At 66.8% G+C, this 54710-nt stretch carries 52 protein-coding genes, 1 tRNA gene and 1 other RNA gene (1 of these 54 running past the window's edge); 28 read left to right on the forward strand and 26 right to left on the reverse strand.

The features are described from left to right. Nucleotides 1-23: 23 nt before the first annotated feature. A complete protein-coding gene (locus tag ACQ7JA_RS23630) occupies nt 24-350 on the reverse strand; it encodes a hypothetical protein (RefSeq protein ID WP_430902150.1) in 327 nt (108 codons plus the stop codon). 234 nt (nt 351-584) lie between these two features. Between ACQ7JA_RS23630 and ACQ7JA_RS23635 the strand changes: the two genes are divergently transcribed. The 5 genes from ACQ7JA_RS23635 to ACQ7JA_RS23655 all read left to right on the forward strand — a co-directional run bounded on the left by ACQ7JA_RS23635 (nt 585) and on the right by ACQ7JA_RS23655 (nt 4954). After that, nucleotides 585-1100, forward strand: a complete 516-nt coding sequence (locus ACQ7JA_RS23635) for a hypothetical protein (RefSeq protein WP_430902151.1) — start codon at nt 585-587, stop codon at nt 1098-1100. Nucleotides 1101-1179: 79 nt separating this feature from the next. Next, nucleotides 1180-1255: transfer RNA gene (locus ACQ7JA_RS23640), tRNA-Lys, on the forward strand. Nucleotides 1256-1384: 129 nt separating this feature from the next. Beyond that, nucleotides 1385-3034, forward strand: coding sequence for a choice-of-anchor I family protein (locus tag ACQ7JA_RS23645; RefSeq protein ID WP_430902152.1), 1650 nt, complete (start codon nt 1385-1387; stop codon nt 3032-3034). A gap of 48 nt (nt 3035-3082) precedes the next feature. After that, nucleotides 3083-3685, forward strand: coding sequence for an IMPACT family protein (locus ACQ7JA_RS23650; protein WP_430902153.1), 603 nt, complete (start codon nt 3083-3085; stop codon nt 3683-3685). 105 nt (nt 3686-3790) lie between these two features. Next, nucleotides 3791-4954, forward strand: a complete 1164-nt coding sequence (locus ACQ7JA_RS23655) for an MFS transporter (protein WP_430902154.1) — start codon at nt 3791-3793, stop codon at nt 4952-4954. A 16-nt stretch (nt 4955-4970) separates the two neighbouring features. Here ACQ7JA_RS23655 and ACQ7JA_RS23660 read toward each other — a convergent pair whose 3' ends face one another. After that, nucleotides 4971-5951, reverse strand: a complete 981-nt coding sequence (locus tag ACQ7JA_RS23660; protein ID WP_430902155.1) for a choice-of-anchor A family protein — start codon at nt 5949-5951, stop codon at nt 4971-4973. A 54-nt stretch (nt 5952-6005) separates the two neighbouring features. Continuing rightward, nucleotides 6006-6596 (reverse strand): cysteine hydrolase family protein, encoded by a 591-nt coding sequence (locus tag ACQ7JA_RS23665; protein ID WP_430902156.1) that lies wholly within the window; start codon nt 6594-6596, stop codon nt 6006-6008. Nucleotides 6597-6660: 64 nt separating this feature from the next. Here ACQ7JA_RS23665 and ACQ7JA_RS23670 point away from each other — a divergent pair, with 64 nt between their 5' ends. After that, complete coding sequence (locus ACQ7JA_RS23670; RefSeq protein WP_430902157.1) at nt 6661-7620, forward strand: LysR family transcriptional regulator; 960 nt, start codon at nt 6661-6663, stop codon at nt 7618-7620. Here ACQ7JA_RS23670 and ACQ7JA_RS23675 read toward each other — a convergent pair whose 3' ends face one another. The 9 genes from ACQ7JA_RS23675 to ACQ7JA_RS23715 form a co-directional block, all read right to left on the reverse strand. Beyond that, entirely contained in the window at nt 7621-8436 is an 816-nt protein-coding gene (locus tag ACQ7JA_RS23675; protein ID WP_430902158.1) for an HDOD domain-containing protein, read from the reverse strand. It abuts the gene before it with no gap. 102 nt (nt 8437-8538) lie between these two features. After that, nucleotides 8539-9507 (reverse strand): BON domain-containing protein, encoded by a 969-nt coding sequence (locus ACQ7JA_RS23680; RefSeq protein ID WP_430902159.1) that lies wholly within the window; start codon nt 9505-9507, stop codon nt 8539-8541. Nucleotides 9508-9627: 120 nt separating this feature from the next. Continuing rightward, entirely contained in the window at nt 9628-10314 is a 687-nt protein-coding gene (locus ACQ7JA_RS23685; RefSeq protein ID WP_430902160.1) for a hypothetical protein, read from the reverse strand. 111 nt (nt 10315-10425) lie between these two features. Next, nucleotides 10426-11565, reverse strand: coding sequence for a methyl-accepting chemotaxis protein (locus ACQ7JA_RS23690; protein WP_430902161.1), 1140 nt, complete (start codon nt 11563-11565; stop codon nt 10426-10428). 203 nt (nt 11566-11768) lie between these two features. Continuing rightward, entirely contained in the window at nt 11769-13469 is a 1701-nt protein-coding gene (locus ACQ7JA_RS23695; RefSeq protein ID WP_430902162.1) for a dipeptidyl-peptidase 3 family protein, read from the reverse strand. 28 nt (nt 13470-13497) lie between these two features. After that, entirely contained in the window at nt 13498-14538 is a 1041-nt protein-coding gene (locus ACQ7JA_RS23700; RefSeq protein ID WP_430902163.1) for a WD40/YVTN/BNR-like repeat-containing protein, read from the reverse strand. A 148-nt stretch (nt 14539-14686) separates the two neighbouring features. Next, nucleotides 14687-16129: an efflux transporter outer membrane subunit gene (locus ACQ7JA_RS23705; protein WP_430902164.1), complete on the reverse strand. Its 1443-nt coding sequence runs from the start codon at nt 16127-16129 to the stop codon at nt 14687-14689. Nucleotides 16130-16143: 14 nt separating this feature from the next. Then, nucleotides 16144-17748, reverse strand: a complete 1605-nt coding sequence (locus ACQ7JA_RS23710) for a DHA2 family efflux MFS transporter permease subunit (protein WP_430902165.1) — start codon at nt 17746-17748, stop codon at nt 16144-16146. Between the two features lie 9 nt (nt 17749-17757). After that, entirely contained in the window at nt 17758-18897 is a 1140-nt protein-coding gene (locus tag ACQ7JA_RS23715; protein ID WP_430902166.1) for an HlyD family secretion protein, read from the reverse strand. 117 nt (nt 18898-19014) lie between these two features. On the opposite strand from ACQ7JA_RS23715, the gene ACQ7JA_RS23720 reads away from it, so the two are divergent. Next, nucleotides 19015-19665: a TetR/AcrR family transcriptional regulator gene (locus ACQ7JA_RS23720; protein WP_430902167.1), complete on the forward strand. Its 651-nt coding sequence runs from the start codon at nt 19015-19017 to the stop codon at nt 19663-19665. Between the two features lie 134 nt (nt 19666-19799). Beyond that, complete coding sequence (locus ACQ7JA_RS23725) at nt 19800-19985, forward strand: hypothetical protein (RefSeq protein ID WP_430902168.1); 186 nt, start codon at nt 19800-19802, stop codon at nt 19983-19985. Nucleotides 19986-20053: 68 nt separating this feature from the next. Here the strand turns inward: ACQ7JA_RS23725 and ACQ7JA_RS23730 are convergent, their stop codons facing one another. Further along, nucleotides 20054-20371: a hypothetical protein gene (locus tag ACQ7JA_RS23730; RefSeq protein WP_430902169.1), complete on the reverse strand. Its 318-nt coding sequence runs from the start codon at nt 20369-20371 to the stop codon at nt 20054-20056. A 121-nt stretch (nt 20372-20492) separates the two neighbouring features. Beyond that, nucleotides 20493-21314: a cupin domain-containing protein gene (locus ACQ7JA_RS23735; RefSeq protein WP_430902170.1), complete on the reverse strand. Its 822-nt coding sequence runs from the start codon at nt 21312-21314 to the stop codon at nt 20493-20495. A 136-nt stretch (nt 21315-21450) separates the two neighbouring features. Between ACQ7JA_RS23735 and ACQ7JA_RS23740 the strand changes: the two genes are divergently transcribed. From ACQ7JA_RS23740 to ACQ7JA_RS23760, 5 genes are all read left to right on the forward strand, one after another. Continuing rightward, a complete protein-coding gene (locus ACQ7JA_RS23740; RefSeq protein WP_430902171.1) occupies nt 21451-23106 on the forward strand; it encodes a methyl-accepting chemotaxis protein in 1656 nt (551 codons plus the stop codon). 125 nt (nt 23107-23231) lie between these two features. Then, nucleotides 23232-23657, forward strand: coding sequence for a DUF2141 domain-containing protein (locus ACQ7JA_RS23745; protein WP_430902172.1), 426 nt, complete (start codon nt 23232-23234; stop codon nt 23655-23657). Between the two features lie 10 nt (nt 23658-23667). Further along, a complete protein-coding gene (locus ACQ7JA_RS23750) occupies nt 23668-25152 on the forward strand; it encodes a carotenoid oxygenase family protein (RefSeq protein WP_430902173.1) in 1485 nt (494 codons plus the stop codon). Next, nucleotides 25149-26297: a sensor histidine kinase gene (locus tag ACQ7JA_RS23755; RefSeq protein ID WP_430902174.1), complete on the forward strand. Its 1149-nt coding sequence runs from the start codon at nt 25149-25151 to the stop codon at nt 26295-26297. The genes ACQ7JA_RS23750 and ACQ7JA_RS23755 overlap by 4 nt, the downstream gene beginning before the upstream one ends. A gap of 32 nt (nt 26298-26329) precedes the next feature. Then, complete coding sequence (locus ACQ7JA_RS23760) at nt 26330-27046, forward strand: LytR/AlgR family response regulator transcription factor (RefSeq protein ID WP_430902175.1); 717 nt, start codon at nt 26330-26332, stop codon at nt 27044-27046. Nucleotides 27047-27140: 94 nt separating this feature from the next. On the opposite strand, the gene lpdA is transcribed toward ACQ7JA_RS23760, so the two are convergent. From lpdA to aceE, 3 genes are all read right to left on the reverse strand, one after another. After that, nucleotides 27141-28964, reverse strand: coding sequence for a dihydrolipoyl dehydrogenase (lpdA, locus tag ACQ7JA_RS23765; protein ID WP_430902176.1), 1824 nt, complete (start codon nt 28962-28964; stop codon nt 27141-27143). 11 nt (nt 28965-28975) lie between these two features. Beyond that, on the reverse strand, nt 28976-30628 hold the full coding sequence (gene aceF, locus ACQ7JA_RS23770) for a dihydrolipoyllysine-residue acetyltransferase (RefSeq protein ID WP_430902177.1): 1653 nt from the start codon (nt 30626-30628) through the stop codon (nt 28976-28978). Between the two features lie 77 nt (nt 30629-30705). Then, on the reverse strand, nt 30706-33417 hold the full coding sequence (gene aceE, locus ACQ7JA_RS23775) for a pyruvate dehydrogenase (acetyl-transferring), homodimeric type (protein WP_430902178.1): 2712 nt from the start codon (nt 33415-33417) through the stop codon (nt 30706-30708). Between the two features lie 378 nt (nt 33418-33795). On the opposite strand from aceE, the gene folD reads away from it, so the two are divergent. From folD to ACQ7JA_RS23810, 7 genes are all read left to right on the forward strand, one after another. Then, a complete protein-coding gene (gene folD / locus ACQ7JA_RS23780) occupies nt 33796-34704 on the forward strand; it encodes a bifunctional methylenetetrahydrofolate dehydrogenase/methenyltetrahydrofolate cyclohydrolase FolD (RefSeq protein WP_430902179.1) in 909 nt (302 codons plus the stop codon). Nucleotides 34705-34728: 24 nt separating this feature from the next. Continuing rightward, on the forward strand, nt 34729-36804 hold the full coding sequence (locus tag ACQ7JA_RS23785; RefSeq protein ID WP_430902180.1) for a M3 family metallopeptidase: 2076 nt from the start codon (nt 34729-34731) through the stop codon (nt 36802-36804). A gap of 45 nt (nt 36805-36849) precedes the next feature. Continuing rightward, the gene (locus ACQ7JA_RS23790; RefSeq protein WP_430902181.1) at nt 36850-37278 is read left to right on the forward strand and encodes a DNA polymerase III subunit chi; all 429 of its coding nucleotides are present in this window, start codon (nt 36850-36852) and stop codon (nt 37276-37278) included. Next, nucleotides 37275-37637: a hypothetical protein gene (locus tag ACQ7JA_RS23795; RefSeq protein WP_430902182.1), complete on the forward strand. Its 363-nt coding sequence runs from the start codon at nt 37275-37277 to the stop codon at nt 37635-37637. Before ACQ7JA_RS23790 ends, ACQ7JA_RS23795 begins: the two co-directional genes overlap by 4 nt. Nucleotides 37638-37721: 84 nt before the next feature. Next, complete coding sequence (locus ACQ7JA_RS23800) at nt 37722-38255, forward strand: REP-associated tyrosine transposase (RefSeq protein WP_430902183.1); 534 nt, start codon at nt 37722-37724, stop codon at nt 38253-38255. Between the two features lie 109 nt (nt 38256-38364). Next, entirely contained in the window at nt 38365-40539 is a 2175-nt protein-coding gene (locus tag ACQ7JA_RS23805; protein WP_430902184.1) for a gluconolaconase, read from the forward strand. Between the two features lie 279 nt (nt 40540-40818). Then, nucleotides 40819-41553 carry an SIMPL domain-containing protein gene (locus tag ACQ7JA_RS23810; protein ID WP_430902185.1) on the forward strand — a complete coding sequence of 245 codons (735 nt, stop codon included), beginning with the start codon at nt 40819-40821 and terminating at the stop codon, nt 41551-41553. Between the two features lie 177 nt (nt 41554-41730). On the opposite strand, the gene ACQ7JA_RS23815 is transcribed toward ACQ7JA_RS23810, so the two are convergent. Then, nucleotides 41731-42039, reverse strand: coding sequence for a c-type cytochrome (locus ACQ7JA_RS23815; protein ID WP_430902186.1), 309 nt, complete (start codon nt 42037-42039; stop codon nt 41731-41733). Between the two features lie 206 nt (nt 42040-42245). Here ACQ7JA_RS23815 and ACQ7JA_RS23820 point away from each other — a divergent pair, with 206 nt between their 5' ends. The 3 genes from ACQ7JA_RS23820 to lgt all read left to right on the forward strand — a co-directional run bounded on the left by ACQ7JA_RS23820 (nt 42246) and on the right by lgt (nt 44270). Further along, nucleotides 42246-42479, forward strand: coding sequence for a TIGR04438 family Trp-rich protein (locus tag ACQ7JA_RS23820; RefSeq protein WP_430902187.1), 234 nt, complete (start codon nt 42246-42248; stop codon nt 42477-42479). Between the two features lie 67 nt (nt 42480-42546). Then, nucleotides 42547-43437 (forward strand): LysR family transcriptional regulator, encoded by an 891-nt coding sequence (locus tag ACQ7JA_RS23825; protein WP_430902188.1) that lies wholly within the window; start codon nt 42547-42549, stop codon nt 43435-43437. Nucleotides 43438-43460: 23 nt separating this feature from the next. After that, entirely contained in the window at nt 43461-44270 is an 810-nt protein-coding gene (lgt, locus tag ACQ7JA_RS23830) for a prolipoprotein diacylglyceryl transferase (protein WP_430902189.1), read from the forward strand. Between the two features lie 7 nt (nt 44271-44277). Here lgt and ACQ7JA_RS23835 read toward each other — a convergent pair whose 3' ends face one another. From ACQ7JA_RS23835 to ACQ7JA_RS23845, 3 genes are all read right to left on the reverse strand, one after another. Then, nucleotides 44278-46437 carry a hybrid sensor histidine kinase/response regulator gene (locus tag ACQ7JA_RS23835; protein ID WP_430902190.1) on the reverse strand — a complete coding sequence of 720 codons (2160 nt, stop codon included), beginning with the start codon at nt 46435-46437 and terminating at the stop codon, nt 44278-44280. A gap of 91 nt (nt 46438-46528) precedes the next feature. Beyond that, complete coding sequence (locus ACQ7JA_RS23840; protein ID WP_430902191.1) at nt 46529-46873, reverse strand: hypothetical protein; 345 nt, start codon at nt 46871-46873, stop codon at nt 46529-46531. Between the two features lie 16 nt (nt 46874-46889). After that, the gene (locus ACQ7JA_RS23845; protein ID WP_430902192.1) at nt 46890-47105 is read right to left on the reverse strand and encodes a DUF4287 domain-containing protein; all 216 of its coding nucleotides are present in this window, start codon (nt 47103-47105) and stop codon (nt 46890-46892) included. Nucleotides 47106-47195: 90 nt separating this feature from the next. Between ACQ7JA_RS23845 and ACQ7JA_RS23850 the strand changes: the two genes are divergently transcribed. From ACQ7JA_RS23850 to ACQ7JA_RS23860, 3 genes are read left to right on the forward strand one after another with little or no spacing between them, the layout of a single operon-like run. After that, nucleotides 47196-48488, forward strand: coding sequence for a c-type cytochrome (locus tag ACQ7JA_RS23850; protein WP_430902193.1), 1293 nt, complete (start codon nt 47196-47198; stop codon nt 48486-48488). Further along, nucleotides 48485-48976 (forward strand): (2Fe-2S)-binding protein, encoded by a 492-nt coding sequence (locus ACQ7JA_RS23855; protein WP_430902194.1) that lies wholly within the window; start codon nt 48485-48487, stop codon nt 48974-48976. Before ACQ7JA_RS23850 ends, ACQ7JA_RS23855 begins: the two co-directional genes overlap by 4 nt. Beyond that, on the forward strand, nt 48973-51183 hold the full coding sequence (locus ACQ7JA_RS23860; protein WP_430902195.1) for a molybdopterin cofactor-binding domain-containing protein: 2211 nt from the start codon (nt 48973-48975) through the stop codon (nt 51181-51183). The genes ACQ7JA_RS23855 and ACQ7JA_RS23860 overlap by 4 nt, the downstream gene beginning before the upstream one ends. A 23-nt stretch (nt 51184-51206) precedes the next feature. Here the strand turns inward: ACQ7JA_RS23860 and ACQ7JA_RS23865 are convergent, their stop codons facing one another. The 5 genes from ACQ7JA_RS23865 to ACQ7JA_RS23885 form a co-directional block, all read right to left on the reverse strand. Then, nucleotides 51207-52010, reverse strand: a complete 804-nt coding sequence (locus ACQ7JA_RS23865) for a sulfite exporter TauE/SafE family protein (RefSeq protein WP_430902196.1) — start codon at nt 52008-52010, stop codon at nt 51207-51209. Beyond that, nucleotides 52010-52480, reverse strand: a complete 471-nt coding sequence (locus tag ACQ7JA_RS23870) for an EVE domain-containing protein (RefSeq protein WP_430902197.1) — start codon at nt 52478-52480, stop codon at nt 52010-52012. The genes ACQ7JA_RS23865 and ACQ7JA_RS23870 overlap by 1 nt, the downstream gene beginning before the upstream one ends. 59 nt (nt 52481-52539) lie before the next feature. Beyond that, a non-coding RNA gene (gene ssrS / locus ACQ7JA_RS23875) (6S RNA) lies at nt 52540-52720 on the reverse strand. 44 nt (nt 52721-52764) lie between these two features. Beyond that, nucleotides 52765-53076 carry a cell division protein ZapA gene (locus ACQ7JA_RS23880; protein ID WP_430902198.1) on the reverse strand — a complete coding sequence of 104 codons (312 nt, stop codon included), beginning with the start codon at nt 53074-53076 and terminating at the stop codon, nt 52765-52767. Continuing rightward, entirely contained in the window at nt 53073-53345 is a 273-nt protein-coding gene (locus ACQ7JA_RS23885) for a hypothetical protein (RefSeq protein ID WP_430902199.1), read from the reverse strand. Before ACQ7JA_RS23885 ends, ACQ7JA_RS23880 begins: the two co-directional genes overlap by 4 nt. Nucleotides 53346-53722: 377 nt before the next feature. Between ACQ7JA_RS23885 and groES the strand changes: the two genes are divergently transcribed. Next, a complete protein-coding gene (gene groES / locus ACQ7JA_RS23890; RefSeq protein ID WP_369093850.1) occupies nt 53723-54013 on the forward strand; it encodes a co-chaperone GroES in 291 nt (96 codons plus the stop codon). Between the two features lie 63 nt (nt 54014-54076). Further along, nucleotides 54077-54710 carry the 5' portion of a chaperonin GroEL gene (groL, locus tag ACQ7JA_RS23895; protein ID WP_430902200.1) on the forward strand. Its footprint extends 1013 nt past the window's final position, so 634 of the gene's 1647 nt are visible here — the first part of the coding sequence; the start codon lies at nt 54077-54079; the stop codon falls past the right edge of the window.

Below are 54710 nucleotides of genomic sequence, written 5' to 3' on the forward strand. Positions count from 1 at the left end.
GAAGCGGACATACAGCTTCATACCTACTGCAGGGATGCTTTCCACTTTTCGAGCCGGCGCAGCATGATCTGGCCAAGCTCTGAAGGTTGTCGCAACAACGATTCTCTCAACGGTACCTCGTAGTTAAGATTGGTCGATTCAACCCCGTGAACGATGCTCCAAAAGACTCCAGCACCATCATCCTCGGGAAATCGTTCAAAAACGCGAAACAGGACCGGCAGACAAGCCATGGATACATCTACCTGCCAAAGTTCCGCTAGGAGCGTGTCTAACTCGCGCCAGTCCCCTGCAGGGCTAGGCTTAAACTGGTCGATTTTCGAGAGAATTTCGTTTTGCGGACGGCTCATCATTAGTCTTTTGCAGAGTTACGGAGGAAGACGAGTGGAATCATTAAACGTCTGCTTTTGGCCGGTACCGGACATCGGCTAGCTCAGTGTAAGCGCATGTTGCACGCTGAGCAATATAAGGTTGCCTGACATGCGAGCATTCGAGAACAGCCACACACAGTGGTCGCCGTGCTTTGCCGAACAGAAGAGTGCTCGTAGAAAGTGCTACAGTCGTCAAACTTCCAGACGAGGCATCCAGTGAAATACCTGCAAAAAATCAGCTCCCTTGGCTTCATCTTCATTTCCCTGCTGTTCTTCAGCTGCGGTTTCGGCCTGATTGTCCTCGCCGGCATGGAGATATGGTCGGCCTTGTTCGGTACCGGCTACCAATCGGTGCAGGAGCAATTCCAGCTCATCCTGGAATGCGTCGGCCTGCTGACCATCTCCGTGGCCGCCTTCGAACTGGGTCAGACAGTGCTGGAAGAAGAAGTGCAACGCGAAGTCCACGTGAGCTCCCCTACCCGCCTGCGCCGTTTCCTCTCGCGCTTCCTGCTCGTGGTGGTCGTATCGCTGGGCGTCGAATGCCTGGTCGGCGTCTTCCAGTTCCTGCATACCGATCCGGAAAAGTTGCCGCAAGTTGCCTCCATCGGCGTTGCCGCCGGCATCCTGCTGGCCAGCTGGGGCATCTTCGTGCGCATGAATGTCGAAGCCGAGAAGCTCGAACCGGAAGCGATGCAGCAGGCCCAGGAGGAAGACAAGCACGTCGAGACCTGACGTTTCACCACGCTTCTACACGATCGCGCAGGAAGTTCTTGGAAATTCGCAAGACTCCCGCTATAATCTTGGCTTCTTCGGGTCGTTAGCTCAGTTGGTAGAGCAGCGGACTTTTAATCCGTTGGTCGCTGGTTCGAGCCCAGCACGGCCTACCAAAGATTCAGCAAGGAAGCCGTCATGAGAAATCGTGACGGCTTTTTTGTTTTGCGCCGCATCTCCCACACGTCATATCGCTGTCATTAACTCAACATAAGCTGTCGGGTTTTCAACCCTGGAACCCGACCATGCCGTTCTTCGATTTCTCCGCACCGCCCTCGCCCCTGCGCCTGATGAGCGCCGCCGTCCTCGCCGCCACCCTGCTGACCGCTTGCGGCGGCAGCGACGATGACGAAGAGGAGCTGACTCCCCGCACCCTGAGCATGGAAAAGATCGGCGGCTACAACGGCGGCGCGGCCGGCGCGGCGGAGATCACGGCCTATGACGCGGCCAGCAAGCGCCTGTTCGTGGTCAATGGCGCCAACGGCACCGTCGACGTCCTCGACCTGGCCGCCCCAGCCACCCCGAAACTGGTCGGCACCATCAACGTGAGCACCATCGGCAAGGCCGTCAACAGTGTCGCCATCCACGACGGCCTGGTTGCGCTGGCCATCGAAGCGGATCCGAAGACCAGCCCCGGCACGGTCGCCTTCTACAATGCCGCCGACCTCAAGCTCGTCAACAGCGTCAAGGTTGGCGCCCTGCCCGACATGCTGACCTTCACCCCGGACGGCCGCACGGTGCTGGTCGCCAACGAAGGCGAGCCGAACAGCTACGGCCAGGCCGGCTCCGTCGATCCGGAAGGCTCCATCAGCATCGTCACCGTCAACCGCGGCGGCACGCCGACAGTCGCCACCGCCGACTTCCGCGCCTTCAACGGCCAAGAAGCGGCGCTGCGTGCGCAAGGTATCCGCATCTATGGCCCGGGCGCCAGCGCCGCCCAAGACTTCGAGCCCGAGTACATCGCCGTGAGCGAGGACGGTCGCAGCGCCTACGTCACGCTGCAGGAAAACAATGCCGTCGCCATCGTCGACGTCGCCACCGCCAGGGTCACGTCCATCAAGCCGCTCGGTACCAAGAACCACAACGTGGCCGGCATGGGCATGGACGCCTCGGACGAGGACGGCGGCACCAACACCAACAGCGGCACCCCGGCCATCAAGATCGCTCCGCAGCCGGTGAAGGGCATGTACCTGCCGGACGCCATTGCCCGCTTCACCGTCGACGGCGCCACCTACCTGATCACCGCCAACGAGGGCGACGCGCGCGCCGACTGGCCGGGCTTCAACGAAGAGACGCGAGTGCGCGCTCACTGCACCGCCGGCCTCGACCCGGCCGTCTTCGGCGACGCCGCGAACCTGATCCTGGACTCGAACCTGGGCCGCCTGCGCATCACGACCACGCCGAACGGTGGCAGCGCCGGCAAGAACGCGGCCGGCCAGTGCAATGAGCTGTATGCCTTCGGCGCGCGCTCCTTCTCGATCTGGGACAGCAACCTGAACCGCGTCTACGATTCCGGCGACGAGTTCGAGAAGAACACCCAGGCGCTCGCCAACGTGAAGTTCAATGCCAGCAACGACAGCAACGAGCTCGACGCCCGCAGCGCTTCCAAGGGTCCGGAGCCGGAAGGCGTGGTGGTCGGCCGCTTCGGCAAGAAGACCTATGCCTTCATCGGCCTCGAGCGCGTCGGCGGCGTGATGGTCTACGACGTCAGCAAGCCCTCGGCGGCCAGCTACGTCACCTACCTGAACACCCGCACCAGCACCGGCGGCGACTCGGGTCCGGAGGGCCTGGCCCTGATCCCGGCGGATAAGTCGCCGAACGGCAAGCCGCTCCTCATCGTCGGCAACGAAGTCAGCGGTACCACGGCCGTCCTGCAGATCAATCTCGCCTATTGATTCGCTGACAGTTGGCAAATGGGGCTGGCGCCGCCGATAATCGGCGCCATGCCCCACACCATCGCCTCCCCCGTCCACTTCGAACTCGTCATCAAGAAGAGCCGCTTCATCGCCTGCGTCCAGCCCATGCCGGACCGGGCCGGCGCCCAGCAGGTCGTCGCAAGCCTGCGTGCGGAACACCCCGGCGCGGCCCACGTCTGCTGGGCCCTGCTGGCGGGCGGCCAGTCGGCGGCCGTCGACGATGGCGAGCCGAGCGGCACGGCGGGACGCCCCATGCTCGACGTGCTGCGCCACCAGGACCTGGAGGGCGTGCTGGCGACCGTGGTGCGCTACTTCGGCGGCGTCAAGCTGGGCGCTGGCGGACTCGTGCGCGCCTACACGGACAGCGTGGCGCAAGCCCTGCTGCAAGCCCAGAAAATTCCCATCATTAAGCTACAGCGCCTGCGCTGCACGGCGCCGTATGCGCTGGAAGGCATGGTGCGGCGCGAACTCGACGCCGCCGGCGCCCGCCTCGATGAAGTCCTGCACGGCGACGACGTGCAGTTCGACTTCAGCCTGCCCGTGCCGGACGCCGCGCCGCTGCGCACCAGGCTGGACAACGCCGGCCACGGCCGCATCGCCTGGCCCGACATCGAAGAAGACGAGCAGTAAGCTGTATTTCATTTCCCCGCGCTATACCTGCCATCACGACACGAAAGCGGACACACCCGTCCCCGGGGCTCATAATGGCCGGTTCACCCTAAACGTTAGCGCACCTTGAAGAAAAGCCTCGTCCCCCTCGCCCTTGGCGGTTTCGGTATCGGCATGACCGAATTCGTCATCATGGGCATCCTCCCCGACATCGCCGGCGGCCTGCAGATCAGCATTCCCCAGGCCGGCCACCTGATCACCGCCTATGCGCTCGGCGTCGTGGTCGGCGCCCCGACCCTGGTGAGCCTGATGGCGCACCGCCCGCCGCGCAGCGTACTGGTCTGGTTCATGCTGATGTTCACCGTCTTCAATGCGATGTCGGCGTTTTCTCCGAACTATGAGCTCATGATGCTGTCGCGCTTCATGGCCGGCCTGCCGCATGGCGCCTTCTTCGGTGTCGGCGCCGTGGTTGCCGCCCGCCTGGCGGACGAAGGCAAGGTGGCGGCCGCGCTCGCCACCATGTTCACCGGCCTGACGGTCGCCAATGTGATCGGCGTGCCGGCCGGCACCTGGCTCGGCCATAACATGAGCTGGCGCGCCGTCTTCCTGGTAGTGGCGGCTATCGGTCTCGTCACCGTGTTCGCCCTGCACCGCCTGGTGCCGCCGATCGCGGCCAAGGCGCGTACCGGACTCATGCAGGACCTGCGCATCTTCCGCCATCGCGCGCTGTGGCTGGCCCTGGGCATCACCTCGATCGGCACCGGCGGCTTCTTCGCCTTCTTCAGCTATATCGCCCCGCTGCTGACCGACGTAACCCACATCGCCCCGGCGCGCATCCCGATGGTCATGACGCTGGTGGGCATCGGCATGACGGTCGGCGTGCATCTCGGCGGCCGGCTGGCCGACCGGGTGGCGCCGCTGCAGGCGATCGTGATCCTGCTGCTGAGCATGACGACCCTGCTGCTGTGCAATGGCCTGTTCGCGGCGTCGGAGCCGGCCATGCTGCTGCTGGCCTTCGCCACCGGCGCGAATGCGCTTGCGCTGGGCCCGCCGATCCAGGTGCTCCTGATCGCCCACTCACGCGAAGCGGAGATGCTCGGTTCCTCGCTGGGACAGTCGGGCTTCAACATCGGCAATGCCCTGGGCGCCTTCCTGGGCGGAATTCCGCTGACGCTGGGCTATTCCTATGCGTCGCCGCAGTGGGTGGCGGCAGCGCTCGCCTTCAGCGGCGTGCTGCTGGCGCTGGCCATGCTGGCGCAGGGCCGGGTGGCGGCGCGCGCCGCCGCATAAGGCAGGAAAGAAAAGCTCAGGCGCAGGCCTGGGCCGGCAGGCGGCGCTTGCGGCGCGCCGCCACCAGCATGCCGGCGCCGGCGAACATCAGCGCCAGCGTACCCGGTTCCGGCACGTCCGCCGGATCCGGCACGATGATCGGATCGTCCGGAATCACGACTGGCGGTTTGTCGCGGAAACCGGCCAGGTTGACCGGTGTGAAGTAGTGATTTGAGTTGACCTGGATGGTCGAGTTCCAGGTATCGACGATGACCTGGCCATTGATCACGCCCCAATTGGCGTCTACGGTCGCATTCGGCGCGAGCACGCTGCCGATGATGCCCTTCACATTCAGGGACACGGCGTCCGGGAAATTGAACAGCACGTTGTAGTCTTTCAGCGGCTCGAAGCTGACGCCGCCGTCGTTGAAGGTGGCGTTGGCGCCGCTGATGTTGAAGATCAGGGTCTGGCCCTTGACCAGTTTTTCCAGGTTCCAGGTGTGCGAGGTGCGGAAGATGTCTGCCGAAACGTTGAACACGTCCACGCCGCCCACGCCGCTGCCGGTGACAACCGCGCCGCCCCACAGGGTGCCGACCGTGCCGGTGCTCTGCACCTTGGAAAGGTCGTTCGAAAGCGCCTGGTAATAGGCTGCGGCCGCGACGAAGTCGATCGGATTCTCGTTGCTGCGCGGAGGCTGCGCCGCCCATTGCAGGTCAACATTGCCGCCCGCGTACATCTTGCCCTTGTCGATCGAACCGCCCTTCAGGGTCACGTTGCCGCCGGCGACCAGCGCGTACTCGTTCCTGGCGTTCGGATTCGGCGCCGCATTGATCGAGTAGGAGCTGATGTTCACGTTCCCACCCGCCACGACCGTCCCTTCCACATCGCTCGATGTCGCGGAAAAATTCTTGATCGTGTAGATGTTGGCATTGCCCATCATGCTGCCGAGGTCGATGACGCCGGCCTGCGCCGTGCCAGTTGCCAGGATCGCTGCAAGCGCCAGAATCGATCGATTCATGATAATTCCGTAGGGAAATTTTAGATTCTAAATAGTATCACTTTCTCACGCTGTTTACTCTTCAGTTGTTTCTTTTGGGATAGCTTTTAGCCCGCCCACCAGCGATTTCGTCCACACGACTGTTGCAAATTCGCCGTGCAAGCTTGCCAGGGCGGCATCGTGCATCAGTTCAGCGCTGAAGTGCTGCCCGTCCGGTCCGGTGCGTTCGAAGGTGGCCGTGGCATCAGCCACGATGAAGGTGGCGAAGCCGAGGTTGCCGGCCATGCGCGTCGTCGTCGAGACGCAATGGTCCGTAGTCAGGCCGACGATCGCGAGCGTATCGATGCCGGCCGCGCGCAGGCGCGCCTCCAGGTCGGTGCCGATGAAAGCGCTGTTGACGCTCTTGACGATGAGGGGCTCGCCAGGCAGCGGCGCCGCCTCGGGCTTGAGTGCATAGCCGGGGGTGCCCGGCTGGAAGCGTCCCGCGGGGGAGGCCGAACGGTGCTGGATGTGGAAGACCGGGCGGCCACTCGCACGCCAGGCCGCCAGCAGTGTGGCGATGTGGCGCTCGGCGTCCAGGTTGTTGCGCCGGCCCCAGGCAGGGTCGTCGAAGGCTTGCTGCACGTCGATGCTGATCAGGGCGGCGTTGGGTGGCAATGCTTGCATGGCGGTGTCCGGTGGTGGATGGGAGCCGCCATCTTGCGCCGGCGGCTGGCACGACGCCACCGAAATGGCAGATAATGCCCGGCTCGACATGAAGGATTTCGATGGCATGAAGCTGAGTCAACTGAAGATGCTGGTAGCGGTAGCCGAGCACGGCGGCTTCAGCGCCGCCGCAGCCGAGCTCGGCTGCACGCAGTCGCGCATCAGCCATGCGATCGCCGAACTCGAGGGAGCACTGGGCGCGACGCTGCTGGCGCGCGGGCCGGGCGGCTCGGTGCCGACCGAGGCCGGACGGCGCGTGCTGGCCAAGGCGCGCCAGATGCTGCGCCTGGAGGCCGGCCTGGTCGACGCCGCGCGCGGCGCCGAAGCATTGGAAGCGACCGTGCGCATCGCCTGCTTCCGCAGCGTCGGCACCCACCTGCTGCCCCATGTGCTCGAAGCCCTCGCCAAGACTCACCCGGCGCTGCGCATCGAGATCGACGACGGCGTCGAGGAAAGGCAGGACATCGAGCACGCCCTGCGCGAAGGCCTGGCCGACGTCGGCATCGCCCAGCTGCCGCTGGCGGCCGGCCTGGCTTCCCGTCCCTACCTGCATGACGACTACGTGCTGGTGCTGCCGGCCTCGCTGCCGCCGCAAGCGGGCGGCTGGCCGGCAGGCGACACGCTCCCGCTCATCGGCCTGGCCTGCAGCGGCGCGGCGGAGATGCTGGCGCGCTGCCGCGCCGCCGGCTTCGCCCTGGCGCCCGGCCGGACGCTGTCCAACGACACCAGCATCGCCGCCATGGTCGGCCGGGGAATGGGGTATGCGATCCTGCCGCGCCTGTCGATTTTCCCGGAGCCGCGCGACGTGCGCATCCTGCCCCTGCCCTTGCCGGAACCCGCGCTGGCGCGGCGCCGCTTCGCGATTGCGGCCCTGCCGGCGCAGATGCGCAGGCCAGGCGTGCGCGCCGTCGTGCGCGCGCTGCGCGACCGCCGACTGGCAGCGGCAACACCCGCCGGCCAGGCCGGCATCATCGCCTGGGACTAGTCAGACCAGGGTAGCGTCGCCCAGCGCCTCGGCGGTCTCTTCGGCCTCGGTGCGCAGCAGCTGCAGGGTCGCTTCGTCGAAGGGCAGCGCGCCGGTGGCTTGCGGCGCTTCGCCCAGCGGGGAACCCACCGGCGCCAGGCGGTTCGCCAGCAGCAGGGTGTCGAGCAGGGTGTGCGGCTCGGCGTTCGGCACGCCGTCGCGCAGGGCGCCGATGGCCTCCATCACGGCCGCCGGGATGGCCAGCTTGCGCATGACTTCCACGCTCACCACGTCCTCGCACAGGGCGCCCCAGTTCTCCGGGTCGTCTTCCAGCAGGCCGGGGAATTCGTCGGCGCGCGAGAGCAGGTAGAAGCCGCCGACCTCGTGCACGATGCCGGCGAACAGGGCGGTGTCGGGGTCGGTGCGGGTGACGTGGCGCGCCAGCGCCTGGGCCAGGGAGGCCACGTGGGCGCTGTGGGTCCACAGCTGCTCGGCCTTGGCGCGCAGCACCCGGTCGCCGATGCGGTGGCCGAACTGGCGCACCATCAGGGCCGCGACCAGGCCACGCAGGCGGCGGTAGCCGATGCGCAGCACGGCCGCCCGCACATTGCTCACCTGCCCACCGGCACTGCCGAAGGCCGCGGTATTGGCGAGCGCCACGGTGCGCGCCGCCAGCTGCGGTTCGGACAGCACCAGGCGGATTGCCTCGTCCACATGGCAATCGGGATCGTCGAGCGCCATCTGCAGGCGCAGCACGGCGTTCACGCTGGTGGGAAAGCTGATTTCCCCGCGCGCCGCCTGGGCGGTAATGTAGCCAAAGGCTTCCAGTTTGTTCACATCGGAATTATACCCTTGGCCAACTGATGGGCGCGGCTCGGCCCAGGCAACAAAAAGCCCGCATGCAGCTTGCATGCGGGCGCATGGAGCAATCGCTGCGGCTTACTTGACCTTGATGGTGCTCTTCACCCTGGTCACGCCATCGACGCCCTTCGCCAGTTTCTCGGCGCGGTCCGCTTCGGCTTTCGACTCGACGAAGCCGCTCAGCATCACGACGCCCTTCTCGGTCTCGACCTTGATCGCCAGCGCGCTCAGGTCCGGCTCAGCGGCCAGGCCGGCCTTGACCTTGGCGGTAATGGCGGTGTCCGACATCGCGGTCGCGGTCCTGCTGCCGGCGCGCTCGGTCTTGTCGCCGGCATTCTCGGCGACACGCTCGGTGCGGCCGGTCATTTCGCGGGTCTTGTCGGCCATGTTGCTGGCCGCCTGCCTGGTCTTGTCGACGGCGGCCACGGCGGCGGCGCGGGTCTTCTCGCCGGCACGCTCGAGGGCCGTATCGGCCGTGCCCTTGTTCTCGACCAGGCAGGCGGTCTTGCTGCCCTTCTCTTCGCACTTCTGGACCGCGGCGGCCTTCACCGGATCCCTGGTGTCGGTGCTGGCGATCAGGCCGGCGCTGCCCGCGGTCGCGGCGGTCGCGCCGCTGCCGCCGACGGTAGCGGCAGTGCTCTCGCGGCCGGCCTTGGCATCGGCCAGCGCGGCGGTGCGCACCGACTTGGCATTGTTCTGGCAGCTGTCCTTCTCGTTACCCTTCAGCAGGTCGCACTTCTCTTCGGCCACCTCGTACTCGGCATCGGCCAGCTTGCGGCGCGCGGCTTCGAGATTGGACGGGGTGTTGTCGTATTTCGTGACGGCGGCCAGTTCGGCGCGGGCGCGGGCGGCGTCGGCCTGCTCTTCGCACACGTCTTCATCCTTGAGCGCGTCGCATTTCTGCTTGGCCGCCTTATGGTCGGCCTCGATCTTCTGCATGGCCGTGCGGTAGGCGGCGCTGTCGGTCTTGGTCTGGGCCGCGGCGGGCGCTGCCGCGATGGTGGCGCCGGCCACCGAGGCCAGCAGCGTTGCGATGAGCTTGTTCATATCGATGTCCCTTGTGCTCGGTTGTTGTGATGGCGTCCATTAAACGCCCCACGGCAAGGAACATCTGTGCGACAACGTACGCTGCTTCGGAAAACCGTATGTACCGTGTGTCCCCGGGGCCTATTGGCCGTCCAGCAGTCCTGCGCGCCAGAGGCCGTCGGCGTCCTCGAACGGGGCGCCGGACTTGCCGAAACGGGCGCCGTCGCCCGCCAGCTTCACCCAGGCGCGGGTGTCGTGGCTGCTGCGCGGCACCGCGACCTTGTCGCGCAGGCCGGCCAGCCAGCGGTAGACGCGCGCGTACTCGTCCGGACTGCTCTGCATGGTCCAGGCCAGGGCGGCGAGATCCGCGAAACCTTCCTCGCGGCGCGTCTCGCGCATGGCTTTGGAGGCCGCCAGCAGCGAAGCGTTGCCCGCGCTTTCCTCATTCACTTCGACGAAGCCAGCTGGCAACTCGTGCCAGGCGCCTTGCACCCGGCGCCAGCAATGGGCGATCTCGTGCGCCGCCATGGCGGCGATCAGGGCGCCCTGCTCGGCTTCGGGCACGCCGGCCAGCACGGTTTCCGCATCCGGGTTGTTACGCAGGGACATGACCAGCTTGCAGCGGCCATTGTCGAAGCCCATGGCCAGCGGCACGTCGTTGGGACGGGGTTGCGGTTGCACGGTGATGTCGAGCGGCAGCTTGAGCTGCTGGGAATAGGCCAGCACGGGGCCGGCGGCCTTGAGCCAGCGCTGTTCCAGCGCGGTCAGTTCAGCGGCTTGCAGGGCCGGGGCCGCGCACAGGGCGGCAAGCAGGAGAGGCTTGAGCATGATGATGATGCTTTCGTGGACGATGAAATGCCTATCGGCAATTCTAGCCCCAGATCAAGCCCTGCTTTGAGGAAAATATTGCTCCGTGTCAAGAAGAGCAAACTTGTCAAATCAGCCCGCTACGCCGGCGCTGGGGGCCGGCGCGTCGAGCGCGCGCGCCAGCCGCTGGGCGCCCTGTTCGAGGGCCGTGGCGGCCGATGCCGCACGCAGCAGCGCCGTCTCGCGGCGCGCCGTCTCGAGCAGTTCGGCGCCCGGGACGATGGCCGACATTACCGAGGTCACCCGGGCCGCCGCATCGGCGATCGCGCCAAGGGAGCTTGCTTCTTCCTGCTGGGCGGCCGGGCTGGCGAGCAGCTGCCGGATGTCGCGGGCGACGGAGGCGGCGCGCTGCGCCAGCGCCCGTGCTTCGTCTGCCGCGCCGCCCTCGTGGACGCCGTTCCTGACCGCTTCCACTGCGGCGTCGAGGGCCAGGATGTTCGCCTGGAAGGCGATGCCATCGATGGCGCCGACGATCTCGTCCGCATTCTTCGTCGGGGGCGGCGCAATCACGGCAAGCACTGACGCGCTCGCCTCAGGCTCCGACGCCTTGCGCGCCAGGGCGCGGGCGACGAACCAGGCCGCGGGCACCGTCGCCGCCAGCGCGGCCAGGCACAGCGCCGCCATCCAGCCGGCGAAGCTCGATGCCAGTCCGCGCGCCGCGCCCATGCCGTCGCCGGCGAGCTTGTCCTCGACTTCGATGAAACGGGTGAGGCTGGCCATCCAGTCGGCGAAGGCCGGGCCGGCCTGCTGGGTCAGCAGGCTGGCGGCTTCTTGTGGATTACCTTGCGCATGCAAGGCGATGACGCGTTCGAGCAGCGGGCGCGCGCGGCGCTCCTGTTCCTTGATCGCGGCCAGCGCCTTCTTTTCCTCGGGCTGGACGTCGGGCAGTTCGTGGAACAGGGCGTCCAGCGGCGAAGCGGCGCGGGCGTAATTGTCGCTCAGGGTCGTGATGCGGTTGATGGGGCCGGCCGCGGCGGCGGCATCCGGCGCCAGCACCACGTCGCGCAGGGCGGTGGCGCGCTCGCGCACGCTGCCGCGCATCTCCGTGGCGTGGCGCTGCTTGGCGCGGGCCATGCCTTCGGCTCCGTCCAGCAGGCTGCCGATCTGGCCCACGCGCACGATGGCGAGTACGCTCAAGGCAATGATCAGGAGGAGGAAGGCGCCGTAGCCGATGGCCAGTCGCGCGCCAATCGAGGTGGGCTTCGTCGTCATGTCGTGGTATCTGTCAGCACCGTGGGATGGCGATAAGGGCACGCGGTGCGCGCCAATACTTTCCCTCAGGCAATGCAGTCACTATAACATGGCGCTGTATGGATTGACGGGGCCTTCAGTTTAAGTTAAGTAAAAAGCAGCCCAAGTGTTGCGTCGTTGCCATGCGGGCGGCCGCAGCCGCCCGCGTCTCCCACCTTCTCTTGCTATTTCGTCAGCGACGCCGCCGTCACGAAGGACGGACGGATATCGTTCGGCACCGAGGACTTCAGGCGGTCGAGCGCCTTCTGCACTTCCGGACGGATCACCACGTATTTCGCCATCATGGCCTTGGCACGTGCATAGTCGCCGGTCGCCTCGATGGTGAGGAATTCGCGGTCCAGGTCAATGACGGCCTGTTTGATCTTCTTGAAGTCGACCGAGAAGGTGCCGTCGCCATTGGCGACGAAGCCGCCCTTGTCGAGCAGGTAGTTCATCTGGATCGCCATGCCGCGCGCGTGCGAGGAGGTCAGGCCGAAGTGCAGCGTGCGGAAGCTCGAGGCCAGGAAGGTGTTGTACAGCTTGCGCTCGGCTTGCACGCCCTGCCCCAGCGTTTCCTTCAGCAGGCCCTTCTCCATCATGTAGCCGAGCGCCCACAGGCCGGTGATGTCGGCCTTGGCTTCCTCGATGGTGGAATAGGTATCCTTCAGGTCCTGGCGCGGCGTCGATTCCTTGCCATCCTTTTTGGTGTGGTGCGGGCCGAGGCCGTGCATGATCTCGTGCGCCAGGATGTGGGTGAAGAAGGAATCGAAATCGAGGTCCTTCTGGTCCTGGGCGCGCAGCACCAGTTTCGAGATCGGCTTCAGGGTCGATTCGAACTTCGCCTCCTGCACGTTCTTGAGCATCACGCGCTTGGAGCCGCGTTCGCGGATCACGCGCTCGTCGTTGGGCAGGTTGTAGGCGGCGGTCTGCACGCCCATATTGCCGTCGCCGGCGCCATAGACTTCATTCACCACGACCATCGGGGCGATCGCGCCGACCTTCGGGTTGCGGTACTGCTTGTCCAGCGGGAGGTTGTCCTCGAGTTCCTGCAGGTGTTTGCCGAAGAAGGCCAGCTTCTGCGTCTCCTTCTGGTCGCGGATGCTCACATACGCTTCGAAGGCGGCCTTGTAGCCGAACAGCTCGTCGTTATAGGTCTCGTAGGGGCCGATGGTGATGTCGACCGGCGAATCCAGGTCCATCCAGGCGAAGTCCGAGGCCAGGTAGTCATTGGAAAGGAAGGCGTCGGCGCGCAGGGTCAGGAATTTCTTGAGCGAGGCGTTATCGGTGGCGGCGGCCGCTTCGCGCAGCAGCTTGGCCAGCTTTTCCAGGTCCGCGCGGTATTCGTCGGAATACTTCACGGTCTTGAACTTGCCGTCCGGGCCGATGCGGATCACGGTGAAGAACCACTGGGCATCGGCCTTCTGCGCGGCAGGGAGGCCGTTCATCCAGCCCTCCAGCGCGGCCTTGCTGGCATTCTCCGGATAGAAGTTGGCGCCTTCCGGTTTCTTGGCCGGAATCTTGATGCCGGCATATTCAGGCGGCATGAAGGAGCGGTTGTCGTCGAGCGAGGACCAGGGCCCCTTGTTCAGCCAGAAGGCGTTCAGGCGCGCGCGGCCCAAGGGCGTCTGGTCCTTCTGCAGTGCGGCCCACAGGGCCTCGTTGCCGGACCAGCGCTGGCGCAGCTGCAGGGTGTCGACGATCTTCGCCGCTTCGATCAGCTTGGCGATGGCGGCGCGGTCGCCCCTGGACAATTTGGAGGTATCGGCCTTCAGTTCGGCCGGCGCGAAGCGCTTGGCCATGGTGTCGAGTTGCGCGACGGTGGCGGGTTCGGCATAGGCAGTACCGATGGCCGCGAACAGCACGAGGGGTGCGAGCAGTTTGTTCATGATGTCTCCAGTGTTCGAATTATTTGAATTATTTGTTGAGCTTGGGGCCGGTGTACTTCATCAGCAAGCCCTTCGGCCCCACCGCCCAGCCCTGGCTCGGACTGGCGAAACCGACCGTGTTCATCGGCGTCGTGTCGAGTGCGGTCCAGTTGCGGCCGCCATCCGTCGAATAGCCCGATCCGGCCAGGCCGGCGGCGACCAGCGCGCGCTGCGCACCCGGCACCGGCACCACGACGGACATGTATCCGGCGGGAGCCACTTCGACCGGGGTCCACGTTGCGCCGCCATCGCCCGTATGTGCGCCGTTGATGCCGGCCATGCGGGTCTCCTTGTAGTCGCCGCCGGCGGCGAAGCCCTCCTTGCTGTTCAGGAAGGCGACCGAGAACACGCCGCGTGCGGGCGCACCGGCGGGAATGGGCGTCGAGGCCGCGCGCCAGGTCTTGCCGCGATCGGAAGAATGGAAAACGCGCGCGCTGGCGCTGCCGCCGGTGGCGATCCAGGCGTCGTTCGCGCCGGCCACGGTGAGGCAGGTGCCGCTGGCGGCGAAAGCGCCTTCGTTCGGCATCGCTTCGATGCCCTTGGCCGCGACTTCCTGCCAGGAGAGGCCACCGTCAACCGTCGTGTAGACCTGGAAGCTGCCCTTGACCGGGTCGCCGAACAGGATGCCGTTGTCCTTGTCCCAGAAGGCCATCGCATCCCAGAAGCCATCCGGCACCTGGTTCGTGGTGACCAGCTTCCACGTCGCCCCGCCGTCCGTCGTGCGGTAGATGCGCGAGGCCGCGCCGGGCCCCGCCCCCATCACGATAGCGGTCCTGGCGTCGAAGGCCTGGATGTCGCGGAAGTCGATCTTGTCGGCCTCGGGCACCTGCATGGCCTGCCATTGCTGGCCGTCGACCGTGCGCAGGACCGTGCCCTTGGCGCCGCTGGCCCAGGCCACCTTGTCGCTGACGACCGACAGGCCGCGCAGTTCGGCGGCCGTGCCGCTCGGGACGGCCTGCCAGGATTGGGCGAAGGCCGCGCTGGAAACCAGGAGGGAGGCGGTGATCAGGGCACGTGCAGGCAGGGACATGGGGCGGATCCTCGTATGGTTGAGTGATCGCCCATTGTAGCCTGCGCCTTCGTAGGGTGGTCGGCTCTGCCGACCGCGCGTTCAGCTCCGGTGTGAGCTGCTACTGCGCATCCGTGAGTTGAACGCGCGGTCGGCGAAGCCGACCACCCTACTGCGCCTTGGCGATGGTGGCCAGCGGCTCGCCCTGCTCCCAGCCGCCGCCGAGGGCGCGCGCCACGGCGACGGTGGCAAGCAGGCGCTGCGTGCGGATCTGCGCCGCCGCACGGTCGGCCGCCAGCGCATTGCGCTGGGCGTCGGTCACGTCGAGGTAGGTCGACACGCCGCGTTCGTACCTGGCCTGCGCCACCAGCAGGGCGCGCGCGGCGGCCTGCTGCGACTGCGCCTGCACATCGCCCTGCTGCTGGCGCTGCTGCACGTCCGACAGCGCGTCCTCGACTTCGCGCAGCGCGGTCAGGAGGCGGGTCTGGTGGTTGGCCACCGCTTCTTCGTAGCGCGCTTTCGACAGCGCCAGGTTGGCGCGGTTGCGGCCGCCGTCGAAGACCGGCAGCGACAGGGCCAGCGGGCCGAAGGAGAACTGGCGCGCGCCGCCGCTGGCGAGGTCGCGCAGGTGCTCGGAGGCGTAGCCGAAGTTCGAGGTGAGCGAGAGCGATGGATAGAAGGCGCCTTCGGCCACGCCCACCTGGGCGTTCGCGGCCTTCAGCTGGGCGACGCTGGCGGCGAGATCGGGACGCTGCCCCACCAGGCTGGCCGGCAGGCCGACCGGGATGCCCGGCGGCTGCGGCAGCTGGGCGCCCGGCGCGCTCGCCAGGAGCGGCGCGCTCGGCGAGGCCCCCACCAGGGTCGCGAGCGCGTGCTCGACCGCGTTGCGCTGGCGCTGCACCTCGTGCAGGTCGGCTTCGGCATTGGCGCGTTCGATGCGGGCGCGCGAGACGTCCAGCTCATTGGACAGGCCGGCCTTGAAGCGCGCCTCGACCAGCTCCTGGGCTTCGCGGCGGGCAGCGAGCGCGCCGCGCAGGATGGCCAGCTCGGTGTCCAGGCCGCGCAGCTGCCAGTAGTTCGATGCCACCTGGCTGGACAGCAGCAGGATCACGCCGTCGCGGTCGTCCTGGGCCGCCAGGGCCTGGGCGTCGGCCGCTTCGACCACGCGGCGCACGCGGCCCCACAGGTCGAGCTCATACGAGAGCGAGGCGCCGACACTGAAATGATTGCCCTCGATCGAGCGGCCGCCGAGCGCGATGCCCTGCGCCGTTTCGGCGGAGGTCCGCGAATTCGAGATGCCCGCGCTCACGGCCAGGTTCGGCGCCTGGCCGGCGCGCACCACGCCCAGCTGGGCCTGGGCCTGCAGCAGGCGCTGCGCGGCCGCCTTCACGCCCGGGTTGTCGCGCAGGGCGCGGCTTTCGAGCCCGTCGAGGGTGGCGTCGCCGAACACGGTCCACCACCGGGCCGGCAGGCGCGCCGCCTCGCTGGCGGCTGCCGCGTGGCGCCAGGATGCATCGGGGGCGCCGGCGGGCGCCTTGAAGTCGGGGCCGATGGTGGTGCAGCCACCCAGGGCCGCGGCAAGCGCGGCGATCAGTACAGTATTCTTCAGCATATCCATTCTCTCTTTCAGTGCGCGCCGGAAGCGCCGCCCGGGGACTTCACCTTGTCGGCCAGCCAGATCGCCGCGATGCAGGCGATCAGCACGACGCCGATGATCCAGAAGCCGTCGTTATAGGCCATCACATAGGACTCGCGCCGCACGAGGCGGTCCACCATGGCCAGGGCCTGATTCGCGGCCGTCGCCGGGTCCATGCCGCCGGCGATGAAGCCCTGGGTCAGCGCATCCAGGCGCTGCTGGGTCGCCGGCGCGTAGTGCGACACGGATTCGCCCAGCATCGCCGAGTGGAAGTGCTCGCGGTTGGTGAGGCTGGTGGCCAGCAGCGCGATGCCGATCGAACCGCCCAGGTTACGGGTCATGTTGAACAGGCTCGAGGCCGAGGGCATGTCCTGCGGCGGCAGTCCCTGCATCGCGAAGTTCGACAGGGTCAGCATCACGAAGGGCTGGCCGATCGCGCGGATCACCTGGGTCCACATCAGCTGGTCATAGCCGGTGCTGGCGTCCATGAAGGCGTTCATCAGGCAGGAGCCGCCGAACAGCAGCAGGCCGAAGGAGCACAGGATGCGGTTGTCGACCTTCGAGGACAGCGCGGCGGCAAAAGGCATCACGAACAGCTGCGGCAGGCCGACCCAGGCGATCACCTCGCCGATCTGCATCGGCGTGTAGCCCGCGATCTGGCCCAGGTAGAGCGGCAGCAGGAACGACGATCCATACAGCCCCATGCCGATCACGGCCGACAGCACGGTCGCGACCAGGAAGTTGCGCTGCCCGTAGAGGCGCAGGTTCACGAAGGGGTCGGGGCGCGAGAAGCTCAGCGCCACCCAGCCCAGGATGCCGACCAGGGACAGCGAGGCGAAGGTGACGATGAAGGAAGATTCGAACCAGTCCTTCGAATTGCCCTCTTCCAGGAAGATCGTGAGGCAGGCCAGGCCCATCGCCATCAGGCCGATGCCGAGCCAGTCGGCCTTGAGCAGCGCGCTGACATTCGGCTTTTCCTTGTCCAGGCCGTACACCATGCCGGCGATCAAGAGCACGCCCGGCACCCAGTTGATGTAGAAGATCGAGGGCCAGCCGTAGAGTTCGGACAGGTAGCCGCCCAGGGTCGGGCCCATGGCCGGGGCCAGCGTGGCGGTGAGGCCGAAGATCGCCATGCCGGCCGCGCGCTTCGACGCCGGCAGCCGGGTCACCACCAATGTGAGCGCCATCGGGATCAGGGCGCCGCCCGTGAAGCCCTGCAGCATGCGGAACACGATCATGCTTTCCAGGTTCCAGGCCGCGCCGCACAGCGTCGAGAAGACCAGGAACAGGACGGTGGTCCCGATCATGTAGAGGCGGGCGCCGAAGGCGCGGGTGAACAGCGCCGTCATCGGGATCACGACGATTTCCGCGCACAGGTAGGCGGTCGAGATCCACGAGCCCTCTTCCTGGGTGGCCGACAATGTGCCGAGGATGTCGCGCAGCGAGGAGTTGGTGATCTGGATGTCGAGCACCGCCATGAAGGCGCCCAGCATGCCGGCCGCCACCGCCATCCAGGTGCGCGCATCGATGTGGGCGCCGTTGGCCGGCGCGCCCGGCACGGCGGCGGGCACGGCTGCCTTGCCAAGACTGGTCATCGCGGTTCCTTAGCGGGCGCTGGCGGTCTGGGTGTGGGCGGTCTTCTGGCCGAGCGCGACCTCGGCCACCACCGACATGCCCGGCACCAGGCGGCCGGCGTACTTCTTCACGTCCTGCGGGTCGAGCACGATCTTGACCGGCACGCGCTGGACGATCTTGGTAAAGTTGCCGGTGGCGTTATCGGCCGGCAGCAGGGCGAACTGGTTGCCCGAGGCCGGCGAGAAGCTGTGCACGCGGCCGACCAGGTGCTTGCCCGGCAGCGCGTCGACTTCGAGTTCCACTTCCTGGCCCGGCTCGAGGCCGGCCAGCTGGGTTTCCTTGAAATTGGCGGTCACCCAGACATCGTCCTCGACCACGGCCAGCAGCTGCTGGCCCGGCTGCACACGGGCGCCGACTTCGACGCTGCGCTTGCCGATGCGGCCCGCGACCGGCGCCACGATGCGGTTGTAGGCCAGCTGCTGCTGCGCGTCCTTCAGCTGCGCCTGCAGCACCTTGACCTGGGCCCCGAGCACGTCGCGGCCGGCGGCGGCTGCCAGCACCTGCGCCTGGGCGGCGCTGGCGCTGTCGCGGCGCGCGGTTACGTCGGCCTGGGCCGAAGCGCGCGCGGCGCTGGAGGCGTCCACCTCGGCCTTCGAGACGGCCTTCATGGTGTCGTTGTACAGCTGGCCGAAGCGCTCGGCGTCCTGGCGCGCGCGCACCAGCTGGGCCTCGGCCTGTTTCACCTGGGCGCCGGCGGCCGCGGCCTGGGCCTTCACCTGGGCGATCTGCGCGTCGGCCTGGGCCATCTGCTGCCGGACGCTGGCGATCTGCGCCTCGATCTGCTCGACGCGTACGCTGTGGTCGGCCGGGTCCAGCTCGGCGATCACGTCGCCGGCCTTGACCATCTGGTTGTCGTCCACCAGCACGCGGGTGACGACGCCGGCCACGCGGCTCGAGACCGGGTGCACACGGCCGGTCACGTAGGCGTTCTCGGTCTCCACATAGTGATGGCTGCGATACCACATGCGGCCGCCCGCCCCGAGGGCGACGAGGGCGATCACCGCCACCACGCCGAGCACGCGCTTGTTGGGTGGCGTCTTGCCGGGTGCAGCGGGTGCTTGCGCTTGCTGGGCTGGCGGCTGCGCGGCCGGGGTGTGCGATTCTGCCATGGCGGTCAAACTCCGAAGAAAAATGAAATGGGGCGATCGCATTATTCGACAAGGCGTGGGCCAAGTCAAGAAATGAAACGGTTGCATTTCATTTTTAGGTGCATTACTCTACCCTCCATGAGTAAAGACCTTCCCGAGTCCAGCCAGCCCCTGAAATCGGCCGGCCGCCCCAAGGCGTCCGAAGTCGAGGCGCGCACCCGCGAACTGATCGATGTCGCCGGCTGCCTCTTCCTGAAGCATGGCTATACCGGCGTGAGCCTGGAAGCGATCGCGCGCGAGGCGCGGGTCGCGGTGCGTACCATCTATGTGAAGTTCGGCGGCAAGGCCGGTCTGCTGAAGGCCGTGCTGGCGGCGCGGCGCGAGCGCTTTTTCCCGGTCGGCAAGATGGATGTCGACCAGCGTCCGCTGCGCGAAGTCATCGGCGAGTTCGCCGGCTATTTCTACGACATGCTGTGCGAACCGGATGCGATGGCCCTGCAGCGCGTGGTGATCGCGGAGGCGGGCAGCAATCCGGAACTGGCCGAGGCCTTCTACGAAGCCGGCCCGCGCGCCACCCGTGAGATGCTGGAGCGCTATTTTGCCCGGCCCGACATCCGCGCCCAGCTGCGTCCCGATGTGCCCGTGGCCCTGCTCCCTTCGCACCTGATCGCCTGCATCAACGGCGACCCGGTCATGCGTTTCCTGTTTCCGCGACAGCAGCCCAGCCACGAAGAAGCCCGGCGCCTACTTTCTGATCGGCTAGAGCTCTTTTATCACAGCATTCTTTGACCAGATGGTCAAAAAACGGTCTGTGCGGCATCGCACCGACCCGAAGCGTATTTTTATGTCAATATGGCATCCTTACCAAAGGAGGATGTCATGAACAAAAAAACGACAGCGGCAGTTCGCCGCGAGGAGGAAGCATGAGCAAGTCTTCCCGATACGAGTGGCGCGACCAGCAGGCCGCCCTGCAGGAGCGCATGAAAGGTTTCCTCCAGAACCCGAACAACGAACAGCTGGAAGCGGTCGTCGCCGACATGCGTGCTTATGCCGCCGCCGCAAAGGCAGGGACCATCGATATCCCGGAACGCTTCATCGCATTCAGCTGACAGCTGCAACGCTGAACGAACAGGCAGAGCTGCCGCCCCGCGCAAGCCGGGCGGCTTTTTTTTAGCCGCTAGGCCAGGGCCGGCGCCGGGTCCGACCGGGACTGCGTCTCGAAGTCGTAGAGCCGCGTCAGGCAGTAGACCTTGCGCGGCGCGCGGTGGCGTTCGTGGATTTCGCGGGTCACGACCTCCACGCGGCGCGGCTGGGCGGCCACCTGGCGCGGATCGATCGCATCGAGCGCGCCATCGGCGAAGCGCGCCGCCAGTTGCTGGGAAATCGTGCCGTGGACAAGGGTCGGCGCGCCATGCACGGTGGTCTTCAGTTCGAAACAGCGCGTTTCGGGCAGGACGAATACCGTCCCGATGTATTCGTGGCCGTGTTCGTACATTGCAGTCTCCCTTTGTCTTGACACGCGACCGGCGGCAAAGCGGCTTGCCGCCACACCCTCCCATCATAGCGTCAATACGATCGTGGCAACCCCGGCACGATTGAAACGGCGCGCCGGCCGCTCAAGCCGCCTGTTTGAGCCATCCGCGCGGCGACATCCCCATCCGTGCGGTAAACGCGCGCGTGAACGTGGACGGACTGGTGAATCCGGTCTGCTCACTGACCAGCTTGACCGGGATGCCTTGCCGAAGCAGGCGGCCGCCGAGCGCAATGCGCCAGCGGCTGAGGTACTCGCCGGGCGGCATCCCGACGACATTCCGAAAATGCTCGGCGAAGGCGGCGCGCGACATGCACGCAACGGTCGCCAGCGTCTGCAGGGTCCACGGTTCCTGCGGGCGTTCGTGGACCGCGGCCAGGGCCAGCGACAGCTGCCGGTCGGCCAGCCCGGAGAGCAGCCCCGGGGAGAGGCGTCCGCTGTCGAACTCGCGCCGCATCAACTGCACCAGCAGCACGTCGCACAGGCGGTCCAGCACCAGCTCGCGTCCGGGCGCCGCGCCTCCCGCTTCGCCAAACAGCATCTCCAGCGTCGCCCCCAGAACAGGAGCTTCGGACAGCGGCATGTGCACGCACGCGGGCAGCAGGCGCGCCAGGGGATTGGCCATGCCTTCTTCGAACACGATGTCGGCGCACAGCAACGATGCGCTGCGCCCCTCCGGGATGCGCAGGAGATGGCTCATGCCGCGCGGATAAAAGACCAGCGACGGCTCGTCCGCCAGGACCCGGCCGCCGTCCTCATGCACGAATTCCACCGGTCCGCGCCGCACCAGGTGCAGATGGCCGGACATGCCGTTATGGCGGAAATGGCTGGTATCGCAGAAATCGCCGTTGAAGAAAACCCGGGCATGGAAGGCGTGGCGCCCCAGAAGCTGTGACAGTTTGTCCATTTAATCAGATATCGACGCTTTGCAATCTTATCTGGACGATATGCAAAGTTGCCACATGGAAATTTATCGAATTTGGGTAGAAAATGCTTCTCCTTTAACGGCAACCCGCCGTTTTTCTTTCGCCTTTTTCGAGACCATGAAAAACCTCCGTATCAAACACATCATCACGTCGGTCACCAGCGCCCTCATCGTCGTGACCGTCGCGGTGGGCGGCCTCGGCTACTATGCGACCCAGCAATCCGTCGACCTGCTCGAGAATCTCGCCCTGCGCGGCGCCAAACAGCAAACGGCGCTGGCGACCATCGCCTACCATATGGAAACCAATCGCAGCCAGCTCCTGCAAGCTCTCCAGCATAATCCCGAGAGCAAATATGCGGTGATGCACGATCATCCGCTGGCGAATCATTTCAATAGCATCAACGCCAACACCGCGGCGCTGAAAAAGGAGCACGCAACCCTGCTGGCCTCCCTGCGACGCCCCGAGACGAAGGAAGCGATCGCGCGCTGGGAAAGCGCCAGCGACGGCTTCGGGATCGACCTGGTCACCAAAGCCTCCCATGCACTCGAGGACGGCAACTGGGAACTCGCGCAGTCGCTGCTGATCCGCCAGATCAACCCGACCTACCTGAAAGGCCAGCAGGCCTACGCAGGCCTGCAGGATTTCATGAGCACCCGCGACGCGCGCCGCAGCGAAGAACTGCATGAACGCCTCGACCTCCTGAACATGCTCAGCATCGGGGCGATCCTGTTCGCCGTGCTGCTGGCGGCGGGCGCCACCGTCTATCTGGTGCGCGCCATCACCCGTCCGCTCGACATCGCGGTGGAGGCGGCGCGCCGGGTGGCCGGCGGCGACCTCGGGACCCGCATCACGGTCGATTCGAAGAACGAGTTCGGCCAGCTGCTGTCTGCCCTGCGAGAGATGACGGCCAGCCTGGCCGGCATCGTGGGCGAAGTACGCAGCGGCAGCGAGATCATCGCCAGCGCCTCGAGCCAGATCGCGATGGGCAATATGGACCTGTCCTCGCGTACCGAACAGCAGGCCAGCTCGATCGAGGAAACCGCGGCTTCGGTCGAGGAACTCACCACGACGGTGCGCCAGAACGCCGACAATGCGCGCCAGGCCAATGGCCTGGCGGCGACGGCATCGCATGTCGCGACCCGCGGCGGCGCCGTCGTCGCCGAGGTCGTGAACACCATGGGGGCCATCAACGAGTCGGCGCGCAAGATCGTCGACATCATCGCCGTCATCGACGGCATCGCGTTCCAGACCAATATCCTGGCGCTGAACGCCGCCGTCGAGGCGGCCCGGGCCGGCGAACAGGGCCGCGGCTTCGCCGTGGTCGCCTCCGAAGTGCGCAACCTGGCGCAGCGCTCGGCCAGCGCGGCCAAGGAAATCAAGGCATTGATCACCGATTCGGTCGACAAGGTCGACAGCGGCACCCAGCTGGTGAGCCAGGCCGGCGCCACCATGGAGGACATCGTGCAGAGCGTGCGCAGGGTGGCCGACATCATGGGAGAGATCACGGCGGCGAGCAGCGAGCAGAGCGCCGGTATCGAACAGATTCACCAGGCCATCAGCCAGATGGACCAGGTGACCCAGCAGAATGCGGCGCTGGTCGAGGAAGCCGCCAGCGCGGCCCAGTCGCTCGAGGAAAGCGCAGCCAGCCTGGCCCAGCGCGTCAGCGTGTTCAGGACGGGTGAGGAAACCGCGCAGCCGGCGACACGCACGGCCGCCATCCGGCCGGCCGCCGGCCGCGTTGCGCCAGGCCAGTTGGCCTGGTCGGCGGCCTGACCCCTGCAACTCGCGCCGGCGCCACGCATTTCGCGCCGGCTCCCCGCCGCTTCGTCGCAAGCCGGGACCGGGCGGCCGGCGCCTCGCTAGAGTGGCTCCATCGACAACCGATGGAGACCACGACCATGAACCCGCTCCGCAGCGCCGCCTGCCTCGCCCTCAGCCTCACCAGCCTCTCTGCCCTGCCGGCCTGCGCCGCCGACCTCACCGTGCGCGTCGCCGACATCCCGTCCGCCCAGGGCAGCATCATGGTCGCCGTCTACGACGCCCAGGCCAACTTCCTGCGCCGCCCGGTGCAGAGCGCACGCGTGGATGCCGCCGCCGGCACCGTCGACATCGTCATCAAGGACCTGCCGGCGGGCGGCTATGGCATCGCCGTGTTCCATGATGCCAACGGCAACGGCAAGATGGACAGCAACGTCATGGGCGTCCCGGTCGAAGACCACGCCTTCAGCAACAATGCGCGCGGCACCATGGGCCCGCCCAGCTTCGAACAGGTGAAGTTCAGCCTGCCGGCCGCGGGCGCCACCGCCACCATCAGCCTGCGTTGAGGAGCCGGACATGGACCGTCGCCGCTTTCTCGGAGGACTGGGCGCGCTCACCCTGGCCAATGCCGCCCGCGCCGACCAGGAGACGTTCCGGCGCTTCCACGCCGCGCTCGAACGCAATCCCAGCCTGGGCGTGTACGCCGACACGGTCGGCAGCCAGCTTGGGGAAGCGGCGATCGGCGGCCGCATCCCGAAGGACCTGCAGGGCAGCTTCTACCGCAACGGACCGGGGCGCTTCGAGCTGGGCGGCGAGCGCTACCACCACTGGTTCGACGGCGACGGTTTCGTGCAGCGCTGGACCATCGCTGGCGGCAAGGTCCGGCACCAGGGGCGCTTCGTCGAGACGCGCCGCTACCTCGACGAGTCGCAGGCCGGCGAGTTCCTCTACCCGGCCTTCGGCACGTATGTCGCGCGCCGGGGTTTCCGCGACAACGACACCCTGAACGCGGCCAACACCAACCTGGTGCCGCTGGATGGCCGCCTGTATGCGCTGTGGGAAGGCGGCTCGGCCTACGAGGTCGATCCCGAGACGCTGGCGACAAAAGGCGTGAAAACCTGGCGCGACGACCTGCGCGCGATGCCGTTCTCGGCGCATCCGAAACTCGATCCGCAGGGCGGCATGTGGAATTTCGGCGCCCTGCCCGGCTCGAGCCGCATCGCCCTCTACCAGATCGGCGCCGACGGCGCGGTAGTGCGCACCGGCCTCGTCGAGGTGCCGCAGCAAGCCATGGTGCATGACTTCGCGGTCAGCAGCAAGCACCTGATCTTCCTGATCCCGCCCTACGACCTGAAAGAGGGCAAGGAACTGAGCTTCGCCGATCGCCACGTCTGGGCCGGCGACGGCCCCGCCGCCCGTCCGCTGCGCGTCGTCGTGGTGACCAAGGACACCCTCAAGGTGCGCCAGGTCTTCGAACTGCCGCCGCGCATGGTCTTCCACTTCGGGAATGCCTGGGAAGACGGCGCCTGCACCCGCTTCGACACGGTGCTGCACGAAGGCGACGTGCTGAAAGACCTGGGCAGCCTGATGGCGGGCGAGCAGCGCGCCAACGCGCAGGGGCGCAGCGAGGCGGTGCAGATCTGCCTGGACTACGAAGGCCGCCGGGCGCGGGTGAGCCGCCTGCTGGGCCCCAGCGAATTCCCGCGCGTGTCCCCGCTGGTGGTCGGCGGCCGCCACCGCAGGCTGGTGCTGCTGGGCAGCGACAAGCACAAGAGTTCGGCCCGGCTGGATACCGTGAACCTGGTCGACCTCGACAGCGGCAAAGTCGACGGCTACCGCTTCGACGCGGGCTGGCAGGTCGAGGAACACGTGCTGGTCCCGCGCCGCAATGCGCGGTCGGAGACCGATGGCTACCTGGTGGGCGTGGCCCAGGATCTCAGGAAAGGCGTGGGCGTGATGACGGTCTTCGATGCGGCGCGCGTGAGCGCCGGACCGGTGGCGCTGGCGCGGCTGCCCTATCGCACGCCGCACTGCTTTCATGGTAATTTCTTGTCTGCATGATTACCACCGCCCACCTCAGGCGCGGCCATCCGCTCGAACTGATTCCCCTGTTCCGCCGCTGGCCGCCCTCGCCCCTGCGCAACCTGCTCTACACGGCCATCTGGAGCAGCCTGCTCGCGCTTGCACTGACAGTCCTGCAACAACTGTTCGGCCGCGGCGGCGCTTCCTTCATGCGCCTGCTGTTCGCCACCCTCGTCATCAGCAACCTGATCGGCTTCATGGTCCACGGCGCCCTGCAACTGCTCGAGCGTTACCTGCCGCGCCATAACATGCTGCTGTTCCGCGCCGCGCAGCTGCTGGCGGTCGCGACGGCGAGCATGATCGGCATCCCCTTCGGCAATGCCCTGCTCGTCGGTACGCATCCGATGCGCTTCTTCCAGCACAGCTCCGCACTGGCCATCCTGGCGAGCTTCGCCGTGATGACCGCCGTGCTGATGGTGATGCTGCTGGTTGCGGGCGAGCGCCGCCTGCGGCGCGCGGAAGAAGCGGCGCGCCAGCAGGAACAGATCGCCGCCGCCGGCCGCCTGATCGCGGAAGCACGCCTGCGCGCCCTGCAGGCCCAGATCGAACCCCACTTCCTCTACAACACCCTGGCCAATGTGGTGAGCCTGATTGATGCTCAACCGGCCAAGGCCCGGCGCATGCTGGAGCGCTTCATCGACTACCTGCGCGCCAGCCTCGCTGCCAGCCGCGCCGAACACGCCACCGTGGGCAGCGAGCTGGATCTGGCCGGCGCCTACCTCGACGTGCTGGGCGTGCGCATGGAAGAACGCCTGCGCTGGCGTTTCGAGCTCGACCCGGCAAGTAGCAGCCTGCCGATGCCGCCCATGCTGCTGCAGCCGCTGGTCGAGAACGCGATCATGCACGGTATCGAACCCAAGCTCGACGGCGGCGAGATCGTCGTGCGCGCGCGCGTCGACAACGGTCTGCTCTGCATCGAAGTGGCGGACAGCGGCCTGGGCTTGCGCATGGCGCCTCCACGCCCGGGCGGCGGCGTCGGCCTGTCCAACCTGCGCGAGCGCCTGCAGCAGCTGTTCGGCTCCGGCGCGCAGCTGCAACTCTTCGAAAACCCGGCGGGCGGCGTCACTTCGCGCCTGCTGCTTCCCCTGTCCATGGTGCCATCATCGACCACCCCCACGCCCTGATCGCGGACGACGAGCCGCACCTGCTCGACTACATGGCCTCGCAACTGGCGACTGCCTGGCCGGGCCTGCGCATCACGCGCGCCGCCAACGGCATCCAGGCCCTGCAGCTCATCGACGAGCTGGCGCCCGACGTCGTCTTCCTCGACATCCAGATGCCGGGCCTGAACGGCATCGACCTGGCCGCCCGCCTGTGCGAAGGCGCGAATCCGCCGCGCGTCGTGTTCACCACCGCCTTCGACCACTACACCCTGCAGGCTTTCGAGCATGCGGCCTTCGATTACCTCCTGAAGCCGATCGGCCTGGAGCGCCTGTCGCGCACCGTGGCGCGGCTGAAGGAGACGCTGGCCAGGCCTGCTTCAGCGCCACCCGCGGATGCACTGGCGGCGCTGCTGCGCCAGCTCGGCGTGGCCGCACCCGCGCCAACCCCGCTGCAGTGGATCCGCGCCGCCAAGGGACAGGAAACGCGCCTGATCGCCATCGACGAAGTGATCTACTTCCAGAGCAACGACAAATACACCAGCGTGTTCCTGGCGGATGGCGAATGCCTGATCCGCACGCCGCTGGCCAAGCTGAAGGAACAGCTCGATGCCCAGCAGTTCTGGCAGATCCACCGGGGAGTGATCGTGGCGGCGAAGCACATCGCGGGGACGCGCACGGACTTTCGCGGACGGCTGCATGTGCGGCTGAAGGGGCGGGACGAGCAGCTGGTGGTGAGCCGGAATTACGTGGATCTCTTCAGGCAGATGTAGCGGGTTTGCAGGCCGGGACCCAAGTCCGACCGTAGCCAACAAAGGAAAACGGGACCCTCGAGGTCCCGTTTCCACTGCATCACTTAAACGGCGATCACTTCTTGCGCGCCGGCGGCAGGTCGGTGCAGACGCCCTTGTAGGCTTCCGCCGCCATGCCGATCGACTCGCCCAGGGTCGGGTGCGGGTGGATGGTCTTGCCGATGTCCACGCCGTCCGCGCCCATCTCGATGGCCAGCGCCACTTCACCGATCATGTCGCCGGCATTGGTGCCGACGATGGTGCCGCCGATGATGCGCTTGGTCTCGGCATCGAACAGCAGCTTGGTGAAGCCTTCGTCGCGGCCGTTGGCGACCGCGCGGCCGCTGGCGTTCCACGGGAAGTGGCCCTTCTCGACGGCGATGCCCTTCTGCTTGGCTTCGTCTTCGGTCAGGCCGACCCACGCGACTTCCGGATCGGTGTAGGCCACCGACGGAATCACTTTCGCATCGAAGAAAGCCTTCTCGCCGTGCGCGGCTTCCGCTGCGACGTGGGCTTCGTGCACCGCCTTGTGCGCCAGCATCGGCTGCCCCACCAGGTCGCCGATGGCGAAGATGTGCGGCACATTGGTGCGCATCTGGCCGTCCACGCCGATGAAGCCGCGGTCGGTGACTGCCACGCCGGCCTTCTCGGCGGCGATCTTCTTGCCGTTCGGGCTGCGGCCCACGGCCACCAGCACCAGGTCGTAGACCTGCGCTTCCGGCGCCGGCTGGCCCGCTTCGGCGGCTTCGAAGCTCACCTTGATCCCTTCCGGCAGCGCTTCCACGCCGACGGTCCTGGTCTTCAACATGATGTTGTCGAAGCGGTGGGCGTTGTACTTCTGCCAGACCTTGACGGCCTCGCGGTCGGCGCCCTGCATCAGGCCGTCCATCATCTCGACCACGTCGATGCGCGCACCCAGGGTCGAGTACACGGTCGCCATCTCCAGGCCGATGATGCCGCCGCCGATGACCAGCATGCGCTTCGGCACCTGGCGCAGTTCCAGCGCGCCGGTCGAATCGACGATGCGCGGATCTTCCGGCACGAAGGGCAGCTTCACCACCGAGGAACCGGCGGCGATGATCGCTTTCGCGAACTTGATCACCTTCTTGCTGCCGTCGCCTGCCGTGACTTCGATGTGGTTCGGGCTGAGGAACTGGCCCACGCCCTGCACCACATTCACCTTGCGCGCCTTGGCCATGAAGTTCAGGCCGCCGGTCATCTTCTTGATCACGCCATCCTTGTAGGCGCGCAGCTTGTCGATGTCGACATCGGGCTTGGCGAAGGAGACGCCCAGGTCGGCCATGTGCGCGGTCTCGTCCATGATGTGCGCCACGTGCAGCAGCGCCTTGGACGGGATGCAGCCCACGTTCAGGCAGACGCCGCCCAGGGTCGCGTACTTCTCGACCAGCACGGTGTTCATGCCCAGGTCGGCCGCGCGGAAGGCGGCCGAGTAGCCGCCGGGACCGGCGCCCAGCACCATCATTTCGCATTCGATGTCGACCTGGCCGCTGTAGCTGGCCGCGCCCGGGGCCGGGGCGGCCGCAGGGCTGGCCGCAGGCGCCGGATGCGCAGGCGCATAGGAATCGGTCGGCTTGGTGGCGGCGGTCGGCGCGGCAGCCTGCGGCGGAGCGGCAGCCGGGGCAGGCGCTGCCGCAGCCGCGCCGGACTCTTCGACCATCAACAGCAGCGAACCTTCGTTCACCTTGTCGCCCACCTTGACCTTCACTTCCTTGACCACGCCGGCATTCGTCGACGGGATCTCCATGCTGGCCTTGTCCGACTCGACGGTGACCAGGGACTGGTCGACCTTGATGGTGTCGCCCGGCTTGACCAGCAGCTCGATGATCTCCACGTCCTTGAAGTCGCCGATATTCGGGACTTTCACTTCAACAGTGCTCATTCCCGGGCTCCTTACAGAAGGGTTTTGCGCAGGTCGGCCAGGACGTCGGCCAGGTAGGCGGCGAAGCGCGCGGCGCCGGCGCCGTCGATGACGCGGTGGTCATACGACAGCGACAGCGGCAGCATCAGGCGCGGCTGGAAGGTGGAACCGTCCCACACCGGCTTCATCGCCGACTTCGACAGGCCCAGGATCGCGACTTCCGGCGCATTGATGATCGGCGTGAAAGCCGTGCCACCGATGCCGCCCAGCGAGGAGATGGTGAAGGTCGCACCCTGCATGTTCGCCGGGGACAGCTTGCCGTCGCGCGCCTGTGCGGACAGCTCGCCCATCTCGACGGCGATCTGCGAGATCGTCTTCTTGTCGGCATCCTTCACGACCGGGACCACCAGGCCGTTCGGGGTGTCGGCAGCGAAGCCGATGTTGTAGTACTGCTTGACGATCAGGCTGGCGCCGTCTTCCGACAGCGACGAATTAAATTGCGGGAACTTCTTCAGCGCGGCAACCGAGGCCTTGATGACGAAGGCCAGCATGGTCAGCTTGACGGTCGACTTCTGCTTGGCCAGCGCGGCGTTGGAATCGACGCGGAACTGCTCCAGGTCGGTGACGTCGGCGTCCTCGAAGTGCGTCACGTGCGGGATCATGACCCAGTTGCGGTGCAGGTTCGGGCCGGAGATCTTCTTGATGCGCGGCAGGGCCACGGTCTCGGTCGGGCCGAACTTCGAGAAGTCCAGCGACGGCCAGGCCAGCACTTCCAGGCCATTGCCGGAGCCGCCCGATTTGCTTGGCGCCGCTGCGGTCGGGCCGGCAGCCATCACGCCCTTGACGAAGTTCTGCACGTCCTGCTGGGTGATGCGGCCTTTCGGGCCGGTGCCCGGCACGCGCGCCAGGTCCACGCCCAGTTCGCGGGCGAACTTGCGGATCGACGGCGAAGCGTGGGCTTTCGAGCCGGTGACGCCTTGCGCCGGGGCTGCGGCAGGCGCAGGTGCTGCAGCGGGTGCAGGTGCGGCGGCAGGGGCCGGAGCCGCGGCTGCAGGCGCCGGAGCGGCAGCGGCAGCGGCAGCGGCAGGCGCGGCAGCAGGTGCACCGCCGGTCGCTTCGACCAGCAGCACCAGCGAGCCCTTGGCAACCTTGTCGCCGACCTTGACCTTGATTTCCTTGACGGTGCCGGCGTGGCTGGACGGGATCTCCATGCTCGCCTTGTCCGATTCGACCGTGATCAGCGACTGGTCGACCTTGATCTGGTCGCCCGGCTTGACCATCAGCTCGATGACTTCGACTTCCTTGAAGTCGCCGATGTCGGGCACGGTGACTTCGACGATGCCGCCCGATGCCGCAGGGGCGGCAGCCGGTGCAGGCGCGGCTTCGGCGGCCGGTGCGGGCGCCGGTGCGGCGGCGGCCGGTGCGGGCGCGCTTGCTGCGGCGCCGCCGGCTTCTTCCAGCAGCAGCACCAGCGAACCCTCGGCAACCTTGTCGCCGACCTTCACTTTGATTTCTTTCACCACGCCAGCGTGGCTGGACGGGATCTCCATGCTCGCCTTGTCCGACTCGACGGTCACCAGCGACTGGTCGACCTTGATCGTGTCGCCCGGCTTGACCATCAATTCGATGACTTCGACTTCCTTGAAGTCGCCGATATCGGGTACTTTGACTTCCACAATGCTCATAGTGTTAGCTCCGTTATTCTTTGAGTTAGCCTAAGGGCGCCGCCCCTGCTCGCGCAGGGACGGCGCCCTTCGAGCATTTACTGGGTCACAGGATTCGGCTTGTTCTGATCGATGCCGTACTTGGCGATCGCCTGCGCCACGATAGCACGGTCGATCTTGCCTTCATCGGCCAGCGCGCGCAGTGCGGCGACGGTGACGTAGTAGCGGTTCACCTCGAAGAACTCGCGCAGCTTGACGCGCGAATCCGAGCGGCCGAAGCCGTCGGTGCCCAGCACTTTATAGGTGCGGTCCTTCGGCATGAAGGCGCGGATCTGCTCGGCGAACATGCGCATGTAGTCGGTGGTCGCGACGATCGGGCCGGCGGTGTTCTGCAGCAGCGAGGTCACGTACGGCACGCGCTGCTGCGCGTCCGGGTTCACCATGTTCCAGCGCTCGCAATCCTGGCCGTCGCGCGCCAGCAGCGTCAGCGACGGCGCCGACCACACGTCCGCATCCACGCCCCAGTCGTTCTTCAGCAGCTCGGCGGCGAAGATCGACTCGCGCAGGATGGTGCCGCAGCCGATCAGCTGGACGCGCTTTGCGCTGTCCTTGCTGCCTTCGATCGCAGCGCCTTCCTGGAGCAGGTACATCCCTTTCAGGATGCCCTCTTCCTGGCCTGGCTTCAGGCCCGGATGCGCGTAGTTCTCGTTCATGATGGTGATGTAGTAGAACACGTCTTCCTGTTCTTGCACCATCCGGCGCAGGCCGTCCTGGATGATCACGGCGACTTCGTGGCCGAAGGTCGGATCGTAGGGCAGGCAGTTCGGGACCGTGGCCGCGATGATGTGGCTGTGGCCATCTTCGTGCTGCAGGCCTTCGCCGTTCAGCGTGGTTCGGCCGGCGGTACCGCCCATCAGGAAGCCGCGCGCACGGATGTCGCCCGCCAGCCAGACCAGGTCGCCCACACGCTGCATCCCGAACATCGAGTAGAAGGTGTAGAACGGGATCATGGTGCGGTTGTTCGACGAGTACGAGGTCGCCGCGGCGATCCACGAGCTCATGCCGCCCGCTTCGTTGATACCCTCTTGCAGGATCTGGCCGGCCTTGTCTTCGCGGTAGTACATCACCTGGTCGCGGTCGACCGGCTCGTACAGCTGGCCCTGCTGGTTGAAGATGCCGATCTGGCGGAACAGGCCTTCCATGCCGAAGGTACGCGATTCGTCGACCAGGATCGGGACGATGCGCTGGCCGATGCTTTCATCCTTGAGCAGGCTGGTGATGACGCGCACGTACGATTGGGTGGTCGAGATCTCGCGGCCTTCCGCGGTCGGCTCGATCACCGCCTTGAAGGTCGACAGCGGCGGAACCACCAGGTTCTCGTCGGCCTTCGAACGGCGCTGCGGCAGGTAGCCGCCCAGGGCCTTGCGGCGCTCGTGCAGGTACTGCATTTCCGGCGCATCGTCGGACGGCTTGAAGAAGGGGATCTCGGCCAGCTTGTCGTCCGGGATCGGGATGTTGAAGCGGTCGCGCATCTCGCGGATGGCGGCGTCGTCCAGCTTCTTGGTCTGGTGCGCGGTGTTGCGCGCCTCGCCCGACTTGCCCATGCCGAAGCCCTTGACGGTCTTCACCAGCAGCACGGTCGGCGAGCCCTTGTTCTCCTGCGCGTTCTTGAACGCGGCGTAGATCTTGTGCGGGTCGTGGCCGCCGCGGGTCAGGCGCCAGATGTCGTCGTCGCTCATGTTGGCGACCATCTTCAGCAGCTCCGGGTGCTTGCCGAAGAAGTGCTTGCGCACGTAGGCGCCGTCCTTGGCCTTGTAGTTCTGGTATTCGCCGTCGACGGTTTCCATCATCACGCGCTGCAGGATGCCGTCCTTGTCCTTCGACAGCAGGGCATCCCACTGCGAGCCCCAGATGACCTTGACGACGTTCCAGCCGGCGCCGCGGAAGTCCGCTTCGAGTTCCTGGATGATCTTGCCGTTGCCGCGCACCGGACCGTCCAGGCGCTGCAGGTTGCAGTTGACGACCATGACCAGGTTGTCGAGACGCTCGCGTGCGGCCATGCCGATCGCGCCCATCGATTCCGGCTCGTCCATCTCGCCGTCGCCGCAGAAGACCCAGACCTTGCGGTTCTCGGTCTGGGCGATGCCGCGCGCGTGCAGGTACTTCAGGAAGCGCGCCTGGTAGATCGCCATCAGCGGGCCCAGGCCCATCGACACGGTCGGGAACTGCCAGAAGTCCGGCATCAGTTTCGGGTGCGGATACGAGGACAGGCCCTTGCCGTCGACTTCGCGGCGGAAGTTCAGCATCTGCTCTTCGCTGATGCGGCCTTCCAGGTAGGCGCGGGCGTAGATGCCGGGCGAGGAGTGGCCCTGGATGTACAGCAGGTCGCCGCCGTGGTCTTCGGTCGGGGCGTGCCAGAAGTGGTTGAAGCCGATGCCCAGCATGTTCGCCAGCGAGGCGAAGGAGGAGATGTGGCCGCCCAGGTCGCCATCGGCGCGGTTGGCCTTGACCACCATCGCCATCGCGTTCCAGCGCATCCACGAGCGCAGGCGCTCTTCGTATTCCAGGTTACCCGGGCAGTTCACGTTCAGGTGCGCCGGGATGGTGTTCACATAGGCGGTGTTGCTCGAGAACGGGATGTGGGCGCCGCGGCGGCGGGCCAAGTCGACCATGCGCTCCATCAGGTAGTGCGCGCGCTCGGTACCCTCGTGTTCAATCACCGCTTCCAGCGCGTCCAGCCATTCCTGGGTTTCGAGCGTGTCCGGGTCGTTGGCAGCTTGTGCCGTCAACTGGTCGAGTTGAGCTGACATTAATGCGTCTCCTTGAGTTTGCGCCCCACCCGATCCCTTATCAATGGCTGGCGGCGATGGTGAAATTTCAACTATCTGAAAATAAACCGTTCGATTCTACCAGTGGAGTTTGCCTTTTTCAAATTGCGATATGTCATTTCATAATACGAAATTCTATGCTGCGACCGCACATTTTCGTAGGGTGCACGGCTTTGCCGTGCGCGCGTTCAACCAGCCGGTGAGCGGAAGCGCAGCGTCCATTTTGACGGGATTTGAACGCGCACGGGCAACCCGTCCCCCCTACGATAACAAGTAAATATGACAATGCTTTGCCCGCCGCGGCGCGCGATAGGTGTGCGGGCTTTATAATTTCATTTTTGCCTAGCCGTGAGCCAAAACATGCCAGCCCAGAACATCGACGGAGTCCTCCTTTCCCAACAACTGCGCGGCGAAATCGCCGAGCGCGCCGCCAAACTGACGGCAGCCGGCCGCCAGCCCGGCCTGGCCGTGATCCTGGTCGGCGAGGACCCGGCGAGCCACGTCTACGTGCGCAACAAGGTCAAGGCCTGCGGCGACGTGGGTTTTCACTCGGTGCTCGAGAAGTACGACGCCGACCTGAGCGAGCAGGCCCTGCTCGACCGCATCGCAGCGCTGAACAGCGACCCGGCCATCCACGGCATCCTGGTCCAGATGCCCCTGCCGAAGCACATCAACCCGAGCAAGGTCATCGAAGCGATCGCCACCAGTAAAGACGTGGACGGCTACTCGGTGCTGTCGGCCGGCGAACTGGTCGCCAACCTGCCGGGCTTCCGCCCCTGCACCCCGTACGGCTGCATGAAGCTGATCGAAACCACCGGCATCGACCTGCGCGGCAAGCACGCCGTCGTGATCGGCCGCTCGAACACCGTCGGCAAGCCGATGGCCCTGCTGCTCTTGCAAGCCAACGCCACCGTCACCATCTGCCATAGCGCGACGCCGGATCTGGGTGTGTACACCCGCCAGGCCGATGTCGTGGTCGCAGCCGTCGGCCGCCGCAACACCCTGACCGCCGACATGGTCAAGCCGGGCGCGGTCGTGATCGACGTCGGCATGAACCGCGACGACGCCGGCAAGCTGTGCGGCGACGTCGACTACGCCGGCGTACGCGAGGTGGCCTCGCACATCACCCCGGTGCCGGGCGGCGTCGGTCCGATGACGATCACCATGCTGTTGATGAATACCCTGGAGTCGGCCGAACGGGTCCACTCCAGCAAGCAAATCGTGCCGGGCCAGGCCTCGGGAATGGAACCGAAGCCTGGCGTGGCCTAATCGTTTTAGCCAGGAAGGAAGACCATGAGCCCAGATACCAGCAACGCACTCCTCGATTTTTCCGGCCTGCCGCGTTTCGACCTGTTCAAGCCGGAGCACGTCACGCCGGCCATCGAACAGCTGATCAAGGAGGCTGCCGACGTGGTGGCCACGCTGGAAGCGCCCAGCAGCACCGTCACGTGGGACAACTTCGTGGTGCCGCTCGAGGAAGCCACCGAGCGCCTGGGCCGTGCCTGGGGCGTGGTCAACCACCTGAATCACGTGCGCGACACGCCCGAGCTGCGCGCCACCTACAACGAGAACCAGCCGAAGGTCACCGAGTTCTGGACGTCGCTCGGCCAGAACGAGGCGCTGTTCGCCAAGTACAAGGCCCTGCGCGCCAGTTCCGAATACGACCGCCTGTCCCCGGCGCGCAAGCGCATCGTCGAGAATGCCCTGCGCGACTTCCGCCTGGGCGGCGCCGAGCTGCCGGAAGACAGGAAGGAGCGCTTCGCCGAGATCCAGGAACAGCAGGCCGCGACCTCGACCCGCTTCTCGCAGAACGTGCTCGATGCGACCAACGACTACAAGCTGCTGGTCGAATCGGAAGAAGAACTGTCCGGCATCCCGGACGACGTGAAAGCGGCCGCCCGCGCCAGCGCCGAAAAGGACGGCAAGGCCGGCTGGCAGTTCAGCCTGCACTTCCCTTCCTACTATCCGGTGCTGCAGTTCTGCGACAACCGCGCCTTGCGCCAAACGATCTATCGCGCCAGCGCCACCAAGGCGTCGGATGCCGGCACCATGTTCAGCAAGAGCGCCGACTGGGACAACACCGCCAACATCGTCAAGCTCCTGCAGCTGCGCCATGAAGAAGCCCAGCTGCTCGACTACGCCAACTTCGCGGAAGTCTCGCTGGTGCCGAAGATGGCCGAGAGCCCGCAGCACGTGGTCGAGTTCCTCGAAGACCTGGCCAAGCGTGCCCGCCCCTTCGCCGAGAAGGACCTGGAAGAGCTGCGCAGCTTCGCTCGCGAAGAGCTGGGCATCGAGGAGCTGCAGTCCTGGGACGTCGCCTACGCCTCGGAAAAGCTGCGCGAGCAGCGCTACGCCTTCTCCGAGAAGGAAGTGAAGGAATACTTCCCCGAGCCGAAGGTCGTGCAGGGCCTGTTCGACGTCATCCAGGGCCTGTTCAGCGTCCAGATCAAGCCGGACGACGCGCCGGTCTGGCACCCCGACGTGCGCTTCTTCCGCATCGAGCGCGATGGCGAACTGGTCGGACAGTTCTACCTCGACCTGTACGCCCGCGAAGGCAAGAACCAGGGCGCCTGGATGGACGACGCGCGCGGCCGCCGCCTCACCACGGGCGGCATCGTGCAGACGCCGATCGCCTACCTGACCTGCAACTTCACGCCGCCGGCAACCGTCGACGGCAAGCTGCAGCCGTCCCTGTTCACCCACGACGAAGTCATCACCCTCTTCCACGAATTCGGCCACGGCCTGCACCACATGCTGACCGAAGTCGAGGAGCTGTCGGTGTCGGGCATCTCGGGCGTCGAATGGGATGCGGTGGAGCTGCCGTCGCAGTTCATGGAGAACTTCTGCTGGGAGTGGGACAAGCTGCAGCAGATGACGGCCCATGTGAAGACCGGCGAGCCGCTGCCGCGCGCCTTGTTCGACAAGATGACGGCGGCGAAGAACTTCCAGTCCGGGATGATGACCCTGCGCCAGGTCGAGTTCTCGCTGATCGACATGCACCTGCACTACGACTTCGACCCGAAAGCCGAGCGCACCGTGCAGGAGCTGATCGACGACATCCGCAAGCAGTTCGCGGTCCTGATCCCGCCGAGCTTCAACCGCTTCCAGCACTCCTTCGGCCACATCTTCTCGGGCGGCTACGCGGCCGGCTACTACAGCTACAAGTGGGCCGAGGTGCTGTCCGCCGACGCCTACGCCGCGTTTGAAGAAGCGATCGAAGTGGGCAACCTGGTCGAGACGGGCAAGCGCTTCCAGCGCGAGATCCTGGCGGTGGGCGGTTCGCGCCCGGCGCTGGAATCGTTCAGGGCCTTCCGCGGCCGCGAACCCTCGATCGATGCCCTGCTGCGCCACAGCGGCATGAATGGCTGATGTTTCCCCGGGCGGCCCTGCGCCGCCCGTTTCATACTGAGCAACATGAACACACGCGTCGACTTCCACACCAACATCCCGGACAAGCTGGCCTACGCCTGCCGCCTGGCGCGCAAGGCCTATGCCAGCAAGGCGAAGGTGGTGCTGCTGGCCGAGGATGCCGCCCAGGCCGAGGCGCTCAATGCCGCGCTGTGGAGCGTGTCGGACACCGACTTCATCCCGCACGTGCCGGCCGGCGATCCGCTGGCCGCGCAGACGCCGGTCATCGTCACCTTCGATGAAGCCGCTGCCCTGCCCCACTACCAGATGCTGGTCAACCTGACCCGCCGCACCCCGGCCACCGTGGACCGCTTCGCGCGCGTGTTCGAGATCATCTCGACGGACGAGCTTGATGCCGCCGAAGGCCGCAAACGCTACGTCGCCTACAAGAAGCAGTCCTATCCACTCACCCACTTCGTCGCAGGACAGTCATGAGCCAGAACGCTTACGATGCGAGCATCCCGGTACTCACCGAAGTCGTCACCGACCCGGGCGCAGTCGCGGCGCCCGCTCCCGAGCCGGTGGCCGAACGCCTCGAACGCCGCGCCACCGAGCGCTGGACCGGCGAGGAATGGAGCGTGCTGGAACGCCGCGTGACCGAACGCGTGCTCCAGCAACTGCAGGGCCGGGTCGACTTCGTCCTCGAGCAGCGCGTGCGCGACACCATGGCCGACGCCATGCAGCGCACCCTCGAGAGCTTCACCACCGACCTGCGCGAGGGCCTGAATCAAGCCATCGGCGAAATCGTGCGTGGCGCGGTGGCCCAGGAGCTGGAATATCTACGCAAACCGTAGGGTGGACGGCTCCGCCGTCCGCGCGTCCAACTCCCCGTTGACCTGCCGCACCCTCTGACTCTGGCGTCGGCCTAACATGCGCCGATGCCCTGCTACCGCCGCTCCCTGACGGGTACGACGTACTTCTTCACTGTCGCCACCCACCGCCGCCGTCCCATCCTCTGCGACGATCCCGTACGTCTCGCCCGGCGCCACGCCATCGAACGCGTGCGGCTACGCCTGCCGTTCACGACCGATGCGATGGTTTTGATGCCCGACCACCTGCACTGCATCTGGACGCTGCCAGATGGGGATATCAACTTCTCGTCCCGCTGGGTACAGATCAAGCATCATGTGCCTTATCACTGCCGCAAACTGTATCCAATGACGATGTCAGAATCGCGCACGCGCCGGCGTACTGCGGCGATTTGGCAGCGCCGATTCTGGGAACACCGAATCCGCGACGAGACCGATATGGAGCGGCATGTCGATTACATCCATGCCAATCCAGTGAAGCATGGGTTGGTGGACGCCGCATCGGATTGGCCATACTCGACATTTGGGCGGTTTGTCCGCGCCGGCGTTTATAGCGAGGATTGGGGCGGCAACCCGGCATGTGACGGCATGCAGTTTGAATAGCGCCGCCACAGCGCACCCGGGAGTTGAACGCGCGCACGGCAAAGCCAGCTACGCGCTCCGCTCCACCCTACGGTAAGATGCGTGCTCTGCATTCCTACCGACCGTTCCTGTGAACCGAAAGATCCTCATCGCGGCGCTCGCGGGCGCAGGCGTCGCCATTGCCGGCGCCGTTTTCTATTTCACCGACACCATCGGGCGCCAGCCGGGTGCGCTGGCCGTGTTTACGCCGAAAGCCGCGAAGACCGTGCCCTTCTGGCCGGCGCGCGTCACGAACCTGGCCGGCGACGGCATCCCGGGCGCCACGGACGGCCCGGCCGCAGCGAGCCGCTTCGACGATCCCTTCGGCGTTGCCCTCGACAGCAAGGGCAGGATCTACATCGCCGACGCCGGCGACACCAACCGCATCCGCACCATCGCGCCCGACGGCGCCGTGGCTACCTTCGCCGGCAGCGCCGAGGGTTTCAAGGACGGCGTCGGCGCCGCCGCCGCTTTCCACACCCCGTCCGCCATCGCCTTCGACCACGAGGGCAACCTGTACGTCGCCGACACCGGCAACCACGCGATCCGCAAAATCACCAAGGACGGCACAGTCACCACCCTGGCCGGCGACGGCACGCGCGGCGACAACGACGGCGTTGGCCGCGCGGCCCGTTTCAACGGCCCGGTCGGCCTCGCGGTGGACGACACCGGCATCGTCTGGGTCGCCGACACCTACAACGACCGTATCCGCCGCATCGGCCGAGACGGCAGCGTGACGACCATCGCGGGCGGCGCGAGGCCGGGCAACGTCGACGGCATCGGCTTGGCAGCCAGCTTCGACACCCCGAGCGCCATCGCGGTGACGACCAACGGCACCCTCTACGTGGCCGACACGGGCAACAACGCGATCCGGAAAATCACGACTGACGGCACGGTCACGACCATTGCCATGCCCCTGGAAGGCGAACGCCGCTCCGTGCTGCGTCGCCCGGTGAGCCTGGCGCTCACCCGCGACGGCTATCTCTACATCGGCGCCAGCGCCGGCGGACGCATCCTGCAGCTGACGCCGGAAGGCGAGTACCGCGCCCTGCCGGACGCCGACGTGCCGCCATCGAGCGATGGCTTCGGCCCCGACGGCACCGTGCAGCTCTACGGCCCGCGCGGCATCGCGGTGGAACGCGACGGCAGCCTGGTGGTGGCCGACGCCCAGGCGCATCGCCTGCACCGCCTCGCCAGCCCGCGCCCCAATGAGGCGGCGCCGGCGCGGCCGAAACCGGTGGCGGTACGACGCGAGGCGCCGATGCCCTGGCCGGTCGGCCCGCAGGACATGGTGCACGAGGTCGTCGGCGTGATGGGCGAGGTGCGGGGCAGCTACACGGGCGAGAACCGCGACCACTTCCACGCCGGCCTCGACGTGCGCGCCGACGTCGGCGCCAGGGTGCTGGCCGTGTTCCCCTCCAAGGTCTCGGACCCGTATGCCAACTGGGGTTTCGACTCGCTCAGCGAGGGCCTGAGCCTGGGCCCGCTGTCCTATATCCACATGCGCGTCGGCCGCGACAGCCGCGGCAAGCCGCTCGATCCGCGCTTCCAGCTTCTTCTCATCGAGGAAGGCAAGGGGCGCGGCAAGCCCGAGCGCGTGCGCGTGCCGCGCGGCACCCGCTTCGCCGTGGGCGACCCGCTCGGCACCATCAATGCCATGGCCCACGTCCACCTCGACTATTACCAGGGCGGCGCGGTAGTCAACCCGCTTACCCTGCCCTTTGTCGGTTTCACGGACACCGTGGCGCCGCGCATCAACAGCATCGCCCTGTTCGACAGCAGCGGCAAGCGCCTTCGCCCGCCGCAGGGCACGCGCAAGAAGCCCGTGCTCGACAAGCGCCTGCGGGTGCCGCGTTCGCTCGGCGAAGTCAACATCGTCGTGGACGCCTACGACCAGGTGGACGGCAACCTGGCGCGCCGCCGCCTGGGCCTGTACAAGCTCGGCTACCAGCTGCTGCGCCCGGACGGCAGCGTCGTCCCCGGCTACGAGCGTCCGCTCATCACCCAGGTCTACGACCGCCTGCCGCGCAACCCGGACGCGGTCAAGGCTGTCTATGCGCCCAGCAGCGGCATCACGGTCTACGGCAGCAAGTCGACCCAGTTCGCCTATGCGCTCGACAGCCATCTGCAGGATGGCGAAGTGAAAACCGGCAGCTGGAAGGTGGGCGCGCTCGAACCGGGCGAGTACATCCTGCGGGTCTACGCGGCCGACTACGCCGGCCAGGTGGCGCTCGAAGGCCGCGACCTGACGCTCCTCATCGAATAAGCCGATACGGAACATTTGGCCACCAGGGCATGTGGGAGTAGCATCTTCAACATGATTCCGAGGAGGCTGACATGGACCGATATGACGTTCTCATCGCCGGTGCGGGCCCGACCGGCATGGTTCTGCGACCTCGGCTACCTGCGCTTCCGCGTCTGCGAACCTAAACAGGCCGCTCTATGAATGCCGCATAAGCTGCCGGCTTGGCACGAGAAATGTGTAGACATCAATGTCTACATAACCTATCGTCGAGGCATTCCTTCCCTGTCTGGAGTGCCTCGCATGCTGAAACGATTCGCCGCCGCCTTGCTCCTGGCCGCCACCGCCCTGCCCGGCGTGGCGGCCGACCTGCCGGCCCACCCCTTCATCCACGTCACCGCGGGCGCCGAGTTCTACGTGATGCCCGACATCGGCGAGATCGACATCGACATCACCTCGCTCGAGACGGATCCCGACACCGCCTGGAAGGAGGTCAATGCCCGCCTCGAGGAGAGCCGCGCGCTGTTCGCCCGGCACGGCGTGGCGCCGGAAGACGTGGTCGTGCAGGACATCGTGCGCCGGCCGCGCAAGGTCGACGTGCTGCCGGAAGGGCAGCCGCTGCCGATGGAAACCCGGGTCTCGATCCACCTGACCGTACGCGACCTGTCGCAGTGGACGCCGCTGATGCGCTCCGTGCTGGTGCTGAAGAATATCGAATCGCTGGCGGTGTCCTTCAACCGCAGCGATCGCGACAAGATCGAGACCGACCTGCTGGGTGAAGCGCTGGCCAAGACCAAGCTCAAGGCGGAACTCATCGCCAAGGGCCTCGGCGCCAGGCTCGGGCCGGCGACCGGTGTGTCGGTGGAGCCCTTGAAGAACCTGTCCAACTCGATGGGCATGGCCAGCGACCCGTATGCGCGCAACGTCGGCGACCGGCGTGCGCCGCCGAAAGGCGCGGAGATGGCGCTGGTGGCGGCGATGCGGCTGGCGCAGATGGTCGATGTGATCTACCGGATCGGCGGCGCGCCGAAACGCTGACGTTGTAGGGGGGCCTGGGCGGCCCCGCGAGTCCCCCGCCCACGCGTTCAACTCACGGATGCAACGAGGCGACGCCCCTGATATTTGAACGCGTGGGCAAAGGATTGCCCACCCTACAAAAACAAAAGCGCGCTCTGCTTACGCAGGCGCGCTTTTTTCATTCGATCGGGAAGACGCTTATTTCTGCGTCATCACCCATTTCACCAGGCTGCGGGCTTCCGCCTCGCTCACCTGCGGGTTGGCCGGCATCGGCACCGGGCCCCAGGTGCCTGCGCCGCCCTTCATGACCTTCTGCACCAGCTTGTCCTCGGCGCCCTTCTGGCCCGCGTACTTGGCGGCGACGTCCTTGTAGGAGGGGCCGACCAGCTTGTTGGCGACCGCATGGCAGGCCATGCAGTTCTTGGCTTTCGCCAGGTCGGCTTGTGCGAACGCGCTGGTGGACGCGAAGGCCGACAGTGCTACACACAACAACAAAGACCGTTTCATTTGTTTCTCCAGGTTCATAACATCTTCATTCTACCGTGAATTTCCACAAGGTCCATGGGGCGAAACACTCTGTAGCCGCGGATACACTCTGTAACGGAGACCTGTCACGGTCGCGCAACGGCGCGCCTCGATACGGCAGCTACCCGGATTGAATTTTTCCACACGGCATCATTTTATTTGTAAGATGGCTGCCTAAGGAGTTTCTCATGCCGCTCATCCTCTTGATCGCCGCCCTCTGCGGCCTGCGCTTTTTCGAAGTCTGGCGTTTTGCCGACCTGTCCTGGTGGTATATCGTCGGGCTGATGGTGGCCGCGTTTATCTGGTTCGAGTTCATCGAGAAGATGCTCGGCCTCGACAAGAAAAAGGCGCACAACGTCGACAACCAGCGCCGCGAGGCCCGTGTGAAGAACGCCTTCGACAAGAACGGCAAGCGCAAATAAGCCACCGATACCGCGGGGTGATATGCTACACATATCACCGGGCCCGTCCCATACACTGCGCGTATCAATGAACTTCGAACTCCGCCAGCTCCGCCACTTCGTCACGGTCGCCGAGGAACTGCACTTCGGCCGCGCCGCCGAGCGCCTGCACATGACGCAGCCGCCCCTGTCCCAGAGTATTGCCAACCTGGAAAGCCAGCTTGGTGCGCCGCTGTTCCTGCGCAACCGGCGCCAGGTCACGCTCACGCCCGCCGGCAGCGCCTTGCTGCCGGAAGCCCGGCGCCTCCTCGAGGATGCCGAGGCCTTGCCCGGGCTGGTCCGGCGCGTGGCCGGCGGCGAAGCGGGGCGCCTGACCCTGGCCTTCGTCTCCACCGCCGACTACAGCGTCCTGCCCGGCATCCTGCAGCGCTACCGCGCCGCCTTCCCCCAGGTCCAGCTGGTGCTGCGCGAGGCCACCACCGACGTGCAGGCCGAAGAGCTGCTGCACGGGCGCATCGACGCCGGCTTCGTGATCCCGCCCCTGCCCGGCCGCCTGGACGCCGCGGTCGCCTACCGCAAGGTGCTGGAAGAACCGCTGATCCTGTGCGCCCCCGCCGGCCTGGATGGCTTGCAGGGCGAAGGCCAGGTCAGCCTGCGCGACCTGCCGCCGCTGCCCCTCGTGATCTTCCCGCGCGCGCTGGCCCCGCAGCTGCACGACGCCATCCTCGCGACCTTCCGCGCGGAAGGGCTCACGCCCGTGATCGGGCAGGAAGCGATCCAGATGCAGACCATCGTCAGCCTGGTCTCCGGCGGCATGGGATTGGCACTTGTGCCACAATCCGTCTCGAACCTGATGCGCGCGGGCGTGCAATACCGTCCCCTGCGCATGCCCACGCCGCTGGCCGAGCTGGGCCTGGCCTGGCGCCGCGACAGCGAATCGCCCGTGCTCAGGGGCTTCCTGGACGTGATCGAACAATAGAGAAAAGCGAGAAAGAATAAACAATGCTAGTACACCCGCAGCCCGATCCCATCGCCTTCGCCATCGGACCGGTGCAAATCCATTGGTATGGCCTGATGTACGTGCTCGCCTTCGCCCTGTTCCTGGTCCTGGGCCGGGTGCGCATCAGGCAGCCGCACATCGCGGCGCAGGGCTGGAAGGCCGAGGACCTCGACGACATGCTCTTCTACGGCATGCTGGGCGTGGTGCTGGGCGGGCGCCTGGGCGAGGTGCTGTTCTACCAGCCGCTCTACTTCCTCCAGCATCCGCTCGAGATCTTCATGGTCTGGCGCGGCGGCATGTCCTTCCACGGCGGCTTCCTGGGCGTGCTGATCGCGATGGCCCTGTGGGCGCACAAGCGCAAGCGCAACCTGCTCGACGTCTACGACTTCATCGCGCCGATGGTGCCGCTCGGCTATGCGGCCGGCCGCCTGGGCAACTTCATCAACGCCGAGCTGCCGGGCCGTATCGCCGACCCGAGCCTGCCCTGGGCCATGCTGTGGCCGGGCGTCGAAGGCCCGCGCCACCCGTCGCCCCTGTACCAGATGCTGCTCGACGGGATCGTCGTATTCCTGATCCTTTGGCCCTATGCACGCAAGCAGCGCCCGCGCCTGGCGGTCGGCGCCATGTTCACCCTGCTGTATGGCTGCGCGCGCTTCACCACCGAGTACTTCCGCGTGCCGGACTGGGAAGTCACCGTGCTTGGGCTGCCGATCACCTCGGGCCAGATGCTGTCGCTGCCGATGATCGTCGGCGCCCTGGTCATGCTGGCCTGGGCCTACCGCCAGGCCCCGACGCGCGCGGCCCACGCGTAATACCTGTTCAGGCGGGCATCAAGGCCCGCTGCAATTCTCCGAGCGTGGCCGGCTTGGTCAGGTGCAGGGCGAATCCTGCCGCCATCGCCTGCGCCACGTCCGACTGCTGGCCATAGCCGCTCAGCGCCACCAGCCTCAATCCCGGTTCCTGCTCATGCAGGCGGCGCGCGAGCGCATAGCCATCCATGTCGGGCAGGCCGATGTCGAGGATGGCCACGTCGGGCGCCTGGCGCGCCGCTTCCTCGATCGCTTCCCCGCCGGTCGCCGCCACCCGCACCGTGTGGCCCATGGTCTCGAGCAGCGCGGCCGTCGCCACCACGGCGTCGTAGTTGTCGTCGACCAGCAGCACGTCCAGGCGCGCGGGCGCCGCCTCGAGCGTGGATTCCTGTCCGGATTGCGCCGCCTCGCCCAGCGGCAGCCAGACCTCGAAGCGGCTGCCCCTGCCCTCGCCCTCGCTGAATGCCTTGACGGCGCCGCCATGCAGCTCGACGATGCGGCGCACGATCGCCAGGCCGAGTCCGAGCCCGCCGGTATGGCGCGCCAGCGGCTGCGGCGCCTGGAAGAAGGGTTCGAAGATCCGCTCCAGCATGGCAGCGCTCATGCCGACGCCGTCGTCGCACACGGCCAGGCGCGCCATGCCGTCACGGCTTTCCAGCGACACGCGGGTGCTGTCCTTGCCGAAGCGCGCCGCGTTCGACAGCAGGTTGTTCAGGACCTGCGTGAGACGGCTTTCGTCGCCGCGCACCCAGAGCGACTCCGGCGCCGCCAGGACGGGCTGGCCGGGGAAGGCCGCCACCGCGTGGCGCACGAGGTCGGCGAGATTCACGGGTTTGAGTTCGACCTGCAGCTTGCCGCTGGCGATGCGCGAGACGTCCAGCAGGTCGTCGACCAGGCGCCGCAGGTGGTTCACCTGGCGCCGCATGATGGTGCGCTCGCGCTGGCTGCCCGCTTCACCCCGCATGTCCATCAGGTCGAGCGAGGCGACGATGGGGCTGAGCGGGTTGCGCAGCTCGTGGCCCAGCATGGCCAGGAATTCGTCCTTGACCCGGCCGGCGGCGCGGCTGTCGCCGAGCGCCGCTTCCAGGGAAGCCAGCAGGCGCGAACGCTCCGCTTCGTGCGCGTCGCGGCTGGCGCCGGCGGCAAGGAGGGCCTCCTGCATCCGCACGATCTCGCCGATGCGCGAAGGCGCCACTTCCACGTTCTCCCCCGCGCCGAGCGCCGCGGTGCCCTGCTGCAGGCTGCGGAAGGTGCGCACGATGCGGTTCGAGAGCACCGTCGAGATAAGGAGGCAGGCCAGCAGCGAGGCCGCCAGGCCGGCCGCATAGAAAGTCAGTCCCTGCAGCGAGGCCGGCGCCAGCGCGGCGGTCGGCACGCCGATCGCCACCGACCAGCCGTAGCGCGAGCGCGCGAACGCCGTGGTGACGGATTCGCCTTCGAGGGTGGTCGTACGGCCAACCGCTTCCGCGCCGCCTTCGCGCATCAGCTTGACGAGTGAAGGGCTGGGCGGACCACCGACCAGCTGCGGCTGCCCCTTGGAGCGGGCCACGATGGCGCCGCCGACGTCCATGATCGCGATCACCGAGCTGGCCGGCGCCTTCTGGCGCTCGATCACCCGCAGCATGCGGTCGGGCTTGATGACGGCGCTGAGGATGTAGTCGCGGCCCAGGCTGTTCTCGACCGGCACGCGCACCGGGAAGGCCGCACGGCCGCCCTTGCCGCGCACGACGCTGCCGGCGACCGGCTGGTGCAGCTCGATGGCGCGCCGCAGGCTGGCCGGATCGGCCACGGGGCCGCCGGGGGCGCCGTAGGGCGCCGTGGTACGGAACAGGATGGCGCCGCTGGTATCGCTCAGGAACACGGCCAGCCATTCCGGCTGCGCCGCCACCTGGGCGCTGGCGAAGGCGTGGAAGCCGCGCAGGTCGCCGCCGCCCAGCACCGGTGTGCGGCCCATGGCGTTCAGCGTACCGACCGAGGCATCGAGTTCGGCGTCGACGGCGCTCGACAGCGCGCGCGCCAGGTCGAGCAGGGAACGCTCCCGTTCGCGCTGCTGGTAGTCGCCGACCAGATAGAGGCCCCAGACACCCAGCAAGGCGAGCGGCAGCAGCCCGAGGGCCGTGAGCAGCACCAGCAGGCGGCGGAGCGATACTGTGGAAGCCTGACGCGGCATGCAGGGGGCCCAAGTGAAAAGGGCCATTATAGGCACAAACGGACGCGGCAATGCCGGGCCGTACCGGCCCCGGCGGGACGAATTCGGGACCTTAGTCGAAGTCCTCGGCCAGGTTCTTCCAGCCGCGGCTCTTGGCAAAGGCCGTGAACTCCTCGGGCGCCTCGAGCACGATCAGGCTGCTCTCCTGCAGACCCGGATCGCTCAGGCCGAAATCCGGGCCCTTGTAGCCCAGCGCGCGCAGGCGCTCGACGATCTGGCGCTGCAGCGCGGTGTCCTTGTGCGCGCCTGCGTCGAGCCTGGCCTTGAAGTCGACGTAGACGTCGATGATGCCGTAGCCTTCGTCGAAGATGCGGATCGCCTTCACGTCGAGCAGGCGGCCGGCGCCGTCCTTCACCTGGAAGGGGCCGGACAGTTCAATATCGGATTCTAGAGTCATGGCCCCAGCATACCACCTACGAAGCGCGCGAGGCCAGGTGGTGCGCGACCAGGGCGTTGGCGTGCCCGTGGCCCAGCCCGTGCTCGGCCTTGAGCCAGGCCACCAGCTCCATGTGTTTCTTGCCGGACTGCGTGCCCAGCAGCCCGAACCAGTGCGCGACCGGCTGGCCGTATTTTTTCTCGATCGAGGGAAAGTAGGATGCGGGACCCTTGACGTCGGCTTGCGTGCTCATGAAGCTCTCCTTTTTGCTTGATAATATCGCCATTCCCCACCACGACGATCGGCGCGGCCGGGATTCGACATCTGACCGGAAGAAAATCGAATGAAGGAAGCAGGGCGGACAAGGCGATACCGGTGGTGGCTGGCAGGGGCGGCGCTCGTCCTGTCCGCGCTGGCCGCATGGACCATCATGTGGCGCCCCGCCCTGCCCGAGCGCGGCGCCGCCCCCGGCGCGTTCGATGCGGCCCAGGTGCGGCGCGGCGCCAACCTGGCGCGCCTCGGCATGTGCGCCGCCTGCCATACCGCCGACGTGGCGAAGCCCTTCGCCGGCGGCCTGGCCCTCGCCACGCCCTTCGGCACCGTCTACAGCACCAACATCACGCCCGACGCGCGCACCGGCATCGGCGCCTGGAGCGCCGAAGCGTTTACGCGCGCGATGCGCCAGGGCGTCGCGCGCGACGGCCGCCTGCTCTACCCGGCCTTCCCCTACACCCACTACACGAAGCTGGCCCAGGACGACATCGACGCCCTGTACGCCTTCTTCATGACGCGCCCGGCCATCGACGCGCCGGCGCGCGAGAACCGGATGCGCTTCCCCTTCGGTTTCCGGCCCCTGATCGGCTTCTGGAACCTGCTCTACCTCGACGAGTCGCCCTGGCAGGCAGACGCCCGCCAGTCGGCCCAATGGCAGCGCGGCGCCTATGTCACCCATGCGCTGGCCCACTGCGCCGCCTGCCACACGCCGCGCAGCGTGCTGGGCGGTCCGAAATCGGGCCGCCAGTTCGACGGCGGCGAGGCCGAGGACTGGTATGCGCCTGCCCTGAATGCCGGCTCTCCTTCGCCGCTGCCGTGGACACGCGAGCATTTGACCGCGTACCTGCGCACCGGCATCGCCCCCGGCCACGCGGTGGCGGGCGGCCCGATGCAGGACGTGGTCGTGCAGCTCGGCCAGGCCGACCCGCAGGACGTGCAGTCCATCGCCACGTACATCCACGGCTACCTGGCCCAGGCCCCGGCGCGCGCCGTGCTTCAGCCCGCCCCCCTGCCCGCTCCCGCCGCGAACGAGCCGGATGCCCGCATGCGCCTCGGCCACGAGACCTATGTCATGGCCTGCGCGCGCTGCCACGACGCCGGCCGCGCGTCCAGCTCGGGCGCCGCCCTCCAGCTGCAGCAGGCGGTGGCCCTGTACGATCCGGACCCGCGCAGCCTGCTCCACATCGTCCGCGAAGGCATCGCGCCGCCGGATGGCGAACCGGGACGCTTCATGCCGGGTTTCGCCACCATCCTGAATGACGAACAGCTCACCGCGCTCGCCGCCTACCTGCGGCGCTACGGCGCAGGTAGCGAACCTTGGGAAGACCTCGAGGACAGCGTGAAGAAGACGAGGACACCATGACGAAGTACCGCCTGCAGGTCAACGGCAAGCCGCACGAAGTCGATGTCGACGCCGACACGCCGCTGCTCTACGTGCTGCGCAACGACCTGAAACTCAATGGCGCCAAGTTCGGCTGCGGCATGGGACAGTGCGGCTCCTGCACGGTGACGGTCGACCGCGCGCCGGTGATGTCCTGCCTGCTGCCGGTGTCGATGGTCGGCCCGCGCGCGATCCGCACCGTGGAGTCGCCGGGCACGCGCTGGGTGCCGAGCGTGGTGCTGCAGCAGGCGTTTGTCGAAGAACAGGCGGCCCAGTGCGGCTACTGCATCGCCGGCATGATCATGCGCGCCACCGCCCTGCTCGATGCGGTGCGCGAGCCGACCGATGCCCAGATCCGCGCCTGGATGCAAGCGAACCTGTGCCGTTGCGGCACCCATATGCGGATCCTGCGCGCGGTGCGGCGCGCGGCAGACGCCCTGACGGCGGCGCCGGCGAGGAAGAAGCGGTGAACGGCAAGGTACAACGCCCGGGCCGCCGCCGCTTCCTGAAAAGCGGCGGCGCGCTCACGCTGTCCTTCGCGCTGCCGCTGCACGCGGCCGGGGATGAAGGCTTGCCGGGCAGCCTCGATAACGCCCCCTGGCTGGACGCCTGGATCCGGGTCGGCGCCGACAACCGCGTCACGGTCTTCACCGGCAAGGCGGAACTCGGCCAGGGCATCAAGACCGCCCTGATGCAGGTGGCCGCCCACGAGCTGCGGCTCGACCCGGGCCGCATGATGCTGGTGAGCGCCGATACCGAACGCACGCCCGACGAGGGATACACGGCCGGCAGCCATTCGATGCAGGACAGCGGCACCGCCCTGCGCCACGCCGCCGCCCAGGTGCGCCAGCTCCTTTACGAGCGCGCGGCCGCGCGCCTGAAGGCGCCGGTCGGATCCCTGCTGCTGTCGAACGGCGTGTTCCGCAGCACGGACGGGCGGCGCGTGAGTTTCGCCGAACTGGTGGCGGGCAGCGACCAGCACGTGCGCGCCACGGCCGCCCTGCCGGCATCGCCGCCCCCGGCCCCGGGCACGCCGCGCTATGCGGGCATCAGCCTGCCGCGCCTCGACATTCCGGCCAAGGTCGCGGGCGGCCTGATCTACGTGCACGACCTGCGCCTGCCCGCCATGGTGCATGCGCGCGTGGTGCGCCCGCCCTCGCAGGCCGCGCGCCTGCTGGGCGTGGACACGTCCCAGGTGATGCGCATGCCGGGCGTGCTGGAAATCGTGCGCGACGGCCGCTTCCTGGCCGTGATCGCCGACGAGGAGTGGCGCGCGGTGAAGGCCGCCGCCGCGCTTGCACGCGCCACGCGCTGGGAGGCGCCGGCCGCGCTGCCGGGCGGGCGCGACATCCCGTCCATCGTGCGCGGGCTGCCCAGCGAGCCGCATACCGTGCTGGCGCGCGGCGCACCTGGTGCGGCCGGCAAGACCCTGCGCGCCACCTACACCCGCCCCTTCCAGCTGCACGCCTCGCTCGGTCCCTCCTGCGCCGTGGCCTCGCTGGAACAAGGCCGCTATACGGTCTGGACCCATTCGCAGGGCGTGTTCCCGCTGCGCCGCGCCCTGGCCGAGCTGCTCGGCGCGCCCGAACAGGCGGTGCACTGCATCCACATGGAGGGTTCCGGCTGCTACGGCCACAACGGCGCCGACGACGTCGCGGCCGACGCCGTGCTGCTGGCGCGCGCCTTCCCCGGCCTGCCGGTGCGGGTGCAGTGGATGCGCGAGGAAGAACACGGCTGGGAGCCCTATGGCCCGGCGATGGTGGCGGACGTGCAGGCGACGCTGGGCCCGAACGGCATGATCGCCGACTGGCAGTACGAGGTCTGGAGCCAGTCGCACAACACCCGCCCCGGCAAGGCCGGCAACCTGCTCGCCGCCACCCACCTGGCACGTCCCTTCTCGCCGCCGGCGCCGAATCCCATTCCGCAACCGGAAGGCAGCGGCGACCGCAATGCCGTGCCCTATTACGTGCTGCCGAATGCGCGCGTGGTCCACCGCTTCCAGCCGCAAGGCGTGCTGCGCACCTCGGCGCTGCGCTCGCTGGGCGCCTACTGCAATGTGTTCGCGATCGAGAGCTTCATGGACGAACTGGCGCGGGCGGCCAGGCAGGACCCGGTGGCCTTCCGCCTGCGCCACCTGAATGACCCACGGGCCATCGAGACCGTCCGGACGGCGGCCGCGAAGTTCGGCTGGGACGCATATGAACGCAAGCAGGGGCGGGGCCGCGGCTTCGCCTTTGCCCGCTACAAGAACCTGGCCGCCTACTGCGCGGTGGCGCTGGAAGTCGAGGTGGCGCTGGACACCGGCTTCGTGCGCATCGTGCGCGCCGATGCGGCGGTGGATTGCGGCGAGGTCGTGAGCCCGGACGGGGTGCGCAACCAGATCGAGGGCGGCATCATCCAGTCGTCCAGCTGGACCCTGCTGGAGCAGGTGCGCTTCGATGCCAACGAAGTGCTGAGCCGCGACTGGGCCGGCTACCCGATCCTGCGCTTCAACCAGGCGCCCGACAAGGTGGCGGTGCACCTGCTGGACCGGCCGGGCCAGCCTTTCCTGGGCACCGGCGAAGCGGCGCAAGGCCCGGCCGCGGCGGCGATCGCCAATGCGGTGGCGGATGCCTGCGGCGCCCGGGTGCGCGACCTGCCGCTCGACCGCGCCCGCATGCGCGGCTTCAACAAGTAGGATGGTCGGCGAAGCCGACCATCCTACTGGAAGGCCTTCCAGAACATATATGCCGCCAGCGCATACAGGATCACCGCGAACACCTCCTGCAGCTGGCGCACCGGCATGCGGTGGGCGGTGCGCGCGCCCAGCGGCGCCATGGTCACGCTGGCCAGCACGATGATGGCCAGCGCCGGCAGGTAGATGAAGCCGAGCGCATACGCCGGCCGCCCCGGCTCGCCCCACCCGAAATACATGTTGGAGATCGTGCCCGAGAGCGCGATCGGAAAGCCCAGCGCCGCGCTGGTGGCGACCGCGTTGTGGATGCGCACCCCGCACCAGGTCATGAAAGGCACCGAGATGAACCCGCCGCCGGCGCCGACGATGCCCGACAGGGTGCCGATGAAGCCCCCTGCCGCGAACATGCCCGGCTTGCCCGGCAGCGCGCGCGCCGCGGCCGGCTTCTTCCCGACCAGCATCTGGGTGGCCGAGAAGGCGACGAAGACGCCGAAGAAGGCGGCGAGGAAGGAGGAGTCCATCTGCTTGCCGATCCAGGGCCCGATCCAGGACCCGATCAGGATGCCCGGCGCCAGCAGCTTCACCACGGGCCACAGGACGGCGCCGTGCTTGTGGTGGGCACGCACCGAAGAGAGCGACGTGAACAGGATGGTGGCGAGCGAGGTGGCGATCGCCATGTGGATGGTGAGTTCCGGCGCAATGCCGCGCGCCGTGAAGATCATCGTGATGAAGGGCACCAGCACCATGCCGCCGCCGATGCCCAGCAGGCCCGCCGCGAAGCCGCCGAAGGCGCCCATCAGCAGCAGGGCGACGATCAGGCCGAGGTCCATCAGCGCTTCCCTTCGCGCAGCAGTGTGACGATGGCGTTCCACTGCCCGTTTGTCACCGGCGAAATCGACAGGCGGCTGCCCTTCTGCAGCAGCACCATGTCTTCCAGCGCCGCGATGGTGCGCATCTCCGTCAGCGGCAGGTAGCGCCCCTGTTCGACGGCGCGCACGTCGACCGAGATCCAGCGCGGGTTTTCCTCGGTGGCCTTGGGATCGAAGTAGTGGCTGGACGGGTCGAACTGGCTCGCGTCCGGATAGGGCGTGCTGGCCACTTCCGCGATGCCGGCCACGCCGGGCACCGCGCAGCTGGAGTGGTAGAACAGGACGCCGTCGCCGACCGACATGGCGTCGCGCATGAAGTTGCGCGCCTGGTAGTTACGGACGCCGAACCAGGCCACCGTCTGCTTCGGCGCAGCCAGGACGTCGTCGAAACTGACTTCGTCCGGTTCGGATTTCATCAACCAGTAGCGCATCGGATCTCCTGCAAACAAAAAAAAGCGGTTGCGTACCAAGGTGCGCAACCGCTCGTGTATGTAGCCCCGCCTGTGTCGTTATTGCCGGCATCCCGAACCAAAAGGCTCAAGGTGGTCGCAGTCAGCTCAATTTCGGGTTCGTCAGACTAGTGACGCTCGCGCCCACCAAGCATGTCCCACAACCTATGCGAAAGAATGGTTCAAGGAATATATGACAAATCTCGAACACCGCAGGGTAGTGCGCAGTTTACTCTGTTGGCCGAGCATGTCAACCGAATCCGGACTCAGGCCGGATTTTCCCGCGGCGCCAGCGCCGCGTCGAGCACGGTGTGCATGGCTTCGAGCTTCTGCTTGACTTCCAGCACCGACATGCCGGCCAGCGGCCCTTCCGGCGATTTGACCGACAGGAATTCCGCAGCCACGCTCAGCGCCGCCATCACGGCGATGCGGTCGGTGCCGCGCACCTTGCCCGAGTCGCGCAGCGCGCACATCTTGCCATCGAGGTAATGGACCGCTTCGCGCAGCGTGCGCTCTTCGCCTTCGCGGCAGGCCAGGCGGTAGGACTGGCCCATGATGGTGCAATCGAGATGGATCATCGCGGAACCTCGCTCGACTCGGCAGCGTCGGAAGCTGCCGCGCCTTCGCCATCGGCGTCGGCATCCGCCTGCTCGGCGGGCGGGGGCAGCATGGCAAGCAGCGCCTCGACACGCTGCTGGGCTTGCGCAAGCTGGTTCTTGAACGCCGCATTCTCGGCGTTCAGCAGCTTATTGGCCTGTTGCCACAACTTGTTCTCGGCGCGCAGCGACTGGGTCAGCTGGGCGAGCCGGTCGATTTTGTCGGAGAGGTCTTGGAATTCGGAAATCATTCGACACTATAGGACTGAGATGGTTTTTCCGTCAACCGAATCGCAGGCACGGCATGCCCCCCTCGCGAGGGGAAACATGGGGGCGGATCGGACGTGGCGCAGGCGTGCGGCGCAGGCGCATCGTCTTAGTGTACCCTGCCCGGCTGTTGTCTGCGTCACCATGCTTTCGACGCGCACAGCCCCCTATTACATTGCGGGCCGTCAAAAAAGTCGGTTCGATCTCGCACACTGGCGCTTGAAATGGGGTGTTATGATCCCTATAATTAGCACTCGTTGGCAGAGAGTGCTAACAACCGCAGCATCCAGATTCAAGGCCGGCGCCGCTGTGCGGCGGCCCTCGATAGCTAGTCAAACCACTGAAAAATAAGGAGTTTTGCATGAACCTTCGTCCTCTCCACGATCGCGTTATCGTGAAGCGTCTCGACCAGGAGACCAAGACTGCATCCGGCCTGATCATCCCCGACGCGGCCGCCGAGAAGCCGGACCAGGGCGAGATCCTCGCCGTCGGCAACGGCAAGGTGCAGGAAAACGGCCAGGTTCGTCCGCTGGAAGTGAAGGTCGGTGACCGCGTCCTGTTCGGCAAGTACTCGGGCCAGGCCGTCAAGGTCGATGGCCAGGAACTGCTGGTCATGCGCGAAGAAGACATCATGGCTGTCGTCAGCCAGTGATCCGTCGATAAGCACGCATCCCTCCTGTAATACACATTCACGAATTCATTCGGAGAACAAGAAATGGCAGCTAAAGAAGTAGTGTTCGGCGACGCAGCGCGCGCCAAGATGGTCGAAGGCGTCAACATCCTCGCCAACGCAGTCAAAGTCACCCTGGGCCCGAAAGGCCGCAACGTGGTGCTGGAGCGCTCGTTCGGCGCCCCGACCGTCACCAAGGACGGCGTCTCGGTCGCGAAAGAGATCGAACTGAAGGACAAGCTCATGAACATGGGCGCGCAGATGGTGAAGGAAGTCGCCTCTAAAACCAGCGACAACGCCGGTGACGGCACCACCACCGCGACCGTGCTGGCGCAAGCCATCGTTCGCGAAGGCATGAAGTTCGTCGCCGCCGGCATGAACCCGATGGACCTGAAGCGCGGCATCGACAAGGCCGTCGCCGCCACCGTCGAAGAACTGAAGAAGATCGCCAAGCCGACCACCACCTCGAAAGAGATCGCCCAAGTCGGCGCCATCTCGGCCAACTCGGAAACCTCGATCGGCGAGCGCATCGCTGAAGCGATGGAAAAAGTCGGCAAGGAAGGCGTCATCACCGTCGAAGACGGCAAGTCGCTGAACGACGAGCTGGACATCGTGGAAGGCATGCAGTTCGACCGCGGCTACCTGTCGCCGTACTTCATCAACAACCCGGACAAGCAGG

It is taken from the genome of Massilia sp. BKSP1R2A-1, assembly GCF_050586525.1.
Lineage (GTDB): Bacteria > Pseudomonadota > Gammaproteobacteria > Burkholderiales > Burkholderiaceae_D > Telluria.

What these genes read in the sequence shown, in the direction of transcription:
- ACQ7JA_RS23630 (WP_430902150.1), bottom strand. Translation starts at nt 350, where the DNA reads ATGATGAGCCGTCCGCAAAACGAAATTCTCTCGAAAATCGACCAGTTT.
- ACQ7JA_RS23645 (WP_430902152.1), top strand. Translation starts at nt 1,385, where the DNA reads ATGCCGTTCTTCGATTTCTCCGCACCGCCCTCGCCCCTGCGCCTGATG.
- ACQ7JA_RS23650 (WP_430902153.1), top strand. Translation starts at nt 3,083, where the DNA reads ATGCCCCACACCATCGCCTCCCCCGTCCACTTCGAACTCGTCATCAAG.
- ACQ7JA_RS23660 (WP_430902155.1), bottom strand. Translation starts at nt 5,951, where the DNA reads ATGAATCGATCGATTCTGGCGCTTGCAGCGATCCTGGCAACTGGCACG.
- ACQ7JA_RS23665 (WP_430902156.1), bottom strand. Translation starts at nt 6,596, where the DNA reads ATGCAAGCATTGCCACCCAACGCCGCCCTGATCAGCATCGACGTGCAG.
- ACQ7JA_RS23670 (WP_430902157.1), top strand. Translation starts at nt 6,661, where the DNA reads ATGGCAGATAATGCCCGGCTCGACATGAAGGATTTCGATGGCATGAAG.
- ACQ7JA_RS23680 (WP_430902159.1), bottom strand. Translation starts at nt 9,507, where the DNA reads ATGAACAAGCTCATCGCAACGCTGCTGGCCTCGGTGGCCGGCGCCACC.
- ACQ7JA_RS23685 (WP_430902160.1), bottom strand. Translation starts at nt 10,314, where the DNA reads ATGCTCAAGCCTCTCCTGCTTGCCGCCCTGTGCGCGGCCCCGGCCCTG.
- ACQ7JA_RS23690 (WP_430902161.1), bottom strand. Translation starts at nt 11,565, where the DNA reads ATGACGACGAAGCCCACCTCGATTGGCGCGCGACTGGCCATCGGCTAC.
- ACQ7JA_RS23695 (WP_430902162.1), bottom strand. Translation starts at nt 13,469, where the DNA reads ATGAACAAACTGCTCGCACCCCTCGTGCTGTTCGCGGCCATCGGTACT.
- ACQ7JA_RS23700 (WP_430902163.1), bottom strand. Translation starts at nt 14,538, where the DNA reads ATGTCCCTGCCTGCACGTGCCCTGATCACCGCCTCCCTCCTGGTTTCC.
- ACQ7JA_RS23705 (WP_430902164.1), bottom strand. Translation starts at nt 16,129, where the DNA reads ATGCTGAAGAATACTGTACTGATCGCCGCGCTTGCCGCGGCCCTGGGT.
- ACQ7JA_RS23710 (WP_430902165.1), bottom strand. Translation starts at nt 17,748, where the DNA reads ATGACCAGTCTTGGCAAGGCAGCCGTGCCCGCCGCCGTGCCGGGCGCG.
- ACQ7JA_RS23715 (WP_430902166.1), bottom strand. Translation starts at nt 18,897, where the DNA reads ATGGCAGAATCGCACACCCCGGCCGCGCAGCCGCCAGCCCAGCAAGCG.
- ACQ7JA_RS23720 (WP_430902167.1), top strand. Translation starts at nt 19,015, where the DNA reads ATGAGTAAAGACCTTCCCGAGTCCAGCCAGCCCCTGAAATCGGCCGGC.
- ACQ7JA_RS23725 (WP_430902168.1), top strand. Translation starts at nt 19,800, where the DNA reads ATGAGCAAGTCTTCCCGATACGAGTGGCGCGACCAGCAGGCCGCCCTG.
- ACQ7JA_RS23730 (WP_430902169.1), bottom strand. Translation starts at nt 20,371, where the DNA reads ATGTACGAACACGGCCACGAATACATCGGGACGGTATTCGTCCTGCCC.
- ACQ7JA_RS23735 (WP_430902170.1), bottom strand. Translation starts at nt 21,314, where the DNA reads ATGGACAAACTGTCACAGCTTCTGGGGCGCCACGCCTTCCATGCCCGG.
- ACQ7JA_RS23740 (WP_430902171.1), top strand. Translation starts at nt 21,451, where the DNA reads ATGAAAAACCTCCGTATCAAACACATCATCACGTCGGTCACCAGCGCC.
- ACQ7JA_RS23745 (WP_430902172.1), top strand. Translation starts at nt 23,232, where the DNA reads ATGAACCCGCTCCGCAGCGCCGCCTGCCTCGCCCTCAGCCTCACCAGC.
- ACQ7JA_RS23750 (WP_430902173.1), top strand. Translation starts at nt 23,668, where the DNA reads ATGGACCGTCGCCGCTTTCTCGGAGGACTGGGCGCGCTCACCCTGGCC.
- ACQ7JA_RS23755 (WP_430902174.1), top strand. Translation starts at nt 25,149, where the DNA reads ATGATTACCACCGCCCACCTCAGGCGCGGCCATCCGCTCGAACTGATT.
- ACQ7JA_RS23760 (WP_430902175.1), top strand. Translation starts at nt 26,330, where the DNA reads ATGGCCTCGCAACTGGCGACTGCCTGGCCGGGCCTGCGCATCACGCGC.
- lpdA (WP_430902176.1), bottom strand. Translation starts at nt 28,964, where the DNA reads ATGAGCACTGTTGAAGTGAAAGTCCCGAATATCGGCGACTTCAAGGAC.
- aceF (WP_430902177.1), bottom strand. Translation starts at nt 30,628, where the DNA reads ATGAGCATTGTGGAAGTCAAAGTACCCGATATCGGCGACTTCAAGGAA.
- aceE (WP_430902178.1), bottom strand. Translation starts at nt 33,417, where the DNA reads ATGTCAGCTCAACTCGACCAGTTGACGGCACAAGCTGCCAACGACCCG.
- folD (WP_430902179.1), top strand. Translation starts at nt 33,796, where the DNA reads ATGCCAGCCCAGAACATCGACGGAGTCCTCCTTTCCCAACAACTGCGC.
- ACQ7JA_RS23785 (WP_430902180.1), top strand. Translation starts at nt 34,729, where the DNA reads ATGAGCCCAGATACCAGCAACGCACTCCTCGATTTTTCCGGCCTGCCG.
- ACQ7JA_RS23790 (WP_430902181.1), top strand. Translation starts at nt 36,850, where the DNA reads ATGAACACACGCGTCGACTTCCACACCAACATCCCGGACAAGCTGGCC.
- ACQ7JA_RS23795 (WP_430902182.1), top strand. Translation starts at nt 37,275, where the DNA reads ATGAGCCAGAACGCTTACGATGCGAGCATCCCGGTACTCACCGAAGTC.
- ACQ7JA_RS23800 (WP_430902183.1), top strand. Translation starts at nt 37,722, where the DNA reads ATGCCCTGCTACCGCCGCTCCCTGACGGGTACGACGTACTTCTTCACT.
- ACQ7JA_RS23810 (WP_430902185.1), top strand. Translation starts at nt 40,819, where the DNA reads ATGCTGAAACGATTCGCCGCCGCCTTGCTCCTGGCCGCCACCGCCCTG.
- ACQ7JA_RS23815 (WP_430902186.1), bottom strand. Translation starts at nt 42,039, where the DNA reads ATGAAACGGTCTTTGTTGTTGTGTGTAGCACTGTCGGCCTTCGCGTCC.
- ACQ7JA_RS23820 (WP_430902187.1), top strand. Translation starts at nt 42,246, where the DNA reads ATGCCGCTCATCCTCTTGATCGCCGCCCTCTGCGGCCTGCGCTTTTTC.
- ACQ7JA_RS23825 (WP_430902188.1), top strand. Translation starts at nt 42,547, where the DNA reads ATGAACTTCGAACTCCGCCAGCTCCGCCACTTCGTCACGGTCGCCGAG.
- lgt (WP_430902189.1), top strand. Translation starts at nt 43,461, where the DNA reads ATGCTAGTACACCCGCAGCCCGATCCCATCGCCTTCGCCATCGGACCG.
- ACQ7JA_RS23835 (WP_430902190.1), bottom strand. Translation starts at nt 46,437, where the DNA reads ATGCCGCGTCAGGCTTCCACAGTATCGCTCCGCCGCCTGCTGGTGCTG.
- ACQ7JA_RS23840 (WP_430902191.1), bottom strand. Translation starts at nt 46,873, where the DNA reads ATGACTCTAGAATCCGATATTGAACTGTCCGGCCCCTTCCAGGTGAAG.
- ACQ7JA_RS23845 (WP_430902192.1), bottom strand. Translation starts at nt 47,105, where the DNA reads ATGAGCACGCAAGCCGACGTCAAGGGTCCCGCATCCTACTTTCCCTCG.
- ACQ7JA_RS23850 (WP_430902193.1), top strand. Translation starts at nt 47,196, where the DNA reads ATGAAGGAAGCAGGGCGGACAAGGCGATACCGGTGGTGGCTGGCAGGG.
- ACQ7JA_RS23855 (WP_430902194.1), top strand. Translation starts at nt 48,485, where the DNA reads ATGACGAAGTACCGCCTGCAGGTCAACGGCAAGCCGCACGAAGTCGAT.
- ACQ7JA_RS23865 (WP_430902196.1), bottom strand. Translation starts at nt 52,010, where the DNA reads ATGGACCTCGGCCTGATCGTCGCCCTGCTGCTGATGGGCGCCTTCGGC.
- ACQ7JA_RS23870 (WP_430902197.1), bottom strand. Translation starts at nt 52,480, where the DNA reads ATGCGCTACTGGTTGATGAAATCCGAACCGGACGAAGTCAGTTTCGAC.
- ACQ7JA_RS23880 (WP_430902198.1), bottom strand. Translation starts at nt 53,076, where the DNA reads ATGATCCATCTCGATTGCACCATCATGGGCCAGTCCTACCGCCTGGCC.
- ACQ7JA_RS23885 (WP_430902199.1), bottom strand. Translation starts at nt 53,345, where the DNA reads ATGATTTCCGAATTCCAAGACCTCTCCGACAAAATCGACCGGCTCGCC.
- groES (WP_369093850.1), top strand. Translation starts at nt 53,723, where the DNA reads ATGAACCTTCGTCCTCTCCACGATCGCGTTATCGTGAAGCGTCTCGAC.